A 54,894-nucleotide genomic window follows, 5' to 3' on the forward strand; every position below is an offset into this window, starting at 1 on the left:
TGGCAAGCGCATCGAGAAGATCAATGCGGCCGTCGTGGAAGGGGGCCTCCCCGTCTCGCTGATGGGCCAGAATGCGCTCGAGAAGCTCGGCACGGTCACCCTGCGCGGCGACACCATGACCATTCACTGAATGGATTATGGATTGGCGCGGTCGTTCACGGCCCGCGCCATGCCGGTGTTCAGTCCGGCCGCTGCCCGGGACCTCATGTCAAAGATGTTGCATTTCGGCGCCGTTCCGCTTATCGGCGCGACGCTTGCCGGGATTCGTCCCGGCATACCGTCCGAGACAGCTGGCGATGGCAAGGGCCATCTTAATATCCAGCCGAGACGGGGAAAAGTTCTCGCCGGAGCGCGGCCTGCATGCGTGCAGCTGCCTTCCGGGTCTGCCCGCCCTCCTGGCGCGGGTCCAGTCAACCCTTCCCCTCGGACAAACATGCCGCGCGCGGCCGGTGAACGGTCGCGTCTGGCTTAGTGCAACGCGGCCGCGCGGCGGGGTTCGTCCCCGCGGCAGGCCGCAGAGGAGAATGGCATGGATCGCAATGAAAAGACCGAGGTCGTTTCCGCGCTTCACGCATCTCTGAAGGAGATGGGCGTGGTCGTCGTGACCCGCAATCTGGGCATGAGCGTCGCTCAGTCCACCCAGCTCCGCCAGAAGATGCGCGAGGTCGGCGCGACCTACAAGGTGACGAAGAACCGGCTTGCCAAGATCGCCATCCAGGACACCGATTATGCCGCGCTCAGCGACATGCTCGTCGGTCCGGTCGGTCTGGCGACGTCTTCCGATCCGGTCGCGGCCGCGAAGGCTGCGATCGATTTCGCGAAGACGAACGACAAGCTGGAGATCGTCGGCGGCGCCATGGGAACCACTTTGCTGAACGCCGAAGGCGTGAAGGCACTGGCTTCCATGCCCTCGCTCGATCAGATGCGTGCGACGCTCATCGGCCTCATCCAGGCGCCGGCGACGAAGCTCGCTGTCGTCACCAAGGAGCCGGCCGCGCAGCTTGCGCGCGTGTTCAACGCATACGCCACCAAGGATGCTGCCTGATCTTCCGGGCATCCCGCGTGAAATTGCAATCAACTGACTTAGGGCCCAATGCCCGCCTAGAAAATGGAGTGAATTAAAATGGCTGATATCAACGCTCTCGTCGACCAGCTGTCGGCCCTGACCGTTCTCGAGGCTGCCGAGCTTTCGAAGGCTCTCGAAGAGAAGTGGGGCGTCTCCGCTGCTGCTGCCGTGGCCGTCGCGGCACCGGCTGGTGGCGCCGCTGGTGGCGATGCTCCGGCTGCCGAAGAGAAGACCGAGTTCGACGTGATCCTCGTCAACGACGGTGGCAAGAAGATCAACGTCATCAAGGAAGTCCGCGCCATCACGCAGCTCGGCCTGACCGAAGCCAAGGCGCTGGTCGAGTCCGCTCCGAAGGCTGTCAAGGAAGGCATCGCCAAGGCGGAAGCCGAGGAAATCAAGAAGAAGCTCGAGGAAGCCGGCGCGACCGTCGAGATCAAGTAATTTCAAAGGGGGGCGGCTTCAGGGTCACCCACCGAAAGACTTGGGGCGCATCCTCGCGGGTGCGCCCTTTCTCTTTGCCAGCACCGGCAATAGTCGTGGGCGATGGTCGTGGCAGACCTCAGGCGGAGGTGCGTTGCGCTTGTTCCGCCCGCTTCATCGCTTCGACTGCCTCCATCAAGGTGGCGACGCCTGGCCGCGGCACCGCGGCGGCAGCCTCCTGAACCGGCTCGCGATAGGCATCCTCATCGCGGTGATGAGCCTCGACCGGCACCTCATCGGCGACAACCACTGGATCATCCGCGCGACTGCGCTCGCCCAGACGCCAGAACAACAGGCCGGCCGCAAGCGCCATTGCCGCCACCAGACCGATCTGACGCCAGAAGGTCCGCAGATACTCGCTGATGATTGCTGCCCAATCCGAGGCAGAGTCGAAGCCATCCATCATGCGGCCTGTTTGCTCGGGCTGAACAGCCCGGGGCGGCGTAACGGCCGAGAGGGCACTGATCCGATCCAGCGGATCGGGGCTTCCGGCGGCATGAGGCGTTGGTTCGGGGCCTCGCTCTCCAACGGTCGCGAACCCCGACCTCCCGTCCTCTCTAGGCCTGCTTGCGCCGGGAAAATCGAGGAGAGACAGCCGCTCCGCCCGCGGCTCGCTCGCCAGAAGTCGGGGCGCCCGAATCTCCAGTCCTGACGAGCCGCGCGCTCGGAGCACCATGTCCGAGGACGGAACGGCACTCGAAGGCATGAACTCGGCTGGCATGGCGTCGGTCGCATTTTCGACTTGTCCCAAGGCTGGAAACGTAGCGAGTATGCAGAACAGCGGCGCGAAGCGCAAAATCGGAATATATGCTCTCATTATCCTGGCCGACCCGTTGTGAGCCAGCGATAAACGCAATAACCAGCGGATGTAAAGTTAGCGCCCTTCCCCATCGCTGGCGATCATGGCCATCGGCCGGCATAGACGCCAAGCCACCTTCACCTGACGGAGCCGACGATGAGCGATGCCTTGAGATTGGGCGAGGGTCTTCCCCCTCGCAACGATGACCTGAAAGCCCTGATCAGGACGATCCCTGATTATCCCATCGCCGGCATCATGTTCCGCGACGTCTCGACGTTGCTGCTGGATGGTCATGCCTTCCGCGAAACCATCGATCGGCTGGCCTCAGCCCTGGATCCTGCGGACATCGACCTGATTGCCGGGATCGAAGCGCGCGGCTTCATCGTGGCGGCCGGTCTCTCCTACGCGTTGGGCAAGGGCAAGCTGATGCTCCGCAAGCAAGGCAAGTTGCCCGGCCCGGCCGTAGGGATCGACTACGCCCTCGAATATGGATCCGACCGGATCGAGATGCATCTGGGCGCCGTGAAGCCGGGCCAGCGGATCATCCTTGTGGATGACCTCCTCGCCACCGGCGGTACCGCGCTCGCTGCCGTCGCGCTGCTGCGCGGCCAGGGCGCCATTGTCGAGCAGGCCCTTTTCATTGTCGACCTTCCCGAACTCGGCGGCGGCCAACGTCTCCGCGCTGAGGGCGTGACACCTGTCTCGCTCGTGACGTTCGAAGGGCATTGATTCGATGCGCATCATTCTGCTCGCCGCGCTGCCCGAAGAAGCCGATGCCGTTCTGCCGGGCACTGGCACAGCCTTGTCGGACGCCTGGCCGGCCGTCCGCAGGATCAGCGCTCATGGTCACGACATCGTTCTGGCAACGACGGGAATCGGCAAGGTCAATATCGTGTCTGCCGGTGCAGTGCAAAGCACCGATGGATCGGGCCGGCGGCATGGATGTGTGGGACGTTCGGTGTTTCGATATGAAGGTGACCCTCATATCGAGTTCCTCGCGAAGTATGCGAGGGCTTCCTTTAGAGTCTGTCCTGTTTAGATTGAAGCATAGCCACTATTCCTGAGGTAGTTGGCGCACTCATGGGGTGGGAAGGCATCGAGCAGTTTGCCTATCCGCTGCCATGTGGCTTCGACGGTGCGCTCGGCGGCTTTTCGCAGTAGCAGCTTGAGCTTGGCGAAGACCTGTTCGATTGGATTGAGGTCAGGGCTGTAGGGCGGCAGGAACAGGAGCTTGGCCCCTGCCGCACGGATTGCCTTGCGCACGGCCTGACCCTTGTGACTGCCGAGGTTATCCATGATGACGATGTCGCCGGGCACGAGGGTGGGCACGAGGAACTGCTCGACATAGGCGAGGAAGAGCTGGCCGTTGATCGGGCCGTCGAGGACGCAGGGCGCATCGATCCGGTCGTGACGAAGCGCCGCCACAAAGGTCAGCGTCTTCCATTTGCCGAACGGCGCCTTGGCGATCAGCTTGTCGCCGCGTTTTGCCCAGCCCCGCAACGGGGTCATGTTGGTCTTGGCCCAGGTCTCGTCGATGAAGACCAGCCTGCGAGGGTCAAGCCGGCCCTGGTACTTCTTCCACTGCGTCCGCCGCCGAGCCACCTGCGGGCGGTCCTGCTCGCTGGCGAACAGGCTTTTTTTTGAAGCTGTGGCCAGCCTTGCGCAGCAGCGACCACACCGTGTTGGGGCTGACTCGGTGACCGCGCCCGGCCAGCTCGACCGCCAGCCCGCGCACCGTCAGATGCGGACATTCCTCAAGACGAAGCAGCATCCATTCCTGCTCCCCCGCCAATACCCGTTGCTTGTGGCCTCCCATCGGACGTGAACCGGCGTTGCCCGTATCACGCAGACGCTGCGACCACTTCACTGCGCTCGCCACGCTCACACCGAACGCACCAGCAACCTCGCGAACCGAGCGGCCCGACAAAACGGCCGCTGCAACCCGATCTCGCAAATCGTCAGAATAGGCTCGTGCCATCGCTGCTGGCCTCCTCCCCAGCAAGCAGCTTGAATCACAACAAAGCCACCTTGGGAATCCCCAAACGATTCAGCCTATCAGGACAGGCTCTAGGATGTCTCTTTCGACTTTCAGCTTGGCCACTTCACGGCGCAGCCGCTCTATTTTCGACTGCTCCGGCTTCTTCCACTCTGACGTGCACCGCTGAAATGTGACCGATTTGAGTAGGGTCCTACGTGAAGGAGTCGGGCGGAATGAAGCGCAGCCGGCTCAACAGCAATCCCCAATCACGGACCAATCTTACCACCTCAAGCTTGAACTCGCGGCTGAACTTCCTTCTCTCCATTTCTGCTCTACCGAGAGATGAAAACACCTTATCTCGCTGTCCGCCAACCGGCAGCAGGCCAATCTGATGACCAGAATGGCCACGTGCTCAACAACCCGGATAGCTTAACGGAGCCGCCTGTTTTCATAGTACCGGCGGCAGGCGTAGCCCGGTAGGCGTGGGGCCTGCTTCTTTAGCCATGGGCATGCTCTCTGTCCTGGATCAACTGTAAGTCAGGGATCTAAGGAGAATGCCCAATTCGCGATCGTCGGTGCTGCCGGCTACGCGTTCACTTGGCCTGACAACCGAAGACTGCAGTATGAGGTCGATCACGAAGGGAGGCTGCGACGGATTGAGCAAAAGCTCGATCGTTGCCTCCCCGCCGCTTGGCAGGGACATAGAAGTGCGGTCATCGCCGAACAGGCAGGTGACTTCCTGCTCGAACGGCAGGAAATTGGCGAGCTGGACAACCACCTTGTTGGCGCCCGCAACGGGCGCGATCGGGATGCTTGCGCTCCCCGTCGTCCAGGTGCCAATCGGTTCCGGTCCATGAACTCCACTAAGCATATCAGCCGGATAATCGCCTAGGGCAAAGGAAATATGGCTAGCGACCTTCCTAGCCGCATAGAGCGGTATTCCTGAGAAGGTTTGTCTGATCCGGTAGAGGTGCAGCCCGTGCCGACAGAACTGGTTGCGTAGATAGTCGAAGCGGAAACCCAGCTCCATCCATCCCCGTCCCGCGATTACCGAAATGCACTCCGGATCGAGACGCAACCCCCAAGGGCAGTAGAAATCGTCGTAGATCGGTTCGTTCGAAAGCAGGATAACGCAGTCATCCTTAAGCTGCTGCGCGATGCTGCCAATCAGCGCCGCATGATCCAGGCTGTGATGAAAGGCAGCGTGGAAAATGATGCAGTCATAGCGAAAATCCTCTCCCCGCGGATTGGCGCCGAAGGGAAGGTTGAAGGGTGTCAGAGCCGTTCCATAAAATTCTGCGTTACGCGCGATGTGTTCACAATAAGTGGTTGAGATGTCTACGGTATCAACCGAAACACCCATGCGCGAAAGATTGATGGCGACGTTACCTGGGCCCGATCCATATTCCAGCGCATGCTTGCCGCTGCTCAGACCCGAATGAAGGAATATATCACCCAGCATCGCCAACTCATAGCCCGCATGCTGGACCGCGCCGGGATCACGTCGCGCAAAATAACCGGGAAAACGGATGGGGCATTCGTTATACGCCGCATCCTGTTCATGCTCTCCGATGTCGTAATGCGCGCCGGCCGATCCACTGCCGCGGTCGAACACAGCCTGCCACAGCTTCAGTATCTCATTGCGATAATCGGGCCCATAGGGATCCATCGAGAGATCGAGCCAATGGGGAAGTCGCAGCTCAGGCTGAGGCTGCTGCCCCATGAGATGATACAGGCGATTGTGCTCGCCGGGGTCGTTAGCCCAGATTCGTCGGGCTTCGGATGCGATCCAGTTAACATCGTCAATCTCGAAATAGGCGGTCATTCAACGACTCTCCCTTGGTATGAGGCTGACTAGTTCGAACGCGTATCACTATCAACTATCGCCTTCCGTCATAAACGTTATCGGGACAGCAGCGCTCGCAGCGGGCATCAACTTCTCTCACCTGCAAACCCCTTGGTTTTCAGAGATATCTTATGACGCGCTCCCCTGTAATGTGACCGATTGAGTAGAGCCCGACGTGAAGGGGCGGAAGAAGATGAAGCGCAGCAGGTTCAGCGAAGGGCAGATCATCGCGATCTTGAAGGAGCGGGAGACCGGGATGGCGACCACAGACAGCCCCCCCTCCTTCATTAACACTCGACGACGATCGAAGAAATCGGTCCGCCGATATGCAGCTTCGACCGCGTTGGGAACGCGGTGCGCCAACGCGCCAGACCTCGCATCACCGATCGCAGCGAGACCTCCTTTGGCACCAACCCCTTGATGTACGCGAACTCGAGAACGGTTCCGATACGCTGCAATACGCGTTTCGCAGTATCGGGGATCCTGAGCCAGATAGGCCCCAGCACAGTCAGAACCGCCGTGCTATCCACCGCAGCGACTGTCTTGCTCCCAAAGTGCGGGAACCCATGCCGCGCGAAGCTGGATATCCAGGATGCATGTTGCTAATCCTTCCAGCCACCCTTCATCGCCTAACGTGCTCCCCGGAAACTCCTCCATTTTAATGGGAGTCCACTTCGAGAAGGAGTGCGACGTGAAGAAGAGCAGGTTTACCGAGGAACAGATCATCGCGGTTCTGCGGGAGCAGGAGGCTGGAGCGGCGACGGCGGATGTGTGCCGCAAGCACGGCGTGAGCAGCGCGACGTTCTACAAGTGGAAGGCAGCCTATGGCGGCATGGACGTGTCACAGGCACGCAAGCTGAAGGTTCTGGAGGACGAGAACGCGAAGCTGACCCGAAGGGCGGCGAAGCCAACAAGCTTCTGGCCGAAGCGATGCTCGATAATGCTGTGCTGAAGGAAGTGACCTCAAAAAACTGGTGAAGCCTGCCGCTCAGCGCAAGGCTGTCGAGCATGTTCGACAGCTCTTCGCGATCAGCGAGCGTCGGGCATGCTCCATCCTTGCCGTGGATCGGACGTCGATGCGCTATGCGCATCGGCGATCGGATGATGGCGACCTGCGGTCGCGGCTTCGCGAGATCGCCCTGGAACGACGTCGGTTCGGCTATCGGCGGCTCGGGATCATGTTGCGCGAGAAGGCATCGTCATGAACCACAAGAAGCTGCTGCGCCTTTATCGTGAGGAGAACTTGCGTGTGCGGCGGCGACGCGGTCGCAAGCGAGCCATGGGCACGCGAGCGCCGATGACGCTGCCGCAGGCCCCCAACCAGCGCTAGCCTCGACTTCGTCAGCGACACACTGGCCTGCGGCCGGCGGTTCCGCATGCTTGCCGTGGTCGATGACTTCACGCGAGAGTGCCTGGCGCTGGCGGCGGATAGGTCGCTGTCAGGCGCCCGTGTCTGTCGAGAGCTTGACGCGATCATCGTGGCTCGCGGCAAGCCTCTCATGATCGTCAGCGATAACGGCACTGAGCTTACGAGCCTGGCGATCCTGCGGTGGACAGGATCGCCGCATCGAGTGGCATTACATCGCGCCCGGCAAGCCGCAGCAGAACGGCTACGTCGAGAGCTTTAATGGTCGCTTACGCGACGAGTGCCTCAATGAAACGCTGTTCGCCATGCCCGTTCGGTGTTGTGCAATTGGCGCGACGACTACAACCATGTGCGGCCGCATAGCGGGATAGGCGGGCTGACGCCCGCCGATGCCGCCAGGCGGCTTGTGCAACCTTGCCCAGACGGGCACCATGACAACCCCGGACTCTACTTATGAGTGGAGGAACTTGGGGAGCACGTCATTTTCCTTCAACATCACGCCGATCCGACGATCTTTATGCTGCCCCCGGGGAGGGTGAGATAGTTTTCTTCCAGGGGCTGTCGCGAGAGCCGCTTCGCCTTGCCTGTCAAGCGATACTTCATGGGCCACAGAGCTGATCTGTTCGACTGGAGGAACAAGCCTTCCCCTTCGAATCTCTTATAGCCGCGTTTGCGAAGCTGGAATTTCGGGCTCTGAATCTCAGAGCGGAATGGTACATCGCTCATTTCGATACCGCGAAACTCTGCTTTTCTTTCGATTTGCGAAAATCTGAAAGCTGGTGGAAGCTTCCGCATCAAGAAATGGTAGCGGAGGAGGGACTCGAACCCCCGACACGCGGATTATGATTCCGCTGCTCTAACCGGCTGAGCTACTCCGCCCCGTTTCGGGAACCGCCTTGGCGATTGGTCGAGGCGCTATACGCAGCCCGATCCGCACGGTCAATGGGCTGTCCCCAACATTGATCGGCCCGTGTTTCTCTGGCAAGTGCAGCGCTCGTCGCAGGCTGCAGGGGATGGTGGATGCCGCATTTTGATTGCCTTATCGTCGGTGGCGGACACGCCGGAGCGCAGGCGGCCATCCTGCTGCGCCAGCTCAAGTTCGAGGGGACGGTAGGGCTGATCAGCGGCGAAACAGAATATCCCTATGAGCGCCCGCCCCTCTCCAAGGATTATCTGGCCGGCGAGAAGATCTTCGATCGCATCCTGCTGCGTCCGCGCAATTTCTGGGGGGATCAGGGCATCGAGCTGTTCCTGGGCGAGCGGGTCAAGGCGCTGCAGCCGGCCGAGCACAGCCTGACGACCGCCAGCGGCGCGGAATTCACCTATGGCAAGCTCATCTGGGCGGGCGGCGGCGTGGCCCGGCGATTGTCCTGTCCCGGCGGCACCGCGAAAGGGCTGTTCACCGTGCGCACCCGCGCCGATGTGGATGCGGTGATGGCCGTGCTGCCGCAGGCGGAGCGCTTCGCGATCGTCGGCGGCGGCTATATCGGCCTGGAGGCGGCGGCCGTGCTCAGCAAGCTGGGCAAGCAGGTCACGCTGATCGAGGCGCTGGACCGGGTGCTGGCCCGCGTGGCGGGGCCGGAGCTCTCGGCTTTCTTCGAGGATGAGCATCGCGCGCATGGCGTGGACGTGCGCCTCGCCTGCGGCGTCGAGGCGATCGAGGCGGACGAGCAGGACCGGGCCACCGGCGTGCGCCTGGCGGACGGCACCATCATTCCCACCGATGCGGTCATCGTGGGGATCGGCATCGTGCCGGAAACAGGACCCCTGCTCCTGGCCGGGGCCAGCGGCGGCAATGGCGTCGATGTCGACGAATATTGCCTCACCTCCCTGCCGGACGTCTATGCGATCGGGGATTGCGCCGCGCATGAGAACCGCTTCGCCGAGGGGCGGCGCGTGCGCGTGGAATCGGTGCAGAATGCCAATGATCAGGCCCGCACTGCCGTCCAGCACATCATCGGCACGCCCGCGCCTTATGATGCCGTGCCGTGGTTCTGGTCGAACCAGTATGATCTGCGGCTGCAGACGGTCGGGCTCGCCGTGGCGCATGACGAGCGGGTCGTGCGGGGCGATCCGGCGACGCGCAGCTTCTCGGTGGTCTATCTGCGCCAGGGCCATGTCGTCGCGCTCGACTGCGTGAACCGCACGAAGGATTATGTGCAGGGCCGCGCGCTGGTGGTCGATGGCACACGGGTGGACCGCGATCGGCTCGCCGATGCCGACACTCCCCTCAAGGAACTGACCGCCGCGCAGGGATGAGGCTGCCGGGCACGCAGCCCTCGCCCAAGCCCCTGCCCCATCGCCTCAGCGCCGCCCCCGGAAGGCGTAGCGGGCGATAAGGTCCCATCGCCCGTCCCGATAATGCCAGCAGGCCAGCGCCGCGATCCGCACTGGGCGCGGGCGCACCGTCTGCCGGAGCAGTGCAAGCGTCGCGCGCGCGACATCCGGCGCCACCTTGTTCTGGATGGTGATGTGCAGGCGCGGCGGATGATCGTCCTGCGGCGTCAGATGATGGTCGAAGCGCGCACGCATATGCGCGTGCAGGTCGAGCAGGTCCGGACTTTCCAGCACGATCGCCACGGCCCCGTCGAGCGCATGAGGCGCGCCGATCCGGGCGCGCGGCGGCGGCCCGGCGGCGAATTCGGCAAGCAGCCGGCGCAGCTCGTTCTCCAGCGAGGGCGGCAAGTGCCGGAACAAGGTGACATGGGCCGGCACCTTGTTGCGCTCGGGCGGATAGAAGCGGCGGCGGAGCCCTTCCGCCCAGGCCTGGGCTTCCCCTTCGAGTTCGGCCGAGACGATGATCGGCGCCGGCGCGCCGGGGCGCCCCGCCGTCCCCACGCTGCCGTTCACGCGCGCGATTGCATTTCCGGGCAGATCGGGCATGCTGCCATGATAACGATCTATGGGGGGATGCCATGGAAAAAGTTTCGCAAGGCCGCGCGCCCATCTGGCCGGCCATTCTCTTCCTGCTCTGGAACCTGCTGGGCTGCGCGGCTTTCGTCATGCAGTCGACCATGGACCTCGACGCGCTCGCCGCGACGGATCCGGTGCAGGCGCAGATCTGGGCCACGATGCCGGCATGGGCCTGGGCCGCTTATCTGGTCGCCGTCGCCGCCGGCACGCTCGGCGCGATCGCGCTGCTGATGCGCTCCCGGCTGGCCGTGCCGCTCTCGCTGCTGTGCGTCGCCGCCGTGCTGGTGCAGTTCGGCTACGCCTTCCTGGGCACCGACTTGCTGGCGCTGAAGGGACCGTCCTCGGCCATCTTTCCAGCGATCATCGTCCTGCTCGCCATCGCGCAGTGGATTTATGCCCGCTGGCTTCGCGGCCGGGGCGCGCTGCGCTAAGCACAGCGCCAGGGGGTGATGGCACGGCCGGTCCGGCCAGCCTACATCTCGCCCCGCTGGCGGCGCAGCTCGAACCATTTGCGGACATTGTCGTTGTGCTGCTCCAGCGTGTCCGCGAAGATGTGGCCGCCCTTGCCGTCCGCGACGAAATAGAGCGCCTTCGTCTTCGCCGGGTTGAGCACGGCCTCGATGGAGCTGCGGCTCGGATTGGCGATGGGGCCCTTGGGCAGGCCAGTCATCGCATAGGTATTGTAGTCGTTGACGGCATCGATCTCCGAGCGGCGGATACGCCGGCCCAGCGGCTTGCCGCGCGTGATGGGATAGATGATCGTGGGGTCGGCCTGGAGCATCATGCCCGTGCGCAGCCGGTTCTCGTAGACCCCGGCGACCAGCGGCCGCTCGGCGGGAATCGAGGTTTCCTTCTCGACGATGCTGGCAAGCGTGATGGCTTCGGCGGGCGTCCTCACCACGATGTCGGGCGCGCGCGTCTTCCATCTCTCGTCGAGAAACCGGCTCATCGCGTCCTGCATCCGGGCAAGCACCGCGCCGCGCGATTCGCCTTTCTGGTAGGCATAGCTGTCCGGCATCACCGAGCCTTCCTCGGGCACGGAAATGTCACCGGTCAGTTCCTCATTGGCCATGAGCCGCTCGTGCACCAGGATGGACGGCATGCCTTCCGGGATCGTCACGAGATAATTGATCGTCTTGCCGCTCTGCAGGATCTCCAGCACCAGTGCGTTGCTGGCGCCCCGCGGCACCTCATATTCGCCGGCCTTGATGACGCCCGCCGCGCCGAGAACCCGCGCGCGCAGGAGGAAGCTGTCCGCCGAAGCGATGACGCCCTGTTCCTCCAGCCGGGTCGCCATGGAGCGCAGCGTGGCGCCTTCCGGCACCACGACCACGGCATCCTTCTCGAGCGGACCTTCGCTGGTCCAGCCATGCACGAAATTGAAGGCGAGCGCGGCCAGGATCAGGGCTGCCAGGACAAAGACGAGACAGCCGATCCGCCGCATGACTCAGATCGCCTTCAGTACCAGGCTGGCATTGGTCCCGCCGAAGCCGAAGCTGTTGTTGAGCACGGCGCGCACCTTGCGCTGCTTAGCGACGTGCGGGACGAGGTCCACGCCCGCGCAGCTGTCGCTGGGATTGTCCAGGTTGAGCGTCGGCGGCACGATCTGGTCGCGCATGGCGAGCAGGCAGAAGATCGTTTCCACCGCGCCCGCGCCGCCCAGAAGATGGCCGATCGCGGATTTGGTGGAGGACATCGACATGCTCTCGATCGCGCTGCCGAACAGCCGGCGTACCGCGCCCAGCTCCAGCTCGTCGCCGAGCGGGGTGGAAGTGCCATGGGCATTCACATAGTCGATGTCCGCCAGCGAGAGGCCGGACTTGCGGATCGCCATTTCCATCGAGCGATAAGCGCCCGCGCCCTCGGGATGCGGCGCCGTGACATGATAGGCATCGCCCGAGAGGCCATAGCCCAGAACCTCGCCATAGATTTTCGCGCCGCGCGCCTTGGCCCGCTCATATTCCTCGAGGACGACCACGCCCGCGCCTTCGCCCATGACGAAGCCGTCGCGGTCCTTGTCATAGGGGCGGCTGCCGCGCGTCGGATCGTCGCGGAAACCGGTGGAAAGCGCGCGCGCCTGCCCGAATCCGGCAATGCCGATCGGGCAGATCGCGCTTTCGGCGCCACCGGCCAGCATCACGTCGGCATCGTCCATCGCGATCATCCGCGCGGCGTCGCCGATCGAGTGGACGCCGGTCGCGCAGGCCGTGACGACCGCGTGATTCGGGCCCATCAGGCCATATTTGATGCCGACCTGGCCGGAGATCAGGTTGATGAGGCGCCCGTGCACGAAGTGCGGCGACACGCGCTTGGGGCCCTTGTGCTCCAGCACCAGCGACTCGCTCTCGATGCCCGGCAGGCCGCCGATGCCCGATCCGATCGAGCAGCCGGCTCGCAGGCGCTCCTCCTCGCTCATGTCGGTGAGCCCGGCATCTTCCAGCGCCTGGCTGGCGGCATCGATGCCGAAGACGATGAAGGGATCGACCTGCCGCTGGACCTTGTGATCCACGCGCTTGTTGGCATCGAAGCCATATTCGTGGTCGGCAGGCTTCACTTCGCAGGCGTAATTGGTGTGGAAGTCGGTCGCGTCGAAGCGCGTGATCGTTGCCGCGCCTGATCGCGCGGCGATGATGTTGGCCCAGCTTGTTTCCACGTCCCCGCCCAATGGCGAGACCATGCCCAACCCGGTTACGACGACACGACGCATATCACTCTCCCGTTTCGATGAGCCGGCCGCTCCCGCGCCTCGCGGCCGATAAATGAAGACGGCCCTCCTCTGGCGAGCGAGCCCGCGACCGGAGAGCCGTCCAAATCTTCAGGCCGCCCGCGCATGACACGGGCGCAGCGCCGAGGCGCTTACTGCTTGCCTTCGATGAAATCGATCGCGTCCTTGACGGTGGCGATCTTCTCGGCCGCATCGTCGGGGATCTCGACGCCGAATTCTTCCTCGAAAGCCATGACGAGCTCGACGATGTCCAGGCTGTCCGCGCCGAGATCGTCGATGAAGCTCGCGTCCTCGGTCACCTTGTCCGCCTCGACGCCGAGATGCTCGACGACGATCTTCTTCACGCGATCCGCGGTCTCACTCATGAGTGGTCCTTTACTATGGTTTGATCTCTATATCGAAAGATGCCCTAGTGCGAAGGGCAGGACGTGACAAGAGGCTAGCAGCCTCCCGACAGTTCCTCATTGCGTCTCGAAGTCGGCAGTGAAAACGGCGGCATTGGCCCGCGCGGCGGCATATTCGCCGATCATGCGGGGAATGTCGCCGCTCAGCTGGTCCTCGCGCACCGCCTTGTCGTTGAGCAGCTGGTAGACCAGCGCTTCGCCGCTGTCGTCGCTCACCTCGCCATTGGCGACTCCGCGCCGGGCCTCGGGCGCGAGCTGCGCGAGGAAGGCCTCGGTGGAACCACGCAGCGTCTCCATGTCCACCCCGAGCGGCACGAACTCGGCCGCCAGCCCGCGCGTCAATATCTCGCCGAACATCACGCGCAGCGCACTTTCCGTGGCGGCCTGCGACCAGCCGGCGGATTCGGCGCAATGGAAGAAGCCTTCTCCCGCCCGCTCGATCAGCGCCGCGCCCATGTCGCCTTCCCGGCGATAGGTCGCGAAGACGGCGGCGCTCAGCGGTTCATCGATCAGGGCGGTGGCGCAAGCGAGGTTGTCGGCCGCCCGCGCCGGCTGCCCGATGGCCAGCAGCAAGGCGCCGCACAGGCCGGCGACCAGTCCATGTCTCGTCATCGCGCTTCCCCCACTCGCGCGCATCGCGATCCGCCAGCCGGATCGCGCCTGCGTCAGATCATCGCCATGCCGCCATTCACGTGCAGCGTCTGGCCCGTGACATAGCCTGCCTCGCGACTCGCAAGATAGACCACCGCGGCGGCAATGTCCGCGCCTTCGCCCAGGGCCCCGGCCGGGATGCGCGCGAGGATCGCGCCCTTCTGCGCATCGTTCAGGGCGTCGGTCATTGCCGAGCGGATGAAGCCGGGCGCCACGCAGTTCACGGTGATGCCCCGGCTCGCCAGCTCCTGCGCCAGGCTCTTGCTCATGCCGATGAGGCCGGCCTTGGACGCGGCGTAATTGGCCTGCCCCGGATTGCCGGTGACGCCCACCACGCTGGTCACGGAGATGACGCGGCCGAAGCGCGCCTTCATCATCGGGCGGGCAGCGGCGCGGATGAGACGGAAGGCCGCTTCCAGGTTGATCCGCTGCACGGTCTCCCATTCCTCGTCCTTCATGCGCATGACGAGATTATCGCGCGTCACGCCGGCATTGTTGACGAGGATGTCGAGTTTGCCGCCCAGCGCCTCGATGGCGGCGGGCACGAGCGCTTCCACGGCGGCGCTGTCGCCCAGGTCGCAGGGCACGCACACATGGTCCCCGCCCAGCTCGGCGGCAAAGGCCTCCAGCTTGGCGATATTGCTGCCCGAGAGCGCGAGCCGCGCGCCTTGCGCCGCCAGCCCCCGCGCGATTTCGGAGCCGATGCCGCCGCTCGCGCCGGTCACCAGCGCCGTCATTCCCGTCAGATCGAACATCGTCATTCTCCCGCCGGCTTGCGCGCCACGATCTGGACGACGGCGCTCAGCCCATGATGATAAAGGCCTTCATTGACCTCGCGATGGATTTCCCGGGCCAGCACGAAGTCCAGCCCGGCCAGTTCTTCCCGGAGCGTGGCGAGATCGGCCAGCATCTCCTTCACGTCCGGCCCGCCCCTGCCGGGCATGTCGATCTGCTCGGGCGTATAGGCTTCGAGCAGGAACGTGCCGCCCGGCTTCAGCGCCTTCACCACGCGGGCATGGACGTCCCGGCGCAGCGCCGCGGGCAGATGGCCGAAGATCGAGACGATATTGTCCCAGCGCGCCTCGCCCAGGTCCCATGTGGACAGATCGCCGGTTTCCGTGGCCAGCGCGACGCCCTGCCGCGCGGCGAGGTCGCGTGCGCGCGCCATGCCCACGGGGGACTGGTCCATCGCCGTCACCGCGAAGCCCTGGCCCGCCAGCCACACCGCGTTGCGCCCCTGCCCTTCGGCGATGCACAGGCAATTGCCCGGCGTCAGCGCGACGGCCTGTTCGGCCAGAAAGTCGTTCGGCCCGTCGCCATAGGCCAGGTCGGCCTGCCCGAAGCGCTCGTCCCAGGATTGCATGCCGCGTTCCTTTCTCAGATCCGGCCGACCAGCGCCTCGATGTCGTCCATCGTCACCACGCTGGTCGCGTCCGCCTCGGGCGCGATGCGCTTGACCATGGGCGTGAGCACCTTGCCGCCCAGCTCCACGAATTCGGTGATGCCTGCCGCCCACATCGCGGCAATGCTCTCGCGCCAGCGGACCCGGCCCGTCACCTGCTCGACCAGCAGCTGGCGGATCGTCGCCGCATCGGTGACCGGCGCGGCCGTCACATTGGCGTAGACCGGCAGGAAGGCGCCGGGGGACTGCGTACTCTCCAGCGCCCGCGCCATCGCGTCGGCGGCCGGCTGCATCAGCGGGCAATGGAACGGCGCGGAGACCGGCAGCAGCACGCCGCGCTTGATGCCATGGTCCTTCACCATGGCGATCGCGCGCTCGATCGCGCCCCGGTGTCCGGAAATCACGACTTGCCCCGGGTCATTGTCGTTGGCCACGGTGCAGACCTCGCCCTCGGCCGCGGCGGCCGCCAGGGCCTCGGCCTTGTCGATGTCGGCGCCGAGCAGCGCCGCCATCGCGCCTTCGCCCACCGGCACGGCCGCCTGCATGGCCTGCCCGCGCGTCTTGAGCAGCCGCGCCGTCGTCGCCAGGTCGAACGCGCCCACGGCGCACAGCGCGCTATACTCGCCAAGGCTGTGACCGGCCACGGCCTCGGCCTTCTCCGCAAGGGCAATGCCGCCCTCGACTTCGAGCACGCGCAGCGTCGCCAGCGCATTGGCCATGATCGCGGGCTGGGCATTCTCGGTGAGCGTCAGCTCGCCTTCCGGGCCTTCCGTCATCAGCCGGAAGAGATGCTGGCCCAGGGCCTCGTCCACTTCCTCGAAGACCTGCCGCGCAACCGGCGAGGCCGCCGCAAGGGCACTGCCCATGCCGACTGCCTGACTGCCCTGTCCCGGAAAGATGAATGCACGCACGGCCTGAATTCCCCGCTTGTTCTAAAGCTCTGCGCCCTAGTCGCGGGGGGCGTCCCTAGCAAGACCCGTTGCGGGCCCCTGCCGCCCGGATGGGCCGAAGCCCATGAGGGACGTCCGCCCTCATCCCCCGATCATCGGGATATTCCCATTGTATCGCCTTTGCCCAGTCCATAGGGAAGTCCGGACATGGTCAAGCCTCAGCTCCCGCCGGCCCTTCGCCGCATGGACGCGCGCGTGCTGCGCGGACGCATCGGCGCGATCGGGGGCGCCCTGCTGCTCAGTGTCGTCGCGGTGCTCTTCGCCAAGCTGGGTGAGGCCGCGCAGCATCTCTTCGTGGGCGTCGCCGATGCCTTTCCCTATGCACCGCTCATCGTCACGCCTGCCCTCTTCGTGGCCGTCACCTACATGACGCGGCAATGGTGCCCGGAAGCGCGTGGATCGGGCATTCCGCAGACCATGGCCGCCGCCCGGATGCCGGACCGGCCGGAAGCCCGGGCCCTGCTCTCCCTGCGCACCGCCTGCTTCAAGCTCTTCGGCACGCTCGGCATGCTGCTCGCCGGCGGCTCGGTTGGCCGCGAGGGGCCGACGGTGCAGATCAGCGCGGCGATCATGGCGGCAGTGCAGCGCTGGCTGCGCGTCCCGGTGTCTGCCGGAATCATCATCGCCGGCGGTGCGGCGGGCGTGGCGGCCGCGTTCAATACACCGCTCGCCGGCGTCGCCTTCGCCATCGAGGAGCTTGCCGCCGCGTTCGAGCAGAAGATCGCCATCGTGGTGATGGCTGCCGTGATGATGGCCGGCATCACCAGCCTCTGGCTGGCCGGCGACTACATCTATTTCGGCGCCATGAACCAGTCGATGCCGATCTCGTCGATGCTGCTGCTCACCCCGGTGGCCGGTCTCGCGGGCGGCGTGGCGGGCGGCCTGTTCTCGCGGGCACTGATCGCCATCGCCTGGTCGCGCAGTCCGCTCACGCGGGCCATGCGGGCAAGGCCGCTGCTCGTCGCGGGGGTCTGCGGCGTGGTCGTGGCGATCACCGGAATCCTCACCGCCGGCATCAGCTGGGGGACAGGCTATGAGACGACGCGCGCACTCCTGTCCGGCGAGGAGGTTTCCTGGACCTTCGGCCCCGCCAAGCTCGTCGCCACGCTGGCGACAGCCGTCAGCGGCGCCCCGGGCGGCATTTTCGCGCCGTCCCTCTCGGTGGGTGCGGGCTTCGGCCAGCTCCTGGGTTTCATCTTCCCCGATCAGCCGCACGGCGCGGTCGTCCTGCTCGGCATGATCGGCTATTTCGCCGGCGTCGTCCGCGCGCCGCTCACCGCTTCGATCATCATGATGGAGATGACGGCGGATCGCACGATGATCCTGCCCCTCTTCGCCACGGCCATCTTTGCCAACTGGGTCAGTTCGCAGATCTGCCGGCCCAAGCTCTACCACGCGCTGTCACGCCAGTTCCAGCGCTAGCGATTCCCGGCTTTTCCGGAGATTGCGCTCTTGCCTTGAGCGGCATTTTCCGTCATAGGCCGCCGCTTCGCGGGACGGAAAGGCTTTCGTCGCGCGATTTCTTTGTTTGAGACGACAGCCGGAGGGGTGGTTCGCATGGGGCGGCCATCAGCGATCGGCCAACACAGGATGCATAGAACCATGCCATATTATGAGCATGTCTTCCTTGCGCGTCAGGATCTGGCTCAGGCCCAGGTCGATGCGCTTGCGGAAAATGCCGCCAAGATCATCGAAGCCCAGGACGGCAAGGTGACCAAGGTGGAGAGCTGGGGTCTTCGGAACCTCGCCTACAAGATCGCCAAGAACCGCAAGGCTCACTATGTGATGCTCAACATCGACGCGCCGGCTGGCGTCGTCGCCGAGCTGGAACGTCAGACGCAGATCAACGAAGACGTGATCCGCTTCATGACCGTCCGCGTCGAGGAGCTCGAGGGTGGCCCTTCGGTGATGATGCGCAAGAACGAGCGCGAGCGTGAGCGCGGTGGCCGTGGCGGCCGCGGCGGACGTGATCGCGACGAGGGCGGCAGCAGCAACAGCTCCGCCAGCAACAGCAACGACGGCGAATAAGGAGACCTGACCAATGGCACGCCCGTTTTTCCGCCGTCGCAAGACCTGCCCCTTCGCCGCCAAGGATGCGCCGAAGATCGATTATAAGGACGTTCGCCTGCTTCAGGGCTTCGTCTCCGAGCGTGGCAAGATCGTCCCCTCGCGCATCACTGCCGTTTCGGCGAAGAAGCAGCGCGAGCTTTCCCAGGCGATCAAGCGCGCCCGTCATCTGGGCCTGCTGCCCTACATCGTGAAGTAAGGAGGGCGGACCCATGGAAATCATCCTGCTCGAGCGTATCGAGAAGCTGGGCGCGATCGGCGACATCGTGACCGTCAAGGACGGCTACGCGCGCAACTATCTGCTGCCCAACAAGAAGGCGCTGCGCTCCAACAACGCCAACAAGAAGGTGTTCGAGGCCAACCGCGCCAAGATCGAGGCCGACAACGCAGCCCGTCGTGACGACGCTGCCAAGGCGGCCGAGAAGGTCGATGGCGTTCAGGTCGTCCTGATCCGTCAGTCGTCGAACAGCGGCCAGCTTTACGGCTCCGTGTCGGTTCGTGACATCGTCGAGGCGCTGCACGAGGCGGGTCACACCGTCGTCAGCAAGGCGATGATCGTGCTGGAACGCCCGATCAAGACGCTTGGCCTGTTCGACGTGCGCGTCTCCCTGCACCCGGAAGTTGCCGTGACCGTGCAGGTCAACGTTGCTCGCTCGCCCGAGGAAGCCGACCTGCAGAAGGACGGCGTCGACGTCATGGCCTCCATGTTCGAAAAGGACGAGGCCGGCTTCACCGAGGATTACGATCCCAATGCGGAGCCCGGCGAGATCGCGACCGAGACCGCCGAGGAAGAGACGACCTCCGACGCCGAATAATCCCGGCATCGCGAGAACCGGACAAAGGCCGCCCGATCCGTTCGGGCGGCCTTTTTCGTGGGACTCGCCCCGGTGCTGCTGCACGGACATGAAAAAGCCCCGGCCGCCATCGCGGTCGGGGCTTTTCGTCCGGTCCGGCTTCACGCCGGAGCCGCTTGCCGACGTCAGGAGAAGGAGACGGCCCTGCGCTGCGCGGCGCTGCGACGCATCAGCGCGCCACCGATCGCGAAGCCGCCGATCATCATCGCCCAGCTCGCGGGTTCGGGAATCGCGCCCGGGTCGGACGGAGTCGGGGCCGGCGCCTGCGCCTGCTTCACCTGGACATAGCCGCCGAACCAGTCGCTCCAGCAGTCATTGCACGTATAATCACCCACGAACTGCAGCGACACGGCGCCCGCATTGGCATAGCCGGTTGCCGTCAGCGCGGGCGAGTAACCGACCGAGAAATCGCTGAGGATGGATACGCCGTTCAGCAGAATGTCCGTGAAGCGGAACTTGGGCGATCCCTGCATGACGATGTCGATCTTGCTGTAGTCGGGGATGTCGAAGGTCAGCAGCTGGTCGAAATGGTCGCGGCTGGTCACCTGCACGCCCCAGTAATCGATCCCCTCCCAAGCGCTCGACGGATTGGTGATCGGGTCCGTGATGAAGGAGGTGGTTGCGGCGGCGGGTGCCGCTCCCATCGCGAGTGCCATGGCACCGGCGAGGGCATTGATGGTCTTCATGGTCTGTCTCTGTTCTTCCCTGCAAGGCGCACCCCACGCCTGATCGGCCTGCGCCTGCCGACTGGCCGCGCATTCCGTCAGGGGCCGGAGCTGCCTTGCTGTCCCGCGCTCCATGCTCGCGGAGCGCTGTATGAAACTGTGAACCTCGCAAGGCGCATCTTGCGCGCGCCTCGGTCGGAGCGCGGATCGCCGCGCCATGAGGGGGCCTGTCTCTCCCCGAGTCCCCCCATTCCACATCGAGCGGGCCGCAGGTGACAGCAAGAACATTACTGGCTGGTGAATGAGTGCCCTTCAGGGCCTGTCCTCGTCCCGATCCTGCACGCCCGGCCCGGCGGGCTTATCCCAGATGCATGAAGTCGCGCGGATAGCTGCGCATGTGTGCGCCGGCATCGACATGGATGGTCTGCCCCGTCACCGCGCGCGCGCCGGCGAGGTAAAGCACAGCCTGCGCCACGTCCTCGGGCTCGGGCAGGCCGTGGAGCGGCATCGCCTCCCCCAGGAAGGCCAGCTGCTCGGCGCCATAATCCTCGGTCGCCAGCGTCAGCCCCGGCGCCACGGCATTGACGCGCACCCGCGGCGCCAGTTCGCGCGCGGCGATGCGGGTGAAGCCGGCTAGCGCATATTTGCTCACCGTATAAGCGAGCTGGTCGCCATGCGGTTGCGCCAGGCGCTGGTCGAGCAGGTTGACGATGCAGGCGTCTGCTTCCGCGGGACGCTCGGCCCGCGCGAAGGTGCGCGTGAGCAGGATCGGCGCGCTCGCATTCACCGCGAAATGGTCCGCCAGTTCATCGCCGGTCACGCTGTCGAGCCGGTCCTGCCCGAACAGCGACGCGCTGTTCACAAGGAGGTCCGGCGCCCGGCCGAAATGGGCCGCGACGGCCGGCACCAGCGTCTCGGCGCTGCCCGGTTCCAGGAAATCGGCGACGAATCCCGCCCAGGGCACGCCTGTCTCCGCGAGGCAATCGGCCAGGAAGGGATGCGGCTCGGCGTCATGACGGCCATGGATGGCGAGCGCATAGCCCGCCCGGGCAAGCCCCATCGCGATCCGCGCGCCCAGCCGACGATGGCCGCCGGTGACGAGCGCGAGCGGCATGGCGGCGGCGCTCACTGCACGCCCATGAGGCGCAGCACTTCCTCCCGGCTCTTTTCGTCGCGCTTGAACACGCCCATCATGCGGCTGGTGCGCATCACCGTGCCGTGGGTGCGCACTCCGCGCCCGGTCATGCAGCCATGCGTCGCCTCGATGACGACCGCGACGCCATGCGGCTTGAGATGCTCCCAGATGCAATCTGCCACTTGCGCGGTCAGCCGCTCCTGCACCTGCAGCCGGCGGGCGAAGGCCTCCAGCACGCGCGCGAGCTTGGAGATGCCGACCACATAATCGCGCGGCAGATAGGCGATGTGCGCCTTGCCGATGATCGGCGCCATGTGATGCTCGCAATGCGACTGGAACGGGATGTCCTTGAGCATGACGATCTCGTCATAGCCGCCCACCTCGTGGAAGATGCGCGAGAGATGATAGGCCGGGTCCTCGGCATAGCCCTCGCAATATTCCTTCCAGGCGCGCGCCACGCGCTTGGGCGTCTCGAGCAGACCCTCGCGATCGGGGTCGTCGCCGGCCCAGCGGATCAGCGTGCGGATCGCGTCCTTCACGTCGGCAGGCACGTCGGGCTTGCCGGGGCGGATATCGGTTTCGACTTGCTGGCTGGCCAAACGGAGCCCCCTCGCTGCACATGGGACATACGGAGCGCATGCCGGTTGATCTGATGCCGGGCACATAGGTTCCCGCGCGCCGCGATTCAACTCCCGCGATGCAGGGCAGCGCCTTCCGAGTCGCGGGCCGCGCTGCCCGGCAGGCAGGTCCCCATGCGCGCAGAACGGCCTTCGCGCCCCGAAAATTCGCTCGCCTCCTAACTCACATACCGACCTTCCGTTTACGTTAGGGTAAGGCTGGGAAATTGCCGATTCCGGCCCGTTTCCGCTGGCCCGGCACTGCCGATTTTTCGCCGTTCCTCGCGCGCTTCCCTTGCGAAAGGCAGGCGGGATGCCGCATATTGCCGCCAGACCTTCGCGCCCGCCGCGCCAACAGCCGATCCACAGGAGAGCGACCATGGAAGCCTTCATCTACGACGCGGTGCGCACGCCCCGGGGGCGTGGCAAGCCGGACGGGTCGCTTCACGAGATCACGCCTGTCCAGCTTGCCGTGCAGGCGCTCCAGGCGATCCGCGATCGCAACGGCATCGATACCGCCGATCTTGACGACGTCATTCTGGGCTGCGTCGCGCCGGTCGGCGAGCAAGGCACGGACATCGCGCGCATGGCGGTGCTCACGGCCGGCTTCGCGGACACGGTGCCGGGCGTACAGATCAACCGCTTCTGCGCGTCCGGGCTGGAGGCGACGAACATGGCCATCGCCAAGGTGGCGAGCGGCGAGGCGGAGCTGGCGATCGGCGGCGGCGTCGAATCCATGAGCCGCGTGCCGATGGGCGCGGATGGCGGCGCCTGGGCGTCCGATCCCGCCGTGGCCTATGCCACTTACTTCGCGCCGCAGGGCATCGGCGCGGATGTCATCGCCACCAAGTTCGGCATCTCGCGGGATGATTGCGATGCCTATGCGGTCGAGAGCCAGCGGCGCGCCAAGGCGGCGTGGGACGAGGGCCGGTTCGCCCGGTCGATCATCCCGGTGCGCGACGTCATCGGCCAGGTCGTTCTGGATCGCGACGAGCATATGCGGCCGGAGACGACGATGCAGAGCCTCGCCGCGCTCAAGCCCAGCTTCGTGGCAATGGGCGAGGAGATGCCCGGCTTCGATACCATTGCCCTGCTCCGCTATCCCGAACTGGAGCGCGTCAATCATGTCCACCATGCCGGCAACAGCTCGGGCATCGTGGATGGCGCGGCGGCCGTGCTGGTCGGCAGCCGGGCCATGGGCGAGAAATATGGCCTCCCCCCCCGCGCGCGGATGAAGGCGATGGGCTCCATCGGCTCGGAACCGATGATCATGCTCACAGGGCCGGAAAGTATCGCAGACAAGCTCTTGAAAAAGGCCGGGATGACGACCGGGGACATCGATCTCTGGGAGCTCAACGAGGCCTTCGCCAGCGTGGTGCTGCGCTACATGCAGGCGCTGGATCTCGATCCGTCGCAAATCAACGTGAACGGCGGCGCGATCGCCATGGGCCATCCCTTGGGCGCGACCGGCGCCATGGTGCTCGGCACCGCGCTCGATGAGCTGGAACGCTCGGGCAAGGGCACGGCGCTGGTCAATCTGTGCGTCGGCGCCGGCATGGGCACCGGCATCATCATCGAGCGGATCTGAGAGGAGCGAAACATCATGGCCACTACCCTCTCCCTGGAGGTCGACGGCGACGGCATCGCGCTGGTCACGATCGACGTGCCCGGCCAGTCGATGAATGTCATCACGCCGGATTTCTTCGACGATCTTGCCGGCGCGATCACGCGCATCGCCGAGGACGAGGCCGTCAAGGGCGCCGTCATCAGCTCCGGAAAGGCCAGCGGCTTCATGGCCGGCATGGACCTCAAATATCTCGGCAAGATGCTTCAGGATGCCCAATCGGACGGCGGCGCAGGTGATGACGCGAACATGGGCCAGCTCTTCGAGAGCGTGTTCCGCCTCAATGCGCTGCTGCGTCGGCTGGAGACCTGCGGCAAGCCGGTCGCCGCCGCTATCGAGGGCACCTGCATGGGCGGCGGCCTGGAACTGGCGCTGGCTTGCCATCGCCGGGTTCTGACCAGCGATCCACGCGTGACGATCGGCCTCCCGGAAATCCTGGTCGGCCTCTTCCCCGGCGGCGGCGGCTCGCAGCGCCTGCCGCGTCTCGTCGGCATCCAGGGCGCCCTCATGTACATGCTGCAGGGCAAGAGCTGGCGCCCGGCCGAGGCGCTCGGCATGAAAGTGGTCGACGAGCTGGCCGAGCCCGGCAAGGCCATCGAGGCGGCCCGGGCATGGGTGAAGGCCAATCCTGGCGCGCATACCCAGCCCTGGGACGTGAAGGGCTTCAAGGTCCCGGGCGGATCGGGCCAGTTCAATCCCGGCTTCATCCAGACGATGATGGCCGCGACCGTGATGACCACCAAGACCACGCAGCGGAACATGAACGCGCCGCACGCGCTGCTCTCGGCGGTCTATGAGGGCATCCAGCTTCCCATGGACAAGGCGATCCGGGTGGAAAGCAAATATTTCGCCAAGGTGGTGGCCGATCCGCAGGCCGGCAACATGGTGCGCACGCTGTTCGTCTCCAAGCAGGCGGCCGAGCGCGGCGCTCGTCGCCCGGCCGGTGTCGAGAAGGCGCCGACGAAGAAGCTCGCCATGCTCGGCGCGGGCATGATGGGCGCGGGCATCGCGAATGTCGCCGCGCAGGCGGGGATCGAGGTCGTGCTGCTGGACCGCGATCAGGCGGCCGCGGACAAGGGCAAGGCCCATGCGCAGGCGCAGATGCAGAAGCGTCTCGGCCGGGGCATGACGCCCGAGAAGATGGAAGCGGCGCTCGCCCGCATCACGCCGGTCACGGATGCCGCGGCGCTCAAGGGCTGCGATTTCGTCATCGAGGCGGTGTTCGAGGATCCGGCGATCAAGGCGGAGATCACGCAGCGCGTGGAAGCCGTGCTGGGCCCGGACATGATCTTCGGCTCCAATACTTCAACCCTGCCGATAACATCGCTGGCCAAGGCATGGACAAAACCGGAGAATTTCATCGGCGTCCACTTCTTCTCCCCGGTCGAGAAGATGCCGTTGGTGGAAATCATCATGGGCAAGCAGACCGGCGATGCGGCGCTCGCCAAGGCGCTCGATTTCGTCGCGCAGATCCGCAAGACGCCCATCGTGGTGAATGACTCGCGCGGCTTCTACACGTCCCGCTGCTTCGGCACTTATGTGCAGGAAGGCACGCAGATGCTGGCGGAAGGGATCAATCCCGCGCTGATCGAGAATGTCGGCCGGCAGCTCGGCATGCCGGTGGGGCCGCTCGCGGTCTCGGACGAAGTGTCCATCGAGCTGGGCCACAAGGTGACCGTGGCGACGAAGGCCGCGCTGGGCGATGCCTATGTGCCGAGCCTTGCCGACGATGTGGCCGCGCACATGGTCGCGCTGGGGCGGCTCGGCCGCAAGAACGGCAAGGGCTATTATGACTATCCGGCCGATGGCGGCCGCAAGTCGCTCTGGCCGGGCCTTGCCGCTGAATATCCCCTCGCCCTCATGCAGCCCTCTCCACAGGCGGTGCGCGAGCGCCTGCTCTATCGCCAGCTCGTCGAGTGCGCGCGCTGCTTTGCCGAGGGCGTGCTGGTGACGCCGCAGGATGGCGACATCGGCGCCATTTTCGGCTGGGGCTTCGCGCCTTATACCGGCGGGCCATTCAGCGCGATCGACACGATTAGCCCGGCGAAGGTCGTCGAGGTGCTGGACCGGCTGACAGCGGCCCATGGCGAGCGCTTCGCCCCGCCGGCCCAGTTGCGCGAGATGGCGACGAGCGGCGCCACTTATTATGGCAAGGCGGGCGCTAGGGCGGCTTGATCCGCCCCGCCACGCCTGCCGCATCACCCGGACGAAGGACCGTGGCGACGATGGCGTCCATAGGCCCTATGCCGCGGCGGGTCCGCTCGCTATAGGCCGGCCATGCTTGCGAGCGACCTGCGAATTGCCCTGTTCAGCGGCAACTATAATTATGTCCGGGACGGCGCCAATCAGGCGCTCAACCGCCTGATGGGAACGGCGATGGCGGCGGGTGCCGCCGTGCGCGTCTATTCCCCCACCATCGAGACGCCGGCTTTCCAGCCCACGGGCGATCTCGTGTCGGTGCCGAGCTGGTCCATGCCCGGCGGCCGCGGGGAATATCGCCTGGCGCGCGGATTGCCCCATGCGGTCAGGGCCGATCTGGAGGCGTATCGCCCCAACATCGTCCATGTCTCCGCGCCGGACATTCTGGGCCACCGCGCCGTCTCCTGGGCGCGCGCGCAGGGCATTGCCACCATCGCGTCGCTGCACACCCGGTTCGAGACCTATCCGCGCTATTACCATCTCGGCTTCACCGAACCGCTGCTCGTCTGGGCCCAGAAGCGCTTCTACAACCGCGTCGATCAGGTGATGGTGCCCAGCCAGAGCATGGTGACGCTGCTGCGCGAATGGGGCGTGTCGAGCCCCATCGGCGTCTGGTCGCGCGGCATCAATCACGCGCGGTTCAATCCCGGCCGGCGGGACGAGGCGTGGCGCCGCGCGCTCGGCATCGCGGAGCATGAAGTGGCGGTCGGCTTTCTCGGCCGGCTGGTGCTCGAGAAGGGGCTGGGCGTGTTTGCCGATGTCGTCGCGGCGCTCAAGGCGCGTGGCGTGCCGCACAAGGTGCTGGTCATCGGCGATGGCCCCGCGCGCGACTGGTTCGCGCGCCGCGTGCCCGAGGCGGCCTTCACCGGCTTCCAGGCCGGGGACGATCTGGGCCGCGCCGTGGCTGGCATGGACATTTTCTTCATGCCGTCCGTCACCGAAACGTTCGGCAATGTGACGACCGAGGCGATGGCCGCCGGCGTGCCCGTGGTCGCTGCCCGCGCGACCGGATCGGTCGATCTGGTGGTGGATGGCGTCACCGGCTTCCTCGTTCCGCCGCAGGATGTCAGTGCCTATGCAGATGCCATCCAGCGCCTCATCGAGGACCCCGCCCTGCGGCGCGCGGCCGGCCTCGCCAGCCATGAGCGCGTGCGCGGCTACGAATGGGAAGAAGTCAACGCCGACATGCTCAAGGCCTATGAGGCACTCGCGCACAAGGCCTGAAGTGTCGCTTCTTCAGCCCTAGGGCTGATCGACATTGTCCTAGCGGCGTGGACAAATTCCGAGGCCCTGGCGGCGTCCCATATCTCGTCATGAACGACGTCATCCCGGACTCGATCCGGGATCCCGCTGCTTGAAGGTCGCCGGGGCCCAGCTGGCTTGAGAAACCGGAAGAAGCGGGATCCCGGATCAAGTCCGGGAGGACAAAGGAAAAATAGCTGGAAAGCGCGCTTCTGGCTCCCTCGAAGTCCGCCAATTTGATCATGACTTGGATGAAGAATTGACTTCAACCATATGCGATTATTGCCATTAGTTATCATTAAACAGCAGCCCCCTCGCCCGTCGATGTGGCCGGGATCGACCCTGCCCCGCCGGTCCCGCCACCCGTGTCGGAACTGCCGAGGTCCGGGCCGCCGCGATCAGGGCCGCCTCGGGCCGGGCTTCCCTCGCCCGCGCCGCCGACCATGGCCACGCGCCCGCGATACTGCACCAGCGCGTCGGGCATCGTGTCCCGGATGAAGGCAAGCAGCCCTTCGCGCACGTCGCAGCGCAGGTCGAAGGCCTTGGAGGCGTCCGCCGCCGTCATCAGCGCCCGCACTTCCATCGCCTCGGGCTTGGTATCGGTCACCTGCATGTTCCAGAAGCGCCCGTCCCACAGTGGATGCGCGTTGATGATCTCGCCCACTTTCTCCCGCAGCCGGGAAATGTCGGTCGCCGGATCGAGATACCAGAAGACGCTGCCGAGCAACTGGCTGGTCTGCCGGGTCCAGTTCTGGAAACTGTCCTCGAGGAACTTGGAGACCGGCACGACGAGCCGGCGCTCGTCCCACACCTTCACCACCACATAGGTCAGGCGGATTTCCTCGATGCGCCCCCATTCGCCCTCGATGATGACGACGTCGTCGATCCGGATCGGCTCGGTAAAGGCCATCTGAATGCCGGCGATGAGGTTCTTGAGCGCGGGCTGCGCGGCGGCGCCGACAGCCAGACCGGCAAGACCCGCCGAGGCGATCAGCGTCACCCCGATGCTCCGCACGCTGGGAATGCTCATCAGCATCATGCAGAAGGTGACGAGCAGCACGATGAATATCGCGATCCGGTACAGGATGCCCGAGCGGGTGCGCCGCCGTCGTGCGCGCAGATTATCCGCAACGTCGATATCGGCGCGGGCCTGGATGATGTCGAACACCACGCCCAGCACGGCGATCGCCAGCCAGCCGATCAGCGCCGGGACAAGCAGGCCGGAGAGACGGGTCCAGAGCCGCAGTCCCCCTTCGTCGAGCGCGAGGGCCGGCTGCACCAGCGACAGCGCGATCGCAACGAACAGCCAGCGGCTCGGCTGGCGGAGGCGCAGGAGCAGATTGTCGTCGATGCTCGACACGCTGCGCGCGGACGCCCTGCGCACGATCTGCACCGCAAGCCAGTGAAGGGCCAGCGCCACGATGATCGCCGCGCCTGCCACGATCAGGCTCGCCAGCCAGCCGGGCAGCCCGGCCATCGCTCGGTCCATAATGTCTCTCCGCTGATGATGCTGTCCCGTGGCAACGGCGCAGCAAGGCGGAGAGTTCCCGGGCCGGGGTCGATCGGGGAGCCGCGCGGGTCACACAGGCAGGAGAGGTCGCCCTTCCCCGCGCCAGTTCAACCCCGGTTCAACAGTGTCTGTTGGGTGGGAAAGCCCGTTCGGACCGTCCTCTCAGGCCCAGTCGAACGTGAGCGGGGCCTCGCGGAACGCGAAACGGTCGAGATGCCGCGCAACGACGCCTTTCATCGCGTCGAGATGCTCGGGGCTGCTCGCATCGATCGTCACGTCAAGCGTCTCGTCTCGTGCATCCATGGTGACGAGGGCGTCACTGGCCCAGGTGGCGCCGCGCGCATCGCGGGGGAAAGTGATGGTGCCATGCTCGGGGGTGAATTCCACCGCGAGATTATGGGCCCAGTGCTTGCAGAGCTGCTGGAGATAGCGGCTGCCGTTGCGGGTCGGCACGCGGGCAATGGCCTTGGTCATGCTTCTGTCATCCTGATGGTCCGAGGCGTGGACGCCGCTTCAAAGGGGAGAAGCGGCGTCCACGCCTCACATTGGGTTTGCACGCGGCCGGCGCAAGGCCAGCCGCGCGGGGGCTTCACAGCCGTTCGATCTTGCGCGCGGCTTCGTCGAGAATGGCGGCGATGTCATGCGGCAGCTCGTCGCTGCCCGCGCCGCGTCCCATGCGGGCATGCAGCACGGCCTTGAGATTGCCTATGGCACGCCGCACCGGCCCGTGGTCGGCGCGCTCGCGCATCTCGCGCAGGCCTTCGAGCCGTGCCATCAGCGCGTCCACTTCCTCGGCATGTTCGGCCAGATGAGCCTCGCCGGCCGGCGTGATCGCATAGAGCTTGCGCGCCCCCTCGCTCTCGCCCTCGCCGATCAGTTCCATGTCCGCGAGCAATGTGAGCGTCGGGTAGACGACGCCGGGGCTCGGGGCATAAGCGCCGCCCGTCAGTTCCTCGATCGCGCGGATGAGGTCGTACCCATGGCGCGGCCCCTCCCCGATCAGCTTGAGCAGCACGAGGCGCAGTTCCCCGCCATCGAACATGCGACCGCGTCCCCGGCCACCGGGGCCACGCCGCTCTGCGGGGTCCCATTCGGCACCGAACGGCCCCGGACCCAGGCCATGTCGGCCGCGCATGGCATTGCGAATGGTCGAATTGACGAAGCTGCCGATGGCCTCTCCGAAATCGTCCCCGAACCCGTTCCCGAAGCCGCGTCGGCCCCGCCCATGCCCGCGCGATCCCTGCCGCCCGTCGCATGCTCCCGGGCCTGCGGGCCCGCCTGATCTTCCATGCCTCATCATGTCGTCCTTGAGTCGTTGTGATAGCTATAAGATATATCTTAGATCGCTCTTGGCAACCCCCAATCTGCCTTTCGTGGACATCTCGGGGTCGCGCCGCACTGGCGCGGCGGAAATCTTGCCGGCCCATGCCTGTGCAACCGGCCTCCGTCCGCCCTATATAGGCGCCATGTCCGATCTCTTCGGCGGCGCTCCCGCCGCGACCAGCCCTCAGGCGCCGCCGCGTGACGCGCCCCTTGCCGATCGCCTCCGTCCCCGCTCGCTTGCCGAGGTGGTGGGCCAGGATCATCTCACCGGTCCGGAAGGCACGATCGGGCGCATGGTGGCAGCCGGGCGGCTGTCCTCGATGATCCTCTGGGGTCCGCCCGGCACCGGCAAGACGACGCTCGCCCGGCTGCTCGCCGATGCGGTCGCCATGCGCTTCGCCCCCATATCGGCCGTGTTCTCAGGCGTCGCGGATCTCAAGGCGGCGTTCGCGGCAGCGCGCGATGCGGCCCGCGCCGGCCAGCGCACCTTGCTCTTCGTGGACGAGATCCACCGCTTCAATCGCGCCCAGCAGGACGGGTTTCTCCCTTATGTGGAGGACGGGACAGTCACTCTGGTCGGCGCCACCACCGAGAATCCCAGCTTCGCGCTGAATGCCGCTTTGCTCTCGCGCGCGCAGGTCCTCATCCTGCGTCGTCTGGATGAAGCGGCACTGGCCGAACTGCTTGTCCGCGCCGAAGCGCTGGCGGGCGTCCCCTTGCCGCTCACGGATGATGCCCGCGCCGCGCTCATCGCCTCCGCGGACGGAGACGGACGCTTCCTGCTCAATCAGGTCGAGACGCTGCAAGGCATATCGATTGCCGAACCGCTCGATCCGGCGGGCCTCGCCGCCCTGCTCCATCGCCGCATGCCCGTCTACGACAAGGATCGCGAGGGGCACTACAACCTGATTTCCGCGCTTCACAAGGCACTGCGCGGCTCGGACCCGCAAGCGGCGCTCTATTATCTCGCCCGCATGCTGGTGGCAGGGGAGCAGCCGCTCTACGTCCTGCGCCGCCTCGTGCGTTTCGCCAGCGAGGATGTGGGCCTGGCCGACCCGCAGGCGCTCGTCCAGTGCCTCGCCGCCAAGGATGCCTACGAGTTTCTGGGGTCACCGGAGGGGGAACTCGCCATCGTGCAGGCCTGTCTTTATCTGGCCACGGCGCCCAAGTCGAACGCGGCCTACAAGGCTCAGAAAGCGGCGTGGCAAGCGGCCAAGGAGACCGGCTCGCTCATGCCGCCCGCCAACATCCTCAATGCGCCCACGAAGCTGATGAAGGAGATCGGCTACGGCAAGGGCTACAGCTACGATCATGATACGGACGAAGGCTTCTCGGGCGACAATTACTGGCCCGGGGAAATGACTCCGCAGACCTTTTACGCCCCGGTCGATCGCGGCTTCGAGCACAAGATCCGCGAGCGGCTGGCTTATTGGGAAGGCCTGCGGGAACAGCGCGCAGGCGTCTGACGCGGAGGAGCCCGGCCGCGACTCCCCCCAACTCAAGGCGGCGTGGACAAATTCGAGGGCCATGGCAGGCACCATATCCCGTCATGAACGACGTCATCCCGGACTCGATCCGGGATCCCGCTGCCTTGACTCTCGCCGGGTCCAGCCGGCCTGAGAAACCGGAACCCGAGCACCGGATACCCGCGAAACCCCCATTTGCCCGCCGCCAGCGCTGACTGGCGAGCACCCCTAAGCAAATATCAATCATTCCGCCCCACCACTGACGCATCGTGTGGCTCAGGTGGGAATAGAAAATGGCGGTCTCTCTTGGATGTTTGCGCGCATCCGTCTCTGCTTGTCTGCTGATTGGCCTCGCGGCCGCCCCGGCTTTCTCCGCCTCCCCCGCGCCGCAGGTGGATGTGGCCCGGGATCAGGATCTCCGGCTGGAAACCATCGGCTATCGGCTCGCCATCGCAAATGGCAGTCGCTGTGACAGCCAGCAGATGCTGACCGGCCTCCTGTTCCACGATATCGGCGCTTATGAGCTGAAGGATCGCCCCGCCATCAGCCGGGTCTATGGATTGGGCAAGGGCTTCGGAATCCGCGGCGTGGTGCCGGAGAGCCTCGCGGAACAGGCGGGCCTGCGTACCGGCGATGAAATCACCGCCGTGAACGGCGTCGATCTGGACGCCTTCTCCCCCGAGCTGATCCGCAGGACCGGCTCCTACGATCGAACCGAAGCCTTCATCGCCTATCTCGACGCGGCGTTGCGGCAGGGCCCCGCCCTGCTATCCGTCCGCCGTGGCGATGCCGTGACATCGTTGCGCCTCGCAGGCGCGCCGGGCTGCGGCGGGCGCTTCGCTGTCCAGGCGCGATCCGATCTCAATGCCTGGTCGGACGGCCGCTACGTCGCTGTCACCACCCGGATGATGGACTTCGCCGCCGACGATCAGGAACTGGCTTTCGTCGTCGCGCACGAGATGGCGCACAACATCCTGAAGCACGCGGAACAAAGCAACGGCGTCACGCGTCTGCTCGCGCAATTTGCCGTGGGCGCCGGCAAGATCAAGAAGTCCGAGCTGGCCGCTGACGAGCTGGGCGTGGAGCTCTTCGCCCGGGCGGGCTATGATCTCAGCGCCCCGGAGCGCATCCTGCGCCGTGCCGCCAAAAGCCTCTGGTGGAACATTGCCTTCACTCATCCGGGTACGACGCGCCGGGTGGAGCAGATCAACGCGACCATCGCGAGATTGCCTCAGGCCGATGCCCCTCCGGCCCGCCTGCTGACGGCGGCACAGGCCACCACGCCCTCGCCCTGATCCGGGCGGGAGCCGCACACGCCCCGCAAGATCCCCACGCCGCCGAGGCGCAGACGCGCCGATGCGCCGGCTGTACTGTAGAGACAGCCGGCGCCCCTGCACCCCTCATTGTCGTCCTCTGGCCGCGCTTGGCGTCAGGGGCTGGCCGGTTCGTCGTCGCTCAGCACGCCGACCCCGACCGCAAGGCCGACCAGGCCCGAAGCGGCCAGAAAGCCGTTGATATTCCGCACCCTCGGACGAGCCGGCGGCGGAACATTGGTGCCCGGTGCCGGAGGCGGATTACCGGCTTCGGGTGGCGGAACATTCTCCTGCCCATCCGGCTGCGCGGAGACCATTGCCAGGAGCGGCAGCTTCGCATTCGCCGCTTCTGCATGGACCGGGGCGGTCACTGAGAGGGCAAGCGCCCCCATCAGCAGCCCCGATGTCAGTTTCGTCAACATAGCCTGTTCACTCCATATGTTTGCGCGATAGCTAATGCGTCTTCCTTAATGGACAGGTAGCGGTCTCCTGGACCCCATCCTGTTCGGCTTTCAGTCCCTTGCGCCCCGAGGACCCGCGCGTTTTCGCGGCAGTCCCCACGTTCTGTGGTGGCCCTTGCTCCCGGGGCCAGCTTCATGGCCCCGTCCTTTCGAGAGACAGGGCCGAAATTTCGAAGCGGACAGGCTTCTGGCCATCCGGCGTCGAGACGACGAGCCGCCAGAATTGCAGTCCGCAATCCGGCGGAATTGTCAGGGGGAGTGGCTCAGCGCTTGCGCCATTCGCCGGCGGCACGGCCTGTTGCCAGACCGGCGGGGCATTGCCGGGGGCGCAACGCAGCACCCACTCGACACGGGGGCTCTGCTCCAGCAGCCCGACGTCCAGACTCTGGCGCATCGCATAGGCACCCGGCGGCAGCTGGGTGATGCGATCGACAAGCGTGACAAGACGCCCCGGCGCGACCTCCACGCCAAGCCTGCCGTCCTCGATCAGCCGGGCCTGCGCGATCTCGCTGCTGTGAAGCGAGAAAGTGAGCGGCGCAAAATCCGGGTCCGTGGTCGCCTGCGTCAGCGCGAAGCTCTCCAGGGCCCGGCGATCGAGGCGGCCACTTGCCACTGCGAGTGCCCTGGCCTGTTCATAATCCCCGGAACGGATCAGCGGGCGCAGCAGGGCCGGGAGAAGATCGCGCTGATCTCCCGCAAGGGGAATGCCGCTTTCCAGGACGAGCGCGACGACCGCCGACTTGTCCTGCGATTGCTGAATGGCGGTGGCCAGGAAATGCCGGAACCACGGCCGCGCGGAATAACGCAGGAGCAGCCGGCGAAACGCGGGCTGATGCAGCGGCAAGGCCAGCGCCGGAAACACCTCCCTTCCCATACCGGGATTGACGGTCAGCAGGATGTCGAGATGCCCGAGCGCCGCGACATCGTCGCCCCGCGAGGTCGCGAGCGCCATCAGCGCCAGCTGCGTTTCCTGGTCGCGGCGGGATATGCGCTCGGCGAGCCGCAGCTTGCCCTCGAAGCTCGGGTCGCCCGTCGCATTGGCAGCCAGCCCGAGCTGCCGCATCGCGGCGGCGTTCAGGGCCCCGTCCCGCAAGACGGCCCGCGCGTCCCGGACGATCTTCTCGGTCGCCGCAACGTCCAGTGCGCCGGGCTCGAAGAAATAGCGGTCTGACAATTCGAGGCCGATCCGGGGATCGGACTGGAGGAAGCTCGGCGCCAAGCCGGGCGATGTGGCCAGCCAGTAAGCGAGCGACGCGTCCCGCCATGCCTGTCCGGCGAGCAGGCAGGCGAGCACCGCCAGCAGAAGCAGGGCCGGCGTCCGCCAGCCCCTGCGCCGTTCCAGAGGCAGCCCGCGCGCCCTCACCCGTCCTCGCCTGAAGCCGGGGCGTTTTTCCGGCCATATCCGTATCGATAGCCATAAGCATAGCCATAGGCGCCGCTGTGGGCCGCGACCTTGGTGACCGTTGCGCCGAATATCTGGTTGCCGGTCTCACGCAGCCTGCGCAGCGCCGCCCGAATGGCGCGTCTCGGCGTCTTCTCCGCCTCCACGACGAACACCACGCCTTCGGCCGTCCGCCCGATCAGGAGCGCATCCGCAAGGCCCAGGACGGGCGGCGCATCGATGACGACATGGTCGAAATCCTTGAGGAAGACCTGCAGCAGCTCGGCCAGCCGCGTGCTGCTGAGCAGCTCCGGCGGGCTCGGCGGCAGCGGACCGCTCGTCAGCAGATAAAGGCCTTTTCTGCCCGTCTCCTGAATCATCGCGGCAATGTCGTCCTCGCCCGCCAGCAGGTTCGAGAGACCGACCTCGTTGGGCATGTTCAGGATCCTGTGCAGGGATGGCATGCGCAGGTCCGCGTCCACCAGCAGCACATTCTTGCCGGTGCGGCCGATGAGATCGGCCAGCGCGAAGGCTGTCGTCGACTTGCCTTCCCCCGACCGCGCGCTGCTGAGCGCCACCGTCCTTGGAAGGCCATGGGTCGTGGCGAAGGCAAGCGTGGAGCGGACACTGAAGTAGGACTCGAACAGCTGCGAGCGCGGATCGCTGAGTTCGGCGACGGGATCTTCCTTCACCAGCGGCACGCTTCCCAGCAGCGGCACCGAAAGAAGCTCGGAGACATCCTCTGGCCGGCGGATGCCCTCGTCGATCTGCTCCAGTCCGATCACGGCAGCGACCGACAGGCTGAGCCCGGCCAGCAGTGCCAGCGCCAGATTGAAAGTCATGTTGGGCGCCGATGGCCGGGTGGGAACGCTGGCCTCATCGACCACGGAGATGTTGTTCACGCCGACCGCGCCGGCGACCCCGACCTCCTTGTAGCGCTGGAGCAGCGCGTCGTAGAGCTGACGGTTGGTGTCGGCATCCCGCTGATAGATGTTGTACTGGATCGCGTCGTGCCGCTGCGCATCGAGCACGGCCTTGAGAGCGCCGACCTTCTGCTCGAGGTCCCGCTCGCGACGCACGGCTTCCTGATAATCCTGCTGCCGGCTTTTCGCGACGCGCCCGGTTTCCTGGGAGATCGCGGCATCGAGCGCGATGATCTGCTCCTGCACGGCCCTCGCCGCCGGATATTCCGGCTCGAACGTGACCATGAGCTGGCTATGCTGCGCCGCCAGTTCCGCGCGCCGGGCCCGCATCTGGGTGATGGCGGGATTTGTCAGCACCTCGACGCTGTTTGCGGCGCTTCCGCCCGCGATGCGGCTCTGCGCGACGATCCGGTCGGCCTGGGCGCGTTGCAGCGCTTCGTTCAGGGCTTCGAGATTGGCCGATGCAAGCGTGCGCGAGGTCGGGGTTCTGGTGCCCCCATCCGTGCCCTCGTCCAGCGGAATGATGTTCTTGCCGGAGGCGTAGGCGACCGCATCCCGCTCGGACTGCTCCAGCCTGGCCTTCAGCATCTCCAGACGGCCTTCGAGGAAATGGCGCGCATCCGCGGTCGAGGAGAACTGGCGGTCCATCGTGGAACCGATGAATTCCTCGACCCAGGTGTTCGCGAGCAGGGCGGACATCTCGGGGGATCGACTGGTGTATATGATGTCCACGAGCCGGGAGTTCCTGACCGGCTGCACGTCGACATGCTGGAGCAGGATCGACATCACCAGCCGCTCGCGCGCCGAGGAGCCGCCACTTTCCCGGCCGGTGCGATCGACTTTCTGGAGCTGCTCGGCGCTGACGCCATGCGCGCGGAAGAAATCGTCCGACTTGGCAAGGTTCAGCCGGCGGGCCACTCTCTTCGCGAGGGATTCCGCCTTCAGAAGCGAATATTGCGTCGCGTAGAATTCAAGATCGCGCCCGGCCTGCTCGGATTCCACGCCCTCGACATTGGTGACGTTCTTCTGCTCGCGGCTGATCTCGATGCCGGTCCGCGCGGTGTAGAGTGGCGCCATGAGCAGCGTGACGGCAAGGCCGGCCAGCAGGCAGGCGCCAAAGATCGCGGCGATCACCAGGCGCCACCGCACGGCGGTATGCCAGTAATTGAGGAGGACGGGAACGAAGGAGGAGCGATCCTCGTCCGCTTCTGGTCCGGGGCCGGCTGCCAGCGAAAGCACCGGTTGAGAAGGACCTCGGATTGGCTTCTGGAATGAAGTCATGGCGGTTCTGCTATCCTGCGCTTATCGGGTCAAACGATCGATGGCGATCACCGTGGGGGTGATCAAAGCCGGCGAGATCGCCAACAGGTCCTTGAAAAGTCTGCGAGCCCTGGATTCCCCCACCATGACGATGTCGCTCGCATAGACCTGGGGGTCCGGATAGGCGCCGTGCCGGATCGCATCGAGATTGTAGAGCGCCGCATAACGCTGGCCACGGACCGTCCGGAAAACGACCACATCGTCCAGCCGGGAGAACTCCCCGGTCCCTTCCGCCTTCGCGATCGCGCCCATGAGGGTGAGACGGCCGACCACCGGATAGAGCCCCGGCTTGTTGACTTCCCCTTCCACGGTGATGACCTGGCTCAGGGTTTCCTTGAGATTGACGGTCACCTGGGGTTCGCGGACATGAGCGCGCCTCAGCCGGGTGGCCAGTTCGCCTTCCACTTCCGCGGGAGTCAGTCCGCTGACGTCCACGATCCCCGCCAGCGGGAAGGATATCCGTCCGCTCGCATCCACCTGCACCGCTCTGTTGGAGAGTTCCTGGATGCCGAAGACATCGATGGTGAGGCTGTCGAACGCTCCCACATAATAAGGTACCTGGTTCGAGCTGACGTCCTCCCGGTCCGGCCTGGGCAGTTCGGTGCCGGGGAGTACGGCGAGTTGCGGATCGCCGCCCAGGTGCCGCGGCCCGCTGGAGCAGGCGGCAAGCGCCGCCGCGCAGAGTGCTGCAAGTCCGACCCGGCCGGCAGTGCCGCCATATCTGTCGATTGCCAATGTCATTCCGGGCATCTCCCACATGATTTAATGATCCCACCTTTGAATGCGTGCCTCCCCGCCCGGCCATGGCCGTGAAGCTCTTCCGGGGAGGGAATTCGTGCCAGAGAAGAGCCAGACAAATGCCACGCTCAACAGGCAGCTCATCGACGGCGTTCTCAACGGATAGTCCGTGATCGACGCGACGAAGAGAATGAGGATGATGACGAGCGCCAGCCCTTCCAAAGAAGATCGCCGGCCCATGGCTTTGCTGGACACGCTGTTCTTCAGGCGCAGGACCAGCGCTGTGGCGGCAATGGCCAGGAGCAGCATGGCCGGCACACCGCCCGTCAGGACCAGTTCGAGCCAGTCGTTGTGGGCGTGGTTCATGTAGGACGAGGTGAGCAGCCGATAGGGTTCGTGGACCTGATAGACGGCCTCGAAGCTCCCGAGCCCCGTTCCCCACGGCAGATAGAGCCCCAGCATGTCCATCATGACCGGCAGGATGCGCACGCGCATCTCGTCGGCGCTTTCCCAGCGCATCAGCCGGTCGAAGGCGAGCGCCCTGTCGAGCAGGATTGCGATGCCGACGAGCCCGGCAAGGCAGACCGGCATGAGCCACGACCTCAGAGCAGGGCCATTCGCCCACCCTTGCCGGGGCCGCGATACCGGCTCCCGGGAGCGGTCGCGCACGAGGAAGGGAACGGCCAGCAGCGCGATCAGCGCCGTGAACATGCCCGACCTCGAACCGGAAACGAGGATCAGCAGGAGGAGGAGCGTCGCACCGGCCGCGAGCGCCGCCATGACGACAGGCCGGGGCATGCGGGCTCCCCCGACCGGCGCGCGAGGTGCCTGCCCCGCCGTCCAGACGAACAGGGCGGGAATGAGGCTGGCCAGGAACACGGCCTGATGATTGCGATTGGCGAACAGCCCCACCGGCGCGCCGTTGTTGGTGATGTCATAGAAATAGAGCGCGCTGCGCGGGTCTCCCAGCATCTGCAGCATGCCGATCACGGCACTTGCCAGGCCCAGCATCAGGAGAAGCGGCAACAACGCGGCCCGCTGCTTGTCATCGATCTGGATGCCGAGCACGAGGACCCCGAGCGGCGCAACCAGCGCCCACAGCGCATTCCAGGTCGCCGCCGGTGCCATGGTCAGCGGCAGCCAGCGATTCCCAAGGCCCGCCTCCCTGCCGATCTCGACGAGCAGTTCCCGGCCGGTCAGCAATTGCCACAATTGCGGCGGCAGCGGGACCAACTGGAGCAATGGCAGGAGAAGCACCGCAAGCCCCATGCCGAGCGGGAACCGGTGCTCCCGCAGCACGGCCGGGCTCAGCCCCGCGATTGCATAAGCGAGCACCAGCACCGAGATCGGCCTCAGGAAGGACAGGCTGGCGATGTCGGCTCTGGCTCCGCCGCCGAACAGGAAGATGAGAGTCAGCCAGAGCGAAAGGATGATGAACGTCACTTGCTGTCTGCCGGGCGTCCCTGCCCGGCCGCCGTCCGCCCGAAGGGAGGAGCGAAGACCTTCGGGAAGGTCGCTCGCCCCCGCCGGGCGCTGAGGCACGATCCTATCTCGAGCCGAAACCACTGAAGATCGTCCCGATGGTCTTGATGGAAATCAGAAAGTCGAGCCAGAAGGAGAAATACTTGATGTAGTAGAAGTCATATTCCAGCTTCTCGCGCGCGGCCTCGACGTCGCCGACATTGCCCTGATGGACAGCCGCCCAGCCCGAGATTCCCGGCCGCACGGCATGCCGATAGTCATAATAAGGAAGATGCTGGCCGTAGCGCTCGGCAAGGGACACGGCTTCCGGCCGGGGCCCGATCCAGCTCATCTCGCCCTTGAGCACATTGATGATCTGCGGCAGCTCGTCGATGCGCCATTTGCGCAGCAGCTGGCCGGTCCGGGTCAGTCGCGGGTCTTCCTGCAGCGTGAAGGCCGGCCCATCCTGCCCGCAGCGCATCGTGCGCAACTTGAAGCAGATGAATTGCCGGCCGCGATAGCCGACACGAGGCTGGCAGAAGAGCATCGGCCCCGGGCTGTCCAGCTTGACGATCAATCCCGCGATGAGAATGACCGGGATGACGAGGGGAAGCGCGGCGACGGCGACGACGAAATCCAGCAGTCGCTTGACGCGCAGATATGTGAGCGAAGGCAGCAACGCGCCGAAATTATTGTCGGCGTGGCTGGTGAAGCGGACACGTCCGGTCAGGCACTCCTCGAAATGGCTGCGGTGATAGACGGGGATGCCCGCTAGGACGAGCTGGGCGATCAGCTGCGCGCTCTCGACGTCCCGCGCCTCATGCGGATCCACCACCATGGCCGTCACGGGGCGGGAAATGACCGGCTGTTCGACCGGCTGCCATTCGAAATTCGCTCTGTGACTGTCGAAAGGGTGAACCGCCGATCCGAGCAGCGCGATCGTGGGACGCACCAGCCGGTGCCGCAGCGCAAGCACGCCGCCATACCAGGTGAGGCTGATGGCGCAGGACATCCAGAAGAAATAGGTGTCCATCGGGATCCGCGCGGCCATCAGCGCAAGGAAGATCAGGCCGAACGTCGCAAGGAACACCGGCACCAGCAGATGCCGTGCCGCCACGAGGGGCAGCACACCGAGCTGTCGAACCGAGAGATGAGATGCGACAATAGCCGTCGAAGCGGCAATCACCGATACGTCCGCATAGCCGGATGCCGTCGGCCCGACCGCCCCCATCGGTGCCAGCTGCGCCCGCAGAAACGCCGGCAGCGCGACCCCCGCGAGGATCGCCACGCCCAGCACGAACCTGTTCGAGCAAAGCACCCGCCCGGCCATGCCCGTCCAGCGATCGTAGTCCAATGGCCTGGCCGTTGTCGGCATCGGAACTATTGGCTTGAATTGCATATATACCCCACTTCAATATAATTTCGAATGAAACTATAAACCCCGGAAGTCCCCCGACATTCTCTCCTGATTTGTATTTTTACTTTGCAGAACAGGACATGATTGAGCCCTCATTCACTTTGAGAACTCGTTTATGACCCATAATTTCTAGAAGTATCAGGACGCGACCTTTGTCATCCAGCGACTCGACTGAGGCGATCTTCTGGGCAAAGGGGCCATTGATGAGGCGGACCTGCTGGCCCGGCTCGAAGCTGTCGGCCATCTTCGTGACGACCCCGTCCTCGCATCTGGAGAGGATCTGCTGCATGGCGGCTTCAGGCACCGGCCAGGGGCGAGCGCTGTCGATGCCGGCCAGCCGCTTGACCCCACGCGTGCCGTAGATCGATCGCCACGGATGCCGGTCCCGATCGAAGCTGACGAAAACATAGCCCGGAAACAGGGGAGCCAGGACGGTCTCGACCCGTCGGCCATGCCGCTTCACTTTTCGGAAACGGGGGCAGAAGCTCTTGAACTGCTGGCGCTTCAGATTCTGGATCGCGACATGTTCCTGTCGCGGCAGCGTCTCGGCGACATACCATTGCAGGGCATTTTGCCCGCGCGATGCCGCCATTTCGCTTTCGCCAGAGTCGGGCCTTACATCAGGTTGCACGCCTCATGCTCCTTACGATTTGTGTTGCTCGCGACGGGGCCGGTCTGTGCACGCCGGCTAGATGCTGTCTTCGATGGAGAGGTGGGCGCGGGACACGCTCTCACCTCTCCGCGCTCACTCCAGCAGAGCCGCGCAGAGCAGTCCCAGGGCGACCCAAAGGGACAGGCTCGCAGGGATCCCGATCATCAGGCCCATCAACACGGCCGGATCCCGGGCAACGATCCTGGGCGCGGGCATGACCGCGCTCAGGTCCAGCGTCGTGGACAGATAGGGGGCCGCCCCCATGTCGCGCGGCAAGGCCGCCGCGCGTGCCCGGGCGAAGAACCGCGGCATCATGCGCGCCCTCCGGGCTGGTAGTTCGGCGACCACGGCCGGAACCGGCCGGTTCCCCGACCAAGCTGGTGCAGCGGCACCACGACGGGCTCATCCTCGTACCGCCAGCGGCGCCACAGGGATGGAAGCCCCACATGATAGCCTTGCTGCCAGCATGCGTTCAGCGGCGTCGCATAGCGGGACTGCAGGCGCTCGGCGATTTCGCTCTGCTCCTCCGTCTCCACGCCTTCGACGATGACGATGGGCGCCATATGCGCGGCGAGGCCGAGGATATGTTCCAGCATCGCTTCCCCGTGGGCGCTGAGGGTGACCCGCCGGAGGAAGAAGGCATCGATCTTGATGATGTCCGGGCTGAGCGCCATCGCATTGCGGATGGACGAATGGCCGACGCCGAAATCATCGAGCGCGACCCGGCAACCCAGGCGGCGCAGGCGGGCAACGAATGCGTGCGCTTCACCCGCAAGAGCCGCCGTCTCGGTGATCTCGACCACCAGCCGGCCGGCGACATCGGGCGCAGCGCGCAGCCGGTCGAACATCGAGGACCACCAGCCGTCGATCCGGGCGCTCTGCGCCGAGATATTGATGCCGAGCCTGGCGCCGGGGAAATTCTCCATCTCGTCAAGGGCAAGGCCCATGACATGCCGATCGAACGCCCGGACGAGGCCCAGCCGCTCGAGGGCGGGAAAGAAATCGCCCGGTGACCGGGCTTCGCCTGTCGCGGCGGTGAGCCGCGCCAGCGCTTCGTGATAAAGCACTTCGCCCTGCGACTGCATCGAGAGGACCGGCTGCCAGCTCAGGTCCACCCGGCCGTCCGCCATCGCGGCCAGCACCTCCACGGCGACAGCCATGTCGCGGCGGTAGGCTTCCGCCCAGGCCTCGTCGTCGCATGCGGGCTCTCCCGCTGGCAGAACGGGCGAGGAGGCCAGGCTGTTGGCCTCCGGAAACACCGGACATGAAACCGCGAGATGGAAGCAGCGCCCGCCAACCTCGACAGGACTGGAAGAGAGATCAGCGATGAGCGCTTCCAGGCGCCTCGCGGCTTCATGTACGGATTTTTGCCCGAACGAGATCGCAATCAGGTCAGGGCGATGCGCACGTGGGAAGCGCATGCCCTGCCCCGACTGGCCGACGATCATGTCGATCATGGCCGCAGCGGCCCTGATCCCTGCACACCCAAACGCCGACTCAATGTGGGAGAAATTGTCGATGCGTATGGTTACCTCAACCGCGCCATTCTCGTGGGACAGAGTGGCGAGCTGCCTTGTGCTGGAATCTGCGCCGACCAGGTCGGCATTGAGCACTGCGGTCATTGGTCACCTCCGTTGCCGGACGAACCCCTCGTTCGGGCTGAGACGGAATAGACAATTGTGTAACAACTAGCAAGCCGGTATCGTGGTTAACTGTGTCATTAGTCTTTTAACCCACCGCAAAGCCGAGATTTTTCTGAAGGGAAATCCGGGCGTCCCGTTTTCGGCGTCTTGCTGCAGTGCGGCATCGGGCGCGTTCCATTCCATCGATTCGTCCTCCGTTTCTTCCTCGGGCGGCATGTCTGAACCCTGCTCCTCGTGCAGCCAGATTCGGGACGCGATCTCCCGCTCTTCCGGTCCCATCGCCGCCGCATAGATCGCGGTCGTCTTCATGTCGGCATGGCCGAGCCAGCGCTGCACCAGATGAAGCGGGACGCTCGACTGGACCGCGCGCACGCCGAAACCGTGGCGCAGCCCCTTCGGCGTGGCCCAGAGCCCGATGATATTCGCCGCTTCCATCACTTCCTTGATCCGGCGGTACGCAGTCATTCGCGACCATGGCCACAAGCGATCATCCGGAGAAAACTCAGTTTTTTCAATCCATTGAGATAGTGCCTCCAACAAATTGGCCGGGAGCGGGATCGCGCGATAGATGCCCGTGCGACGCTTCTTGAGGCTCTCCACGATCGCGAGCTTGGCTTCGAAGTCCAGGCTCTTGGGCGTGATGCTGAGCGCCTCCGAAATCCGGCAGCCGGTCGCGGCGATGAACCAGCAGAACAAATGAACGGGTAACGGCCTTCGCTGCGCAGAGGCCAGGAAGCGATGCGTCTCCGCCCGCGTGAGGTACTTGCGATGTCCGTCCCGCCCGAATGCGGAGAGGGGCGGGTGCGTGGACCGCCTCTGCTTCTGGGCCCGCGGGGAACGGTCGTTCACCGACCTTTGCGCGGAAAAGCGCCGCCGGGGGGCTGTTACACAATTGTCTATTTTGTCACTATTTTTTACATTATTTTTCATAGCGTTACCCGTTTTTTGAGTTGGAGCCTTCAAGGCACCCCTGCTGTTCTTGCGGCGCTCTTGTCTTCAAGTCGCGCCGATATTGCCTAGGGACTTATTGCCTAGGCATTTCTTATATGACTCCCCTCGCCCCCCGAACGCCTCAAGTCAATTGTTGGTTAACCCGGCACGCCAGGAAGAGCGTTTCGTTCGATCATTCGAGCCTGAAAGCAACCCCGCTGACGCTACGGCTTCCTGAAAGTTCATCGAAAATTAATCGACATGATCGCGATTACGATCCCGGAACCAAACAATTTGCAGTTCCCGCATAAGATATGACTAATATTTTATTAATATAGGATCATTTTTCGAATCCATCGGTAGAATCTAATCCATTGCTATGGCAAACATCTCGTATGCAGTTAATATTATTTAACTCAGTTATAAGCTTACTGGTATATTTTATATTAAATTAACTAATATTTATCGGTAGTTAATTAATGAGGAAGAATTTATCTTTGAACTGAATGGGGACGTGAGGACAAAATGCCGATAGATCTTTCCAACTATGACGTGGAAGGAAAGAGGAAATATCTCACACGTGCAGAGACGAGCAAATTTATATCCGCAGCAAAAGATGAAGATGTTTCCGTATATTTCTTCTGCTGGTTCATTGCCACGACAGGTTGTCGTGTGTCGGAAGCGTTGATGATCACGAGGAGAAGCATTGATTTCGAAGCAGGGCTCGTCATCATCGAAAGTCTGAAAAAGCGTCGCACCGGAGTCTTCCGGGCTGTCCCCCTGCCTTCGGCATTCCTGCAGAAACTTTCGAAATGGTTCGAGACCAAGGCGATCGAGCCGCAAAGCCGCTTGTGGCCATGGTCCCGCATGACGGCCTATCGGCGAGTGAAGACCGTCATGGACCGGGCCGGGGTCGAGGGTCCCTGGGCCACGCCGAAAGGCCTGAGGCATGCCTTCGGCGTCCGGGCTGTCCAGTCGGGCGTTCCTCTGCACATCGTTCAGCGCTGGCTCGGCCATGCGGACATGAAGACCACGGCGATCTATGCCGGCGCCGTCGGCCCGGAGGAACGGGATCTCTGTTCCCGGGTCTGGCTGGATCAGGAAAAGCCTCGCCGCTCCTCGAGATCACCGTCCCTGCCCGCAGCAAGCCATCCTCATGAGGATATGGATCCCTCCGTCATGGGCCGTTCTCTTCGGCTGCATGAAACCCCTGCTCCCCTCGAGGATCACGGGAGCGCCAGACATGCATCGTCAAGATCGGGGCTCGAGGCCTGCGTCGACAAGGTCATCCACCTCGCCAGCCGGGTCTATGCCTATATGTCCTAATGTGTCCGGTTTCTCCCGGCCAGAGGGTGCCGACGAGGCCGGATTCATGGGTTGATTCGGGCTTCCCGAGGCGCGGCTGAAAAATGTCCTGCCGCCGCCCGCACCACCAAGGCCCGGCATCCCGGCCGGGCGATTGCCCAACATTTCACTGCGCAGCCTGCGCCGAAAAGCTGCCTTGCCGCCCCGGGTCGGGATCGGCGAGAAGAGCCGGAACCGGCGGAGAGGCATGTGCGCAGCATCGATTATTTCGACAAGATGGTCCGGCTCGATCCGGAAAGAACGATCCTGATCGACGGCGACAGCCGCATCACTTACGGCGAGATGCACCGCCTCACTCACCGCCTCGCCCGCGCCATGCATGAGGCCGGCCTTGGTCATCAGGAGCCGGTCGCGATCATGTCGCCCAATCATGGATCGATCCTGACGACCCAGCTCGGCCTGTGGCGCGCCGGCGCGGTCTGGATCCCGGTCAACACGCGCAATGCGCTCGATGCGAACATCGCTTATCTGGCCTATGTCCGGGCCGGCTGGCTCTTCTACCATTCGAGCCTCGCGGAGGATGCCCGCCGGGCGCGGGCGCAGGTGCCGACCATCCGCAAGCTGATCTGCCTCGACCGGCCGGACGGCGACGTGCCGTCCCTCGCCGATTTCCTGGCGCCGGACGACGGCATCGATGCGCCCGATCTCGGCGATCCGACGGGCAATGGCGATGAACTCACCGCCATCATCGCCACCGGGGGCACCACGGGCCCCGCCAAGGGCGTCCGCGTCATGAACCGCAGCTGGGGCACGCTGATGGAGACCATCGGCAATCTGATGCCGGCTGACGATCCCGTCTGCCTCGCCACGGCGCCGCTCACCCATGCCGCCGGCCCGGTGGCCATGGCCGCCGTCGCCATGGGCGCGACGATCTCCGTCCTGCCGACCTTCGATGCCGCAGCAGTCATGCAGGCAATCGAGCGCGATCGCGTCACGCACATGTTCCTGCCGCCGACCGCGCTCTATACGATGATGGCTCATCCCCGCGTGCGGGATCATGATTATTCGAGCCTGCGCTATTTCCTGCTCGCCGGCTCGCCTGTCTCACCGGACAAGCTGCGGCAGGCGGTGGAGATTTTCGGCCCCTGCATGTGCCAGAGCTACGGCCAGACCGAGTGCCACATGATCGCCACCTGGCTCCCGCCCGAGATCGTGGCCGCCGCCGCGCGAGGCGAGCATCCCGAGCGCCTGGCGAGCTGCGGGCGCGCCTCATATTCCGTCCGCGTGGAACTGATGGACGATGACGGCAACATCCTCCCGCCCGGCGCGGTGGGCGAGATCGTGGCGCGCGGCGGCATTGTCGGCGGCGGCTATTTCGAGATGCCCGAGGCGACTGCCGAAGCGGCCGCGCATGGCTGGCATCACACCGGCGATGTCGGCCGCCGCGACGAGCACGGCTTCTATTATATCGTCGACCGGAAGAAGGACATGGTCGTGACCGGCGGCTTCAACGTCTATCCGGCCGAGGTCGAGGCAGCGATCATGGAACTGGAGCCGGTCGCGGAAGCCGCCGTCATCGGCGTGCCGGACGAGAAATGGGGCGAAGCCGTCACGGCGCTCGTCGTCCTGCTGCCGGGTACCGCTCTGGCCGAGGATGCGGTCCGGGCGCATTGCAAGGCCCGGCTCGGCAGCGTGAAGGCGCCCAAGACGGTGCTGTTCCGCGAGAGCCTCGCGCGCACGCCCGCCGGCAAGATGGACAAGAAGGCCATGCGCGAGGAATTCTGGGGAAGCGCCGCACGCAACGTCAATTGAGCCGCTGCCTTCTCCTGTCGCGATCCTTCAAGGCACCGGCGGCGCGCCGGGCTATGCTGTGCCGACAAGAACAGGAGCTCACATGCTTTTCAGATACACGATCCTCTACGTCGAGAATGTCGCGGCCTCGATCGATTTCTACGAGCGGGCTTTCGGTCTCGAGCGGCTGTTCCTGCACGAGAGCGGCGACTATGGCGAAATGTCCACGGGTGACACAAAGCTCGCCTTCTCGTCGGTTTCGCTGATGCAGTCGCTGGGCAAGGCACCCGGCAAAGCCGATCCTTCGGCGCCGGTGTTCGAGATCGCTTTCGAAACGCAGGATGTCCCTGCCGCCCTCGAACGCGCGCTCGCAGCCGGCGCCGCGCTCCGGCAAGCGGCAAGGGTCGAGCCATGGGGCCAGACCACATCCTATGTGAGCGATCCCGACGGCTATCTCGTGGAGATCTGCTCGCCCGTCCAGTTGCCGAGCCCCGGCTGACGGAGAAGATGCAGATGATCGCCTTCGCTGCGCAGCCGCGCGGGCGTCGATCCGAACCACCGTACGAATTCTCGCGTCATGTGCGCCTGATCGGCGAACGCGCATTCATGGGCGATGGCGGCCAGCGAAGCCTCGCTCGACATCATGTCCACGGCGCTCCGCGCCCGGCCAAGGAGGCGCCAGTAATCCGGCTGCGGCAGGCCCGCTCGCCGGAAATGCCGCTGCATCGAGCGGATGCTCACGCCAAGTCCGCGCGACACGGCCTGCAGGGTCGATCCCGGCTGGGCGAGGGCCTGCACCGCTTCGGCCATTTCGTCGGCGCCGGCGAAGTCATGGGCGAGGATCTGCGTCGCTTGGCGCGGATCGGCAGCGATTGCGTCCATCGCCTCCCGCCCCGGCACCACCCCCGGCCGTAGCCGATAACCGGTTATCCCGATGCCGCCAGACAAGCGCACCCGGCGCGGCCCGACATCGAAATCCGTCAGGGCAACGCGGATGCTCTCGTCCGGCCTGTGCACGATGAGAACGTCTCGGCATCCGTCGGGAAACACGGGGGCCTCTTCTGCCTGGAGGACCTGATGGGCCCATATCGTGTAGTTGGCCTTGCTCGGCATACCGCCTTTCTATCAACGCGACTGGATCAGGGCCAGCAGGGCCCCGCCCTTCAGCCCATGACCATCGCCTTTCCGACTGCCCCCATTCCGGCTACATGCCGACGCATGACACGATCCGCTCTGCGCCTTCCGCTTCTTGCCGCGGCTCTGGCCTCGCCTGCGCTCGCACAGCCGCAGCCAGCTCCAACGCTCCATGACCGCGCCATCGCGGCCGGCTACAAGGCGGCCATGCTCTGCAGCGCCATCTTCAATGGCGGGCGCAGCGAGGCACAGGTCGAGACCGTCGAACTGCATGGCATCTATCCGCAATATGCCGCCATCGTCCCTACGCTCACGGCCGAGGTCGATCGGGCCAGCGCCACGGTGAGCGTCGCTTTCGACGATACCCTGCCCGCCCGCCGCGCCGTCTGGCACGCCGGCACCGGCTGCACCAACATGCCGATCGGCGCGCCGGCTTCGCCCGATGCAGAGCGTCATGCGGTGCCTCCGGGGCCCGCCCCCGCTGATCCGCGCCCATGGCCGCTGGGGGACGCATTGCCCCGGGTCGCCATGCCGCAGCTCGCGCCGGTGGCAGCCGCGTTCGAGAGCGACATGTACGGGGCAGGCATCGTCACCACCGGCGTCATCGTCCTCAAGGGCAATCAGATGATCGCGGAGCGCTATGCCGAAGGCTTCGGGCCATTAACGGCGCAGCGCACATGGTCGGTCGCCAAGAGCATCACCGGGACGCTGGTAGGCATCGCCGCGGCGCAGGGCCTGGTGGACGTGGCCAAGCCGGCGGATATTCCCGAGTGGCAGGATGGGCTGGCGCCGGACCCACGCCGCCGAATCACGCTCGACCAGCTCCTGCGCATGGCATCGGGCCTCTACAGCAGCACCGCCGGCAACAGGACCGACGCCGTCTATTTCGGCGGAACGGCCGTCACCGAAGAGACGGTCGGCCTGCCGCTCGAAGCGGCCCCGGGTACGCGCTTCCGTTATGCGAACAACGACATCATGCTCGCCATGCGCGCCTTGCGCGCCACGCTGGGCGAGGAACGCTACCGGACTTTCCCGGCGACAGCCTTGTTCGAGCCGCTCGGCATGCACCACAGCGTCGCCGAGACCGACTGGCGAGGCAATTTCATCTCCTCCAGCCAGATGTGGACCAGCGCGCGCGATCTGGCGCGCTTCGGACTCCTGTATCTCGATGATGGCGTCTGGAACGGCCGGCGCCTGCTGCCGCAGGGCTGGGTGTCCTATGTCACGATGCCGGCCGGCCCGCAGCCCGAGGGTGCGTTCGGTTATGGCGCGACCTTCTGGCTGCTCAACAACTCGCCCGGCGTCCCGGCCGACACCTATGCGGCCTTCGGAAATCGCGGGCAATATGTCGTGATCGTGCCGAGCCGCCGCATCGTGATCGTTCGCCGGGGCGAGGACCCGGCCGGCGCGCCTTTCGATGTCGCCCGTTTCACCGCCGATGTGCTCGCCGCGGTCCGGTAAGGCACGACACCGGAAGGCCCGGTGAGCCGCTTCACCCATTTCGCCGCGATCGACTGGTCGGGCGCGGTCGGTCCACGCCAGCGCGGCATCGCCGTGGCGATGTGCGCGGCCGGCACGGACGCCCCCGGGCTGGTCCGCCCGGGCCATGTCTGGTCGCGGCAGGAAGTGCTCGACTGGATGATCGGGGAGATGCCGCCCGGCACGCTGGTCGGGCTGGACCTGGGGCCATCGCTGCCGTTCATGGATCGGGGTGCCTTCTTCCCGCAATGGGCGGACAGTCCGGCCGATGCCCGTGCGCTCTGGGCGCTGGTCGACCGCATCTGCGCGGATGATCTCCATCTTTCGGCAGCCAGTTTCGTCGATCACCCCGATGCCTGCCGCCATTTCCGCCGCCATGGCGGGCGCGAAGGCGATCTGTTCGGCGGGGGACGCGGGAGGCTGCGCGTCACCGAGATTGCCCAGCAGGCTCAGGGCCTCAATCCGTACAGCAATCTCAATCTGGTGGGTGCCGCCCAGGTGGGGAAATCGAGCCTCACCGGCATGCGCCTGCTCCATCGCGCGCAGGAGCACCTGCCGGTCTGGCCGTTCGATCCCGATCCGGGCGCGGGCAGCCTCATCGTCGAGATTTATACCAGCCTCGCCGCGCTGGCCGCAGGCAAGCGCAAGGGCCAGACCAAGATCCTGGACCCCGGCGAACTGGACATCCGCCTCGCCCGCTTCGCCAGCGCACCCCATTTGCCCCTCCCCGGCCGCTATACCGATCATGCGACCGACGCGCTGCTCACCGCTGCCTGGCTGCGCCATGTCCATGCGCAGCCGGCCCTATGGGCCCCGGCGGGCCTCACGCACGAGATCGCGCGCACCGAGGGCTGGACGTTCGGGGTTTTCTGAGCCGTTGGCGCCTTCGGCGCCACGTCGGAACGCGCCCCATCGACCAGCCCGGGCTGTCTTTCACATTGACCCCAACCCGGCTGCCCCCTAGAGCCCCTTCGGTTTCGATAATCGGAACCAGCGCTTCATGGCCCTGTTCGGCTGCATTTTCTCCCTCGGGAGAAGAGCCCGGGGCAAGGCCAATTGCCGGATTAGCACAGTGGTAGTGCAGCGGTTTTGTAAACCTGTTCTGGCTCACTTGCTCAGTCCTTACTTTGTCGCAGATTTCTAGGTCTTTCGCTAGCATTTTCTTTACTCAGACCGCTGCACTTGTGCCGGATTTTGTGCCACCCCGTGCATGGCGGCCAATTTCTCGTCTGGCTTCAGGTGCTTCAGGTATCCCTCGGTCGTCTGCACGCTCGAGTGCCCCAGGACGTGTTGCAGATCGTACAGGCTCCCGCGTCGCTCGCGCAGGTAGCGGACGGCGAAAAGGTGCCGCAGATCGTGGAAGCGAAAGCGCCTGAAGTCCTTGCCCTCCTGTGCCGCTTTTCGTGCCACCCTGCCCGTCTTCGCGTAGAACTGGCTGGCGATGTTCTGGAAGCGCTCGCCGTTGGCGCGCCAGAAGCACCACGAGTGCTTGAAGTGGCGAGGCTGGCGATCCAAAATCTCGAGCGCTCGAGCGGACAATGGCACCTCTCGAGGCTCGCCATTCTTTGTGGCCTCGAGCGTCGCCGACATGCGCTTGCGATCTATCCGGTCGTGCTCGAGACTGGCGACCTCTTCCTCGCGCATGCCGGTCTCGAGCGAAAATTCCGCCATATCCATGAAGCGCCCGGCGATGGCGAACACCAACGCCATGCTTTCCTCTCGAGGGAGGATGATCGGCGTCCGGTCTTCCTTGAATCTCGAGCGGTCAATCATCTTGGCCGGATTCTCCTCGAGCCAATCCAGATCGACACAATGGGCTAGCACGCTCGAGATAGCTGTCAGGTCGCGCCGCACTGTCGCGTTGCTGACACCCTGCTTCTGCCTATCAGCGACGATCTTCTTGAGGAGTTTGACGTCGATCTGGTGAACGTCCTTGTCGTCGAGCCAGGGGCGGAGCTGGATAAAGCTGACCAGATATCGATTGAAGGTAGTGAGTTTGATGCCGAGTGCTCGAGGCCCCTTCTGGCTCCAGGATATCACGGCGTCCGGCCACGCTGTCGGGCCGCCCTCGCCGAAATAGACCTGCGCTGCGATCTTCTCTTTCAGCGCCTTCAGGTTTCGCTCCGCCTTGGCTTCAGAGCGAGTTCGTAGGCTTTCGCGGTATTCGACGCCCTTGATCTTGAAACGCGCCCAGTAGATGCCGTTCCGCGTGTAGAGACCTTTGGGCATGGCTGCGCTCCCAGCTTACGCAATGCGATGATATCGAAAGTCCAGCGGCCGAACATGAGCCGCGCGCCGGGTATAAGGCCAGCAGCGGCCTTCTCTTGCAAGGTCCGAATGGCGAGACCAGTGATGCGCGCCGCTTCAGCTACGCGCACGCGCTCAGCCTCGAGACGCGCCGCCGCCGTCACCCCCGCTGCTCCTCTGGCGGGATGGGGAGAGGCATCCAGTGGGTGGGCTCGAACCTAAGCGGCCCTTCAGTCCCGTCAGCGTTGACGCCTCGCCAATTGCCGTCCTTGCCGCGATACCCGTGCCGCCCCTGCCCATGCGAATAATAGGGGTGATGCAGCCAGACCGCGAGCATGTCGGGCAATGTCTCTATCGGTTGCCAGCCCATCCCCTACCCCTCCTGCTCGATGGCTGGGGCGGAGGGAACGCGGATTTTGCGCTTCACATCGCCGAACCAAGATTGCGTGCGCTGAGCCTTGTTGAATGCTTCCACGGCAGCATAGAAAGCGTCAACACCGTCCATGTCGTCGACGCTTGCATCCTCGTGCATGTCATCAAGCAGGTTTTCGAGAACGCTGTCCGCATCAATGCGGGGATAGCTGATTATGCATGGACTGACCCATTCAAGGCCATCATCCTGCGCTTCCGCCATCTCAGTATAATAGGTATCGCCATCGAAGGCGCAGTAGGGCCCGCCATCGTCGGGCACTTCGATCGCGGCTTCCAACTTGCGCTGGTATCGGCAGGTGTCGCACACGGTCCAGCTCTTATGGCACTCCGCGCCACAATGCTGGCAGTTGTTGTGCGTCTTGCAGTTGTAGCAGTCCGCAGCCGCCTCGCGAGCCGCAGCGTGCTTGCGCTCTTCGGTCGCGAGATAGATTTCAGGTGAGTGGACCGATCCGCACTTGGCGCACACGTATAGGCGCGCCTTCTGCTCGGGGTCGTCTGCGAACACGAGGATACGCGGCTCGTTGTCCGCCATCCCCTCCACGGTCAGCGGGCGGGTCATGGGGTCAGTCATTGCGGGCCTCCCTTGCAGCATGTTCAAGGCGAGCTACAGCAAGCAAGGTCGGCTTCAACTCTGGAGAAGCTTCATCGAATGCCAGCTTGCGATTATAGCGATTTCCCCCAGCCAAGCGCGGAAGCAGCGCCCTGGGAATTAGCTCCCAATTCGTCGGCGAGGTATTCGTTTTGTCGCCATCCAGGCACTTCAGGCAATGGCCATCCGGGATCGCGCCGTGTCGCTTCTCCCATAACCAGACGTGCTTGAGCACATAGCGCCTTTCGTAGCCGGTGTGAGGGTTGCGCTGGTCAACGCTGATGTAGACATATCCGTCTTTCGGATCGATCCGCTCGTGTCCCAAAAAGTTCGTGTTGTGCGGCCGACCACCCTTTTTGAACTGCGTCTTGCGGGAATTTGGATGGCGCCCGCCTTTGCCTTCCGCGCATGGCAAGCCCTTATTGTGAGGAGCCTGACCTTTAACGAAGCAACCAGTGCGCCCCGTCAGCCAACCATGACGCTTGCAAAGCGCGTTGAAGTTGCTGAGCGACACGTCATCGCGCCCGAACCTCTGGCAAAATGCGGCGTGAGCTTCGGAGCGAGGCCATGTTCGCACCGATTGAATGAACGCGAGTTCCTTGTCGGTGTAGCTGATCGATAGCCCCTTAGGCATCCTTCGTTCCGATCATTGGCAGCATGGGCTTGAACCGGTCGCCATGATTGGCGAGGACGGTGACAGCCTTGAGTTGCAAATCTGCCGTCCGCACGATCTGGTCGGCGATTGAGACGATAGCGTCAGCGCGAGTGACTTCAGCCTCGATCTGCTCAGAGGACAGCCCTTCTTCCGAGAGGCGCTCAAGCTGGGCGAACAGGTGATCGTTCAGATCGGTCAGCTTGTTCTTCATCCCTAAATTCCCTGCCTCGCGCTTTTCGTCCCTTCCAGACGCTGGCTGCGGAGGCCTTTGGTGCCAGTACCGGTTGATGTCAGGCGGCGTGTTTCCGCCGGGCAAGGTCCGCATCCCACTGCGCGAGGATGATCTCGCGGGCCTGCGCGGCGGGAATGTGCTTGTTGACCATGAGCCGGATATATTCGTCGCGCAGGTGCGGCGGACACCAGCTCAGCTTCCGGGCACGGAAAGTGCGAACGCGCTTGGCGATAGCCTCGGGCGTGACATTGAGGCGCTCCTCATTCACGCGGGCGATCACAGCCATCTGGCGCGCACGCTCGGCGGCAACATAGTCCGGGTTCTGGCGGTTTCTGGCCAGCGTCGCAGCGTTGGATCGGGCCTTCCTCGCGCGGAAGTGAGGATCGCGCCAGAGAGCCTGCGTGTTGCAGGGGCGGCACATTCCGGACTTGTTCCGGAGCCCCAGCACCTTCCCGCAGCCCTTCGTTGCGCAAATCTTCACTTCCGCGGCTCCCGGTCACGGCGATCCGCCCAAAACTCGCCCTCCCTCTCGCGCTTGTAGGCGACCATCTGAGCGACCAGCACGGGGTCCTGCCGCAGCGTGAAGCGGCCGATCTGGCGGGTGAGGATCATGACGCTGCTGCCCGCGCCTTGGCCTCGGCGGACTTCCTCGCGTTCGCCGCAGTCAGGTTCGCGATGGCCTTGGCCTTCTTGGCGCGGAAGACGGCGAGTTCGGCCTGGGCTTCGTCCCGCTCCTTTACCAGCTTGGCGATAAGCACCTCTCGACCGCGCGCGATCGAGGTCATTGTCTCGATCTGCGCCTCAAGAGCGGCGACGGTCTTGGCGTGATGCTTCTTGGTGACGAACATTGGGTGTCTCCCTTCGGTCAAAATTCGGGCGGCGCTTCCTCGGCGCCACTGATGGCCTCGCCCATGTCGGTTTCGCCGCGCTTCTCCTGAAGCTCGGAAAACCGGCGATCATAGGCCGCACTGATCTGGCTGCGCAGCTCCGGGTGGTTCTCTGCCAGTCTGGCCAGCGTCTTTTCGGCCTTGTGCCGCAGCTCGTGCAGCGCCGCGTCGTCCATGGCGGTTTCGACAAGGCCGATGTGCGTCGCCGTCCAGTCTGCTGCTGCTGCTGCGGGATCGCGCTTCTGCTGCTCCGGTTCGGCTTTGAGGGGCAGGATTTTGATACCTGCCTTCTTGCCCTTCGTCTTCATGACGACGACGACCGTTTCCTTGTCGATATGACTCATGTGGCTGATGCGGATGCCGCCGACATCAAGGCCGCCGAACGTCACCTTGTCGTCGCGATAAATCCGCATCGAACGCCCCACATAGTCGGCGGCATAGCGCCCCCAGACAGCAAGCAGGACGCGGCGCATGGTTTTGCAGGGCTTGAAAGGTTTCCCGTTGTCGCCCTCGTAGAAGATCGACACCGGCTGATCGCCGTCGTTGCCGGTCACCCGCGTGACAGTGATCGTGCGGGGTGCGCCGATCAGATCGTCGGCGTTCAATTGGTCCGACTTCGCCT

The 54,894-nt window shown here is 64.9% G+C and carries 58 protein-coding genes, 1 tRNA gene and 2 pseudogenes (2 of these 61 running past the window's edge); 22 read left to right on the forward strand and 39 right to left on the reverse strand.

All coding sequences use genetic code 11. The features are described from left to right. The 3 genes from SLG_RS10435 to rplL all read left to right on the forward strand — a co-directional run. Window positions 1–130, forward strand: partial view of a retropepsin-like aspartic protease family protein gene (locus tag SLG_RS10435; protein ID WP_014076429.1) — the end only. The gene continues 407 nt to the left of window position 1, outside the view; only the last 130 of its 537 coding nucleotides appear in the window; the start codon falls outside the window, past its left edge; its stop codon occupies window positions 128–130. Window positions 131–529: 399 nt separating this feature from the next. Continuing rightward, window positions 530–1,045: a 50S ribosomal protein L10 gene (rplJ, locus tag SLG_RS10440; protein ID WP_014076430.1), complete on the forward strand. Its 516-nt coding sequence runs from the start codon at window positions 530–532 to the stop codon at window positions 1,043–1,045. A gap of 78 nt (window positions 1,046–1,123) precedes the next feature. Next, window positions 1,124–1,507, forward strand: a complete 384-nt coding sequence (gene rplL / locus SLG_RS10445) for a 50S ribosomal protein L7/L12 (RefSeq protein ID WP_014076431.1) — start codon at window positions 1,124–1,126, stop codon at window positions 1,505–1,507. A 118-nt stretch (window positions 1,508–1,625) separates the two neighbouring features. Here the strand turns inward: rplL and SLG_RS10450 are convergent, their stop codons facing one another. Beyond that, window positions 1,626–1,952: a hypothetical protein gene (locus SLG_RS10450; protein ID WP_041391911.1), complete on the reverse strand. Its 327-nt coding sequence runs from the start codon at window positions 1,950–1,952 to the stop codon at window positions 1,626–1,628. A gap of 549 nt (window positions 1,953–2,501) precedes the next feature. On the opposite strand from SLG_RS10450, the gene SLG_RS10455 reads away from it, so the two are divergent. Further along, on the forward strand, window positions 2,502–3,074 hold the full coding sequence (locus SLG_RS10455) for an adenine phosphoribosyltransferase (protein ID WP_051003741.1): 573 nt from the start codon (window positions 2,502–2,504) through the stop codon (window positions 3,072–3,074). Window positions 3,075–3,078: 4 nt separating this feature from the next. Beyond that, the gene (locus tag SLG_RS21345) at window positions 3,079–3,384 is read left to right on the forward strand and encodes a hypothetical protein (protein ID WP_014076434.1); all 306 of its coding nucleotides are present in this window, start codon (window positions 3,079–3,081) and stop codon (window positions 3,382–3,384) included. Here SLG_RS21345 and SLG_RS20915 read toward each other — a convergent pair. From SLG_RS20915 to SLG_RS22475, 3 genes are all read right to left on the reverse strand, one after another. Beyond that, window positions 3,381–4,323, reverse strand: a protein-coding gene (locus SLG_RS20915) for an IS630 family transposase (protein WP_443018052.1) whose coding sequence is annotated in 2 segments (ribosomal slippage) — window positions 3,381–3,978 and window positions 3,977–4,323 — 945 coding nt in all. Because the reading frame shifts where the segments join, the coding sequence is not laid out codon by codon here. The genes SLG_RS21345 and SLG_RS20915 overlap by 4 nt on opposite strands. Window positions 4,324–4,849: 526 nt before the next feature. Next, window positions 4,850–6,148, reverse strand: a complete 1,299-nt coding sequence (locus tag SLG_RS10470; protein ID WP_014076436.1) for a class I SAM-dependent methyltransferase — start codon at window positions 6,146–6,148, stop codon at window positions 4,850–4,852. Window positions 6,149–6,456: 308 nt separating this feature from the next. Next, entirely contained in the window at window positions 6,457–6,756 is a 300-nt protein-coding gene (locus tag SLG_RS22475) for a phage integrase central domain-containing protein (protein ID WP_443018057.1), read from the reverse strand. Window positions 6,757–6,860: 104 nt separating this feature from the next. Between SLG_RS22475 and SLG_RS20380 the strand changes: the two are divergent. Continuing rightward, window positions 6,861–7,992, forward strand: a pseudogene (locus SLG_RS20380) (IS3 family transposase). A gap of 345 nt (window positions 7,993–8,337) precedes the next feature. Here SLG_RS20380 and SLG_RS10495 read toward each other — a convergent pair. Further along, a tRNA-Met gene (locus tag SLG_RS10495) sits at window positions 8,338–8,414 on the reverse strand. A gap of 141 nt (window positions 8,415–8,555) precedes the next feature. Between SLG_RS10495 and SLG_RS10500 the strand changes: the two genes are divergently transcribed. Next, on the forward strand, window positions 8,556–9,794 hold the full coding sequence (locus SLG_RS10500) for an NAD(P)/FAD-dependent oxidoreductase (protein WP_014076440.1): 1,239 nt from the start codon (window positions 8,556–8,558) through the stop codon (window positions 9,792–9,794). Window positions 9,795–9,839: 45 nt separating this feature from the next. Here the strand turns inward: SLG_RS10500 and SLG_RS10505 are convergent, their stop codons facing one another. Further along, window positions 9,840–10,385: a 2'-5' RNA ligase family protein gene (locus tag SLG_RS10505; RefSeq protein WP_231848657.1), complete on the reverse strand. Its 546-nt coding sequence runs from the start codon at window positions 10,383–10,385 to the stop codon at window positions 9,840–9,842. Between the two features lie 65 nt (window positions 10,386–10,450). Between SLG_RS10505 and SLG_RS10510 the strand changes: the two genes are divergently transcribed. After that, the gene (locus tag SLG_RS10510) at window positions 10,451–10,879 is read left to right on the forward strand and encodes a hypothetical protein (protein WP_014076442.1); all 429 of its coding nucleotides are present in this window, start codon (window positions 10,451–10,453) and stop codon (window positions 10,877–10,879) included. 41 nt (window positions 10,880–10,920) lie between these two features. Here SLG_RS10510 and mltG read toward each other — a convergent pair whose 3' ends face one another. The 7 genes from mltG to fabD all read right to left on the reverse strand — a co-directional run bounded on the left by mltG (window position 10,921) and on the right by fabD (window position 16,541). Beyond that, on the reverse strand, window positions 10,921–11,892 hold the full coding sequence (mltG, locus tag SLG_RS10515) for an endolytic transglycosylase MltG (RefSeq protein WP_014076443.1): 972 nt from the start codon (window positions 11,890–11,892) through the stop codon (window positions 10,921–10,923). A 3-nt stretch (window positions 11,893–11,895) separates the two neighbouring features. Next, window positions 11,896–13,155, reverse strand: coding sequence for a beta-ketoacyl-ACP synthase II (gene fabF / locus SLG_RS10520; protein ID WP_014076444.1), 1,260 nt, complete (start codon window positions 13,153–13,155; stop codon window positions 11,896–11,898). A gap of 149 nt (window positions 13,156–13,304) precedes the next feature. After that, a complete protein-coding gene (locus SLG_RS10525; protein ID WP_014076445.1) occupies window positions 13,305–13,538 on the reverse strand; it encodes an acyl carrier protein in 234 nt (77 codons plus the stop codon). Between the two features lie 96 nt (window positions 13,539–13,634). Beyond that, window positions 13,635–14,189, reverse strand: a complete 555-nt coding sequence (locus SLG_RS10530) for a hypothetical protein (RefSeq protein WP_014076446.1) — start codon at window positions 14,187–14,189, stop codon at window positions 13,635–13,637. Window positions 14,190–14,242: 53 nt separating this feature from the next. Continuing rightward, complete coding sequence (fabG, locus tag SLG_RS10535; RefSeq protein WP_041391916.1) at window positions 14,243–14,983, reverse strand: 3-oxoacyl-[acyl-carrier-protein] reductase; 741 nt, start codon at window positions 14,981–14,983, stop codon at window positions 14,243–14,245. Window positions 14,984–14,985: 2 nt separating this feature from the next. Beyond that, a complete protein-coding gene (locus SLG_RS10540) occupies window positions 14,986–15,591 on the reverse strand; it encodes a class I SAM-dependent methyltransferase (protein ID WP_014076448.1) in 606 nt (201 codons plus the stop codon). A gap of 14 nt (window positions 15,592–15,605) precedes the next feature. Further along, a complete protein-coding gene (fabD, locus tag SLG_RS10545) occupies window positions 15,606–16,541 on the reverse strand; it encodes an ACP S-malonyltransferase (RefSeq protein WP_014076449.1) in 936 nt (311 codons plus the stop codon). Window positions 16,542–16,727: 186 nt separating this feature from the next. On the opposite strand from fabD, the gene SLG_RS10550 reads away from it, so the two are divergent. The 4 genes from SLG_RS10550 (at window position 16,728) to rplI (ending at window position 19,462) form a co-directional block, all read left to right on the forward strand. Continuing rightward, window positions 16,728–18,002, forward strand: coding sequence for a chloride channel protein (locus SLG_RS10550; protein WP_014076450.1), 1,275 nt, complete (start codon window positions 16,728–16,730; stop codon window positions 18,000–18,002). Window positions 18,003–18,182: 180 nt separating this feature from the next. Beyond that, complete coding sequence (rpsF, locus tag SLG_RS10555; protein WP_014076451.1) at window positions 18,183–18,608, forward strand: 30S ribosomal protein S6; 426 nt, start codon at window positions 18,183–18,185, stop codon at window positions 18,606–18,608. A gap of 13 nt (window positions 18,609–18,621) precedes the next feature. Then, the gene (rpsR, locus tag SLG_RS10560) at window positions 18,622–18,846 is read left to right on the forward strand and encodes a 30S ribosomal protein S18 (protein ID WP_014076452.1); all 225 of its coding nucleotides are present in this window, start codon (window positions 18,622–18,624) and stop codon (window positions 18,844–18,846) included. 13 nt (window positions 18,847–18,859) lie between these two features. Beyond that, window positions 18,860–19,462 (forward strand): 50S ribosomal protein L9, encoded by a 603-nt coding sequence (rplI, locus tag SLG_RS10565; protein WP_014076453.1) that lies wholly within the window; start codon window positions 18,860–18,862, stop codon window positions 19,460–19,462. A 164-nt stretch (window positions 19,463–19,626) separates the two neighbouring features. Here the strand turns inward: rplI and SLG_RS22480 are convergent. The 3 genes and pseudogenes from SLG_RS22480 to folE all read right to left on the reverse strand — a co-directional run. Continuing rightward, a pseudogene (locus tag SLG_RS22480) lies at window positions 19,627–19,746 on the reverse strand (PEPxxWA-CTERM sorting domain-containing protein); the annotation flags it as partial. A 778-nt stretch (window positions 19,747–20,524) separates the two neighbouring features. Next, entirely contained in the window at window positions 20,525–21,295 is a 771-nt protein-coding gene (locus SLG_RS10575; RefSeq protein ID WP_014076455.1) for an SDR family oxidoreductase, read from the reverse strand. Continuing rightward, window positions 21,292–21,900, reverse strand: coding sequence for a GTP cyclohydrolase I FolE (folE, locus tag SLG_RS10580; RefSeq protein ID WP_014076456.1), 609 nt, complete (start codon window positions 21,898–21,900; stop codon window positions 21,292–21,294). Before folE ends, SLG_RS10575 begins: the two co-directional genes overlap by 4 nt. 397 nt (window positions 21,901–22,297) lie before the next feature. Between folE and SLG_RS10585 the strand changes: the two genes are divergently transcribed. The 3 genes from SLG_RS10585 to SLG_RS10595 all read left to right on the forward strand — a co-directional run bounded on the left by SLG_RS10585 (window position 22,298) and on the right by SLG_RS10595 (window position 26,965). Continuing rightward, complete coding sequence (locus tag SLG_RS10585; RefSeq protein WP_014076457.1) at window positions 22,298–23,506, forward strand: acetyl-CoA C-acetyltransferase; 1,209 nt, start codon at window positions 22,298–22,300, stop codon at window positions 23,504–23,506. Window positions 23,507–23,521: 15 nt separating this feature from the next. Beyond that, window positions 23,522–25,717 carry a 3-hydroxyacyl-CoA dehydrogenase NAD-binding domain-containing protein gene (locus SLG_RS10590; protein WP_014076458.1) on the forward strand — a complete coding sequence of 732 codons (2,196 nt, stop codon included), beginning with the start codon at window positions 23,522–23,524 and terminating at the stop codon, window positions 25,715–25,717. Window positions 25,718–25,819: 102 nt separating this feature from the next. Then, window positions 25,820–26,965 (forward strand): glycosyltransferase family 4 protein, encoded by a 1,146-nt coding sequence (locus SLG_RS10595; RefSeq protein WP_014076459.1) that lies wholly within the window; start codon window positions 25,820–25,822, stop codon window positions 26,963–26,965. A gap of 316 nt (window positions 26,966–27,281) precedes the next feature. On the opposite strand, the gene SLG_RS10600 is transcribed toward SLG_RS10595, so the two are convergent. The 3 genes from SLG_RS10600 to SLG_RS10610 form a co-directional block, all read right to left on the reverse strand. Continuing rightward, on the reverse strand, window positions 27,282–28,472 hold the full coding sequence (locus SLG_RS10600; protein ID WP_014076460.1) for a mechanosensitive ion channel family protein: 1,191 nt from the start codon (window positions 28,470–28,472) through the stop codon (window positions 27,282–27,284). A gap of 183 nt (window positions 28,473–28,655) precedes the next feature. After that, complete coding sequence (locus SLG_RS10605) at window positions 28,656–28,967, reverse strand: DUF2218 domain-containing protein (protein ID WP_014076461.1); 312 nt, start codon at window positions 28,965–28,967, stop codon at window positions 28,656–28,658. Between the two features lie 115 nt (window positions 28,968–29,082). Further along, window positions 29,083–29,793, reverse strand: coding sequence for a PadR family transcriptional regulator (locus tag SLG_RS10610; RefSeq protein WP_014076462.1), 711 nt, complete (start codon window positions 29,791–29,793; stop codon window positions 29,083–29,085). A 166-nt stretch (window positions 29,794–29,959) separates the two neighbouring features. Here SLG_RS10610 and SLG_RS10615 point away from each other — a divergent pair, with 166 nt between their 5' ends. Together SLG_RS10615 and SLG_RS10620 are read left to right on the forward strand one after the other, a co-directional pair. Further along, window positions 29,960–31,282 (forward strand): replication-associated recombination protein A, encoded by a 1,323-nt coding sequence (locus SLG_RS10615; protein WP_014076463.1) that lies wholly within the window; start codon window positions 29,960–29,962, stop codon window positions 31,280–31,282. Between the two features lie 293 nt (window positions 31,283–31,575). Then, on the forward strand, window positions 31,576–32,577 hold the full coding sequence (locus tag SLG_RS10620; protein WP_014076464.1) for a M48 family metalloprotease: 1,002 nt from the start codon (window positions 31,576–31,578) through the stop codon (window positions 32,575–32,577). A gap of 134 nt (window positions 32,578–32,711) precedes the next feature. On the opposite strand, the gene SLG_RS10625 is transcribed toward SLG_RS10620, so the two are convergent. The 10 genes from SLG_RS10625 to SLG_RS10670 all read right to left on the reverse strand — a co-directional run bounded on the left by SLG_RS10625 (window position 32,712) and on the right by SLG_RS10670 (window position 43,521). Next, complete coding sequence (locus SLG_RS10625) at window positions 32,712–33,017, reverse strand: hypothetical protein (protein ID WP_014076465.1); 306 nt, start codon at window positions 33,015–33,017, stop codon at window positions 32,712–32,714. A 172-nt stretch (window positions 33,018–33,189) separates the two neighbouring features. Next, the gene (locus tag SLG_RS10630) at window positions 33,190–34,419 is read right to left on the reverse strand and encodes a hypothetical protein (RefSeq protein WP_014076466.1); all 1,230 of its coding nucleotides are present in this window, start codon (window positions 34,417–34,419) and stop codon (window positions 33,190–33,192) included. Next, window positions 34,416–36,641: a GumC family protein gene (locus SLG_RS10635; RefSeq protein WP_014076467.1), complete on the reverse strand. Its 2,226-nt coding sequence runs from the start codon at window positions 36,639–36,641 to the stop codon at window positions 34,416–34,418. Before SLG_RS10635 ends, SLG_RS10630 begins: the two co-directional genes overlap by 4 nt. Window positions 36,642–36,662: 21 nt before the next feature. Further along, window positions 36,663–37,421 carry a polysaccharide biosynthesis/export family protein gene (locus SLG_RS10640; protein WP_231848659.1) on the reverse strand — a complete coding sequence of 253 codons (759 nt, stop codon included), beginning with the start codon at window positions 37,419–37,421 and terminating at the stop codon, window positions 36,663–36,665. A 21-nt stretch (window positions 37,422–37,442) separates the two neighbouring features. Further along, window positions 37,443–38,861: an O-antigen ligase family protein gene (locus tag SLG_RS10645; protein WP_014076469.1), complete on the reverse strand. Its 1,419-nt coding sequence runs from the start codon at window positions 38,859–38,861 to the stop codon at window positions 37,443–37,445. Between the two features lie 103 nt (window positions 38,862–38,964). Beyond that, window positions 38,965–40,233 (reverse strand): sugar transferase, encoded by a 1,269-nt coding sequence (locus SLG_RS10650; RefSeq protein WP_014076470.1) that lies wholly within the window; start codon window positions 40,231–40,233, stop codon window positions 38,965–38,967. Between the two features lie 124 nt (window positions 40,234–40,357). Next, on the reverse strand, window positions 40,358–40,888 hold the full coding sequence (nusG, locus tag SLG_RS10655) for a transcription termination/antitermination protein NusG (protein WP_014076471.1): 531 nt from the start codon (window positions 40,886–40,888) through the stop codon (window positions 40,358–40,360). 153 nt (window positions 40,889–41,041) lie between these two features. Then, a complete protein-coding gene (locus SLG_RS10660; protein WP_014076472.1) occupies window positions 41,042–41,263 on the reverse strand; it encodes a hypothetical protein in 222 nt (73 codons plus the stop codon). After that, a complete protein-coding gene (locus SLG_RS20385) occupies window positions 41,260–42,570 on the reverse strand; it encodes an EAL domain-containing protein (RefSeq protein ID WP_014076473.1) in 1,311 nt (436 codons plus the stop codon). Before SLG_RS20385 ends, SLG_RS10660 begins: the two co-directional genes overlap by 4 nt. A 66-nt stretch (window positions 42,571–42,636) precedes the next feature. Next, a complete protein-coding gene (locus SLG_RS10670; protein WP_083853368.1) occupies window positions 42,637–43,521 on the reverse strand; it encodes a tyrosine-type recombinase/integrase in 885 nt (294 codons plus the stop codon). A 525-nt stretch (window positions 43,522–44,046) separates the two neighbouring features. Between SLG_RS10670 and SLG_RS20675 the strand changes: the two genes are divergently transcribed. The 3 genes from SLG_RS20675 (at window position 44,047) to SLG_RS10685 (ending at window position 47,116) form a co-directional block, all read left to right on the forward strand. Further along, window positions 44,047–44,847: a tyrosine-type recombinase/integrase gene (locus SLG_RS20675; RefSeq protein ID WP_014076475.1), complete on the forward strand. Its 801-nt coding sequence runs from the start codon at window positions 44,047–44,049 to the stop codon at window positions 44,845–44,847. 228 nt (window positions 44,848–45,075) lie between these two features. Further along, a complete protein-coding gene (locus tag SLG_RS10680) occupies window positions 45,076–46,638 on the forward strand; it encodes a class I adenylate-forming enzyme family protein (RefSeq protein ID WP_014076476.1) in 1,563 nt (520 codons plus the stop codon). 82 nt (window positions 46,639–46,720) lie between these two features. Continuing rightward, window positions 46,721–47,116, forward strand: coding sequence for a VOC family protein (locus SLG_RS10685; protein ID WP_014076477.1), 396 nt, complete (start codon window positions 46,721–46,723; stop codon window positions 47,114–47,116). Here SLG_RS10685 and SLG_RS10690 read toward each other — a convergent pair. Further along, window positions 47,068–47,730 (reverse strand): helix-turn-helix domain-containing protein, encoded by a 663-nt coding sequence (locus tag SLG_RS10690; protein ID WP_014076478.1) that lies wholly within the window; start codon window positions 47,728–47,730, stop codon window positions 47,068–47,070. The genes SLG_RS10685 and SLG_RS10690 overlap by 49 nt on opposite strands. A 105-nt stretch (window positions 47,731–47,835) precedes the next feature. Between SLG_RS10690 and SLG_RS10695 the strand changes: the two genes are divergently transcribed. Together SLG_RS10695 and SLG_RS10700 are read left to right on the forward strand one after the other, a co-directional pair. Beyond that, window positions 47,836–49,212 (forward strand): serine hydrolase domain-containing protein, encoded by a 1,377-nt coding sequence (locus SLG_RS10695; protein WP_014076479.1) that lies wholly within the window; start codon window positions 47,836–47,838, stop codon window positions 49,210–49,212. Between the two features lie 21 nt (window positions 49,213–49,233). Next, window positions 49,234–50,103: a hypothetical protein gene (locus SLG_RS10700; protein ID WP_014076480.1), complete on the forward strand. Its 870-nt coding sequence runs from the start codon at window positions 49,234–49,236 to the stop codon at window positions 50,101–50,103. Between the two features lie 291 nt (window positions 50,104–50,394). On the opposite strand, the gene SLG_RS10705 is transcribed toward SLG_RS10700, so the two are convergent. The 9 genes from SLG_RS10705 to SLG_RS20390 form a co-directional block, all read right to left on the reverse strand. Further along, window positions 50,395–51,459, reverse strand: coding sequence for a tyrosine-type recombinase/integrase (locus tag SLG_RS10705; protein ID WP_014076481.1), 1,065 nt, complete (start codon window positions 51,457–51,459; stop codon window positions 50,395–50,397). 178 nt (window positions 51,460–51,637) lie between these two features. Next, window positions 51,638–51,847, reverse strand: a complete 210-nt coding sequence (locus SLG_RS10710; RefSeq protein ID WP_014076482.1) for a DUF551 domain-containing protein — start codon at window positions 51,845–51,847, stop codon at window positions 51,638–51,640. A 3-nt stretch (window positions 51,848–51,850) separates the two neighbouring features. Continuing rightward, entirely contained in the window at window positions 51,851–52,480 is a 630-nt protein-coding gene (locus SLG_RS10715) for a hypothetical protein (RefSeq protein ID WP_231848660.1), read from the reverse strand. Continuing rightward, the gene (locus tag SLG_RS20920; RefSeq protein WP_014076484.1) at window positions 52,473–53,132 is read right to left on the reverse strand and encodes an HNH endonuclease; all 660 of its coding nucleotides are present in this window, start codon (window positions 53,130–53,132) and stop codon (window positions 52,473–52,475) included. The genes SLG_RS10715 and SLG_RS20920 overlap by 8 nt, the downstream gene beginning before the upstream one ends. Further along, complete coding sequence (locus SLG_RS10720) at window positions 53,125–53,364, reverse strand: hypothetical protein (RefSeq protein WP_014076485.1); 240 nt, start codon at window positions 53,362–53,364, stop codon at window positions 53,125–53,127. Before SLG_RS10720 ends, SLG_RS20920 begins: the two co-directional genes overlap by 8 nt. A 79-nt stretch (window positions 53,365–53,443) precedes the next feature. Further along, window positions 53,444–53,671: a hypothetical protein gene (locus SLG_RS21720; RefSeq protein WP_158512713.1), complete on the reverse strand. Its 228-nt coding sequence runs from the start codon at window positions 53,669–53,671 to the stop codon at window positions 53,444–53,446. 191 nt (window positions 53,672–53,862) lie between these two features. Next, window positions 53,863–53,997 carry a hypothetical protein gene (locus SLG_RS22365; RefSeq protein ID WP_269453877.1) on the reverse strand — a complete coding sequence of 45 codons (135 nt, stop codon included), beginning with the start codon at window positions 53,995–53,997 and terminating at the stop codon, window positions 53,863–53,865. Next, window positions 53,994–54,233, reverse strand: a complete 240-nt coding sequence (locus SLG_RS10730) for a hypothetical protein (RefSeq protein WP_014076487.1) — start codon at window positions 54,231–54,233, stop codon at window positions 53,994–53,996. Before SLG_RS10730 ends, SLG_RS22365 begins: the two co-directional genes overlap by 4 nt. Before the next feature lie 17 nt (window positions 54,234–54,250). Next, on the reverse strand, window positions 54,251–54,894 hold the 3' portion of the coding sequence (locus tag SLG_RS20390) for a hypothetical protein (protein ID WP_148276558.1). Its footprint extends 16 nt past the window's final position; the window shows 644 of its 660 coding nt (coding positions 17–660); its start codon lies off the right edge, out of view; its stop codon occupies window positions 54,251–54,253.

Source organism: Sphingobium sp. SYK-6, from assembly GCF_000283515.1.
Taxonomy (GTDB): domain Bacteria; phylum Pseudomonadota; class Alphaproteobacteria; order Sphingomonadales; family Sphingomonadaceae; genus Sphingobium; species Sphingobium lignivorans.

Coding starts and splice junctions, on each gene's coding strand:
- rplJ (WP_014076430.1), top strand. CDS start 530: ATGGATCGCAATGAAAAGACCGAGGTCGTTTCCGCGCTTCACGCATCT.
- SLG_RS20920 (WP_014076484.1), bottom strand. CDS start 53,132: ATGCCTAAGGGGCTATCGATCAGCTACACCGACAAGGAACTCGCGTTC.
- SLG_RS10530 (WP_014076446.1), bottom strand. CDS start 14,189: ATGACGAGACATGGACTGGTCGCCGGCCTGTGCGGCGCCTTGCTGCTG.
- SLG_RS10585 (WP_014076457.1), top strand. CDS start 22,298: ATGGAAGCCTTCATCTACGACGCGGTGCGCACGCCCCGGGGGCGTGGC.
- SLG_RS20675 (WP_014076475.1), top strand. CDS start 44,047: ATGCCGATAGATCTTTCCAACTATGACGTGGAAGGAAAGAGGAAATAT.
- SLG_RS10600 (WP_014076460.1), bottom strand. CDS start 28,472: ATGGACCGAGCGATGGCCGGGCTGCCCGGCTGGCTGGCGAGCCTGATC.
- SLG_RS21345 (WP_014076434.1), top strand. CDS start 3,079: ATGCGCATCATTCTGCTCGCCGCGCTGCCCGAAGAAGCCGATGCCGTT.
- SLG_RS10685 (WP_014076477.1), top strand. CDS start 46,721: ATGCTTTTCAGATACACGATCCTCTACGTCGAGAATGTCGCGGCCTCG.
- SLG_RS22365 (WP_269453877.1), bottom strand. CDS start 53,997: ATGATCCTCACCCGCCAGATCGGCCGCTTCACGCTGCGGCAGGACCCC.
- SLG_RS10620 (WP_014076464.1), top strand. CDS start 31,576: ATGGCGGTCTCTCTTGGATGTTTGCGCGCATCCGTCTCTGCTTGTCTG.
- SLG_RS20385 (WP_014076473.1), bottom strand. CDS start 42,570: ATGACCGCAGTGCTCAATGCCGACCTGGTCGGCGCAGATTCCAGCACA.
- SLG_RS10705 (WP_014076481.1), bottom strand. CDS start 51,459: ATGCCCAAAGGTCTCTACACGCGGAACGGCATCTACTGGGCGCGTTTC.
- SLG_RS10660 (WP_014076472.1), bottom strand. CDS start 41,263: ATGATGCCGCGGTTCTTCGCCCGGGCACGCGCGGCGGCCTTGCCGCGC.
- SLG_RS10500 (WP_014076440.1), top strand. CDS start 8,556: ATGCCGCATTTTGATTGCCTTATCGTCGGTGGCGGACACGCCGGAGCG.
- SLG_RS10670 (WP_083853368.1), bottom strand. CDS start 43,521: ATGAAAAATAATGTAAAAAATAGTGACAAAATAGACAATTGTGTAACA.
- SLG_RS10625 (WP_014076465.1), bottom strand. CDS start 33,017: ATGTTGACGAAACTGACATCGGGGCTGCTGATGGGGGCGCTTGCCCTC.
- nusG (WP_014076471.1), bottom strand. CDS start 40,888: ATGGCGGCATCGCGCGGGCAAAATGCCCTGCAATGGTATGTCGCCGAG.
- SLG_RS10615 (WP_014076463.1), top strand. CDS start 29,960: ATGTCCGATCTCTTCGGCGGCGCTCCCGCCGCGACCAGCCCTCAGGCG.
- fabF (WP_014076444.1), bottom strand. CDS start 13,155: ATGCGTCGTGTCGTCGTAACCGGGTTGGGCATGGTCTCGCCATTGGGC.
- SLG_RS10730 (WP_014076487.1), bottom strand. CDS start 54,233: ATGTTCGTCACCAAGAAGCATCACGCCAAGACCGTCGCCGCTCTTGAG.
- rplL (WP_014076431.1), top strand. CDS start 1,124: ATGGCTGATATCAACGCTCTCGTCGACCAGCTGTCGGCCCTGACCGTT.
- SLG_RS10715 (WP_231848660.1), bottom strand. CDS start 52,480: ATGACTGACCCCATGACCCGCCCGCTGACCGTGGAGGGGATGGCGGAC.
- SLG_RS10720 (WP_014076485.1), bottom strand. CDS start 53,364: ATGAAGAACAAGCTGACCGATCTGAACGATCACCTGTTCGCCCAGCTT.
- rplI (WP_014076453.1), top strand. CDS start 18,860: ATGGAAATCATCCTGCTCGAGCGTATCGAGAAGCTGGGCGCGATCGGC.
- SLG_RS10635 (WP_014076467.1), bottom strand. CDS start 36,641: ATGACTTCATTCCAGAAGCCAATCCGAGGTCCTTCTCAACCGGTGCTT.
- SLG_RS10455 (WP_051003741.1), top strand. CDS start 2,502: ATGAGCGATGCCTTGAGATTGGGCGAGGGTCTTCCCCCTCGCAACGAT.
- rpsF (WP_014076451.1), top strand. CDS start 18,183: ATGCCATATTATGAGCATGTCTTCCTTGCGCGTCAGGATCTGGCTCAG.
- SLG_RS10595 (WP_014076459.1), top strand. CDS start 25,820: ATGCTTGCGAGCGACCTGCGAATTGCCCTGTTCAGCGGCAACTATAAT.
- SLG_RS10690 (WP_014076478.1), bottom strand. CDS start 47,730: ATGCCGAGCAAGGCCAACTACACGATATGGGCCCATCAGGTCCTCCAG.
- mltG (WP_014076443.1), bottom strand. CDS start 11,892: ATGCGGCGGATCGGCTGTCTCGTCTTTGTCCTGGCAGCCCTGATCCTG.
- SLG_RS10710 (WP_014076482.1), bottom strand. CDS start 51,847: ATGGGCTGGCAACCGATAGAGACATTGCCCGACATGCTCGCGGTCTGG.
- rpsR (WP_014076452.1), top strand. CDS start 18,622: ATGGCACGCCCGTTTTTCCGCCGTCGCAAGACCTGCCCCTTCGCCGCC.
- SLG_RS10540 (WP_014076448.1), bottom strand. CDS start 15,591: ATGCAATCCTGGGACGAGCGCTTCGGGCAGGCCGACCTGGCCTATGGC.
- SLG_RS10610 (WP_014076462.1), bottom strand. CDS start 29,793: ATGATGAGGCATGGAAGATCAGGCGGGCCCGCAGGCCCGGGAGCATGC.
- SLG_RS10550 (WP_014076450.1), top strand. CDS start 16,728: ATGGTCAAGCCTCAGCTCCCGCCGGCCCTTCGCCGCATGGACGCGCGC.
- SLG_RS10450 (WP_041391911.1), bottom strand. CDS start 1,952: ATGATGGATGGCTTCGACTCTGCCTCGGATTGGGCAGCAATCATCAGC.
- SLG_RS10525 (WP_014076445.1), bottom strand. CDS start 13,538: ATGAGTGAGACCGCGGATCGCGTGAAGAAGATCGTCGTCGAGCATCTC.
- SLG_RS21720 (WP_158512713.1), bottom strand. CDS start 53,671: ATGGCTGTGATCGCCCGCGTGAATGAGGAGCGCCTCAATGTCACGCCC.
- SLG_RS10605 (WP_014076461.1), bottom strand. CDS start 28,967: ATGACCAAGGCCATTGCCCGCGTGCCGACCCGCAACGGCAGCCGCTAT.
- SLG_RS10510 (WP_014076442.1), top strand. CDS start 10,451: ATGGAAAAAGTTTCGCAAGGCCGCGCGCCCATCTGGCCGGCCATTCTC.
- SLG_RS10590 (WP_014076458.1), top strand. CDS start 23,522: ATGGCCACTACCCTCTCCCTGGAGGTCGACGGCGACGGCATCGCGCTG.
- SLG_RS10470 (WP_014076436.1), bottom strand. CDS start 6,148: ATGACCGCCTATTTCGAGATTGACGATGTTAACTGGATCGCATCCGAA.
- SLG_RS10695 (WP_014076479.1), top strand. CDS start 47,836: ATGACACGATCCGCTCTGCGCCTTCCGCTTCTTGCCGCGGCTCTGGCC.
- SLG_RS10640 (WP_231848659.1), bottom strand. CDS start 37,421: ATGACATTGGCAATCGACAGATATGGCGGCACTGCCGGCCGGGTCGGA.
- fabG (WP_041391916.1), bottom strand. CDS start 14,983: ATGTTCGATCTGACGGGAATGACGGCGCTGGTGACCGGCGCGAGCGGC.